General features: G+C 61.1%; 57 protein-coding genes and 7 pseudogenes (2 of these 64 only partly in view). 32 read left to right on the forward strand and 32 right to left on the reverse strand.

The features are described 5' to 3' along the window. Window positions 1-1,077, forward strand: partial view of a lactonase family protein gene (locus BS630_RS18825; RefSeq protein WP_077978597.1) — the 3' portion only. It extends 294 nt beyond the left edge of the window; 1,077 of the gene's 1,371 nt are visible here — the last part of the coding sequence; its start codon lies beyond the left edge, outside the window; its stop codon occupies window positions 1,075-1,077. Window positions 1,078-1,154: 77 nt separating this feature from the next. Here the strand turns inward: BS630_RS18825 and BS630_RS18830 are convergent, their stop codons facing one another. Then, a complete protein-coding gene (locus BS630_RS18830; RefSeq protein WP_077978598.1) occupies window positions 1,155-2,096 on the reverse strand; it encodes an MYG1 family protein in 942 nt (313 codons plus the stop codon). A gap of 226 nt (window positions 2,097-2,322) precedes the next feature. On the opposite strand from BS630_RS18830, the gene BS630_RS18835 reads away from it, so the two are divergent. Then, window positions 2,323-2,814: an HIT family protein gene (locus BS630_RS18835; RefSeq protein WP_077978599.1), complete on the forward strand. Its 492-nt coding sequence runs from the start codon at window positions 2,323-2,325 to the stop codon at window positions 2,812-2,814. Between the two features lies 1 nt (window position 2,815). Here the strand turns inward: BS630_RS18835 and BS630_RS18840 are convergent, their stop codons facing one another. Further along, window positions 2,816-3,001, reverse strand: coding sequence for a hypothetical protein (locus BS630_RS18840; protein WP_077978600.1), 186 nt, complete (start codon window positions 2,999-3,001; stop codon window positions 2,816-2,818). A gap of 3 nt (window positions 3,002-3,004) precedes the next feature. Then, window positions 3,005-3,106: pseudogene (locus tag BS630_RS38030) on the reverse strand (histidinol phosphatase); the annotation flags it as partial. A gap of 198 nt (window positions 3,107-3,304) precedes the next feature. On the opposite strand from BS630_RS38030, the gene BS630_RS18845 reads away from it, so the two are divergent. Further along, window positions 3,305-3,562, forward strand: a complete 258-nt coding sequence (locus BS630_RS18845; protein WP_027668851.1) for a type II toxin-antitoxin system Phd/YefM family antitoxin — start codon at window positions 3,305-3,307, stop codon at window positions 3,560-3,562. Further along, window positions 3,559-3,942, forward strand: a complete 384-nt coding sequence (locus BS630_RS18850; protein WP_020050577.1) for a type II toxin-antitoxin system VapC family toxin — start codon at window positions 3,559-3,561, stop codon at window positions 3,940-3,942. Before BS630_RS18845 ends, BS630_RS18850 begins: the two co-directional genes overlap by 4 nt. Window positions 3,943-3,975: 33 nt before the next feature. On the opposite strand, the gene blh is transcribed toward BS630_RS18850, so the two are convergent. Continuing rightward, complete coding sequence (gene blh, locus BS630_RS18855) at window positions 3,976-5,256, reverse strand: bifunctional sulfur transferase/dioxygenase Blh (protein ID WP_077978601.1); 1,281 nt, start codon at window positions 5,254-5,256, stop codon at window positions 3,976-3,978. 105 nt (window positions 5,257-5,361) lie between these two features. After that, a pseudogene (locus BS630_RS18860) lies at window positions 5,362-5,728 on the reverse strand (DsrE family protein). Between the two features lie 69 nt (window positions 5,729-5,797). Here BS630_RS18860 and BS630_RS18865 point away from each other — a divergent pair. Next, complete coding sequence (locus BS630_RS18865) at window positions 5,798-6,805, forward strand: AraC family transcriptional regulator (RefSeq protein WP_077978602.1); 1,008 nt, start codon at window positions 5,798-5,800, stop codon at window positions 6,803-6,805. A 411-nt stretch (window positions 6,806-7,216) separates the two neighbouring features. Here BS630_RS18865 and BS630_RS18870 read toward each other — a convergent pair whose 3' ends face one another. Next, a complete protein-coding gene (locus BS630_RS18870; RefSeq protein WP_077978603.1) occupies window positions 7,217-8,110 on the reverse strand; it encodes an AraC family transcriptional regulator in 894 nt (297 codons plus the stop codon). Between the two features lie 290 nt (window positions 8,111-8,400). On the opposite strand from BS630_RS18870, the gene BS630_RS18875 reads away from it, so the two are divergent. Beyond that, window positions 8,401-9,156 (forward strand): SDR family NAD(P)-dependent oxidoreductase, encoded by a 756-nt coding sequence (locus BS630_RS18875; RefSeq protein WP_077978604.1) that lies wholly within the window; start codon window positions 8,401-8,403, stop codon window positions 9,154-9,156. A 118-nt stretch (window positions 9,157-9,274) separates the two neighbouring features. Here the strand turns inward: BS630_RS18875 and BS630_RS18880 are convergent, their stop codons facing one another. The 4 genes and pseudogenes from BS630_RS18880 to BS630_RS38550 form a co-directional block, all read right to left on the reverse strand. Beyond that, a complete protein-coding gene (locus BS630_RS18880; RefSeq protein ID WP_245310414.1) occupies window positions 9,275-9,733 on the reverse strand; it encodes a VOC family protein in 459 nt (152 codons plus the stop codon). Between the two features lie 84 nt (window positions 9,734-9,817). Then, a complete protein-coding gene (locus tag BS630_RS18885; RefSeq protein WP_183594414.1) occupies window positions 9,818-10,300 on the reverse strand; it encodes a cupin domain-containing protein in 483 nt (160 codons plus the stop codon). Between the two features lie 43 nt (window positions 10,301-10,343). Further along, window positions 10,344-10,637 (reverse strand): annotated as a pseudogene (locus tag BS630_RS18890) (VOC family protein); the annotation flags it as partial. Between the two features lie 61 nt (window positions 10,638-10,698). Next, on the reverse strand, window positions 10,699-10,983 hold the full coding sequence (locus BS630_RS38550) for a YjiS-like domain-containing protein (RefSeq protein WP_077978608.1): 285 nt from the start codon (window positions 10,981-10,983) through the stop codon (window positions 10,699-10,701). Between the two features lie 176 nt (window positions 10,984-11,159). Between BS630_RS38550 and BS630_RS18900 the strand changes: the two genes are divergently transcribed. The 3 genes and pseudogenes from BS630_RS18900 (at window position 11,160) to BS630_RS18910 (ending at window position 14,960) form a co-directional block, all read left to right on the forward strand. Beyond that, the gene (locus tag BS630_RS18900; RefSeq protein WP_077978609.1) at window positions 11,160-13,172 is read left to right on the forward strand and encodes a BTAD domain-containing putative transcriptional regulator; all 2,013 of its coding nucleotides are present in this window, start codon (window positions 11,160-11,162) and stop codon (window positions 13,170-13,172) included. Between the two features lie 108 nt (window positions 13,173-13,280). Beyond that, a complete protein-coding gene (locus tag BS630_RS18905) occupies window positions 13,281-13,817 on the forward strand; it encodes an ATP-binding protein (protein ID WP_077978610.1) in 537 nt (178 codons plus the stop codon). A 157-nt stretch (window positions 13,818-13,974) separates the two neighbouring features. Next, window positions 13,975-14,960 (forward strand): annotated as a pseudogene (locus tag BS630_RS18910) (aldo/keto reductase). A 363-nt stretch (window positions 14,961-15,323) separates the two neighbouring features. On the opposite strand, the gene BS630_RS18915 reads toward BS630_RS18910, so the two are convergent. Further along, entirely contained in the window at window positions 15,324-15,731 is a 408-nt protein-coding gene (locus BS630_RS18915; protein WP_077978611.1) for a hypothetical protein, read from the reverse strand. A gap of 231 nt (window positions 15,732-15,962) precedes the next feature. Between BS630_RS18915 and BS630_RS18920 the strand changes: the two genes are divergently transcribed. Next, the gene (locus BS630_RS18920) at window positions 15,963-16,808 is read left to right on the forward strand and encodes an NmrA family NAD(P)-binding protein (RefSeq protein ID WP_077978612.1); all 846 of its coding nucleotides are present in this window, start codon (window positions 15,963-15,965) and stop codon (window positions 16,806-16,808) included. A 170-nt stretch (window positions 16,809-16,978) separates the two neighbouring features. Then, complete coding sequence (gene ftsZ, locus BS630_RS18925) at window positions 16,979-17,998, forward strand: cell division protein FtsZ (RefSeq protein ID WP_003540976.1); 1,020 nt, start codon at window positions 16,979-16,981, stop codon at window positions 17,996-17,998. A 124-nt stretch (window positions 17,999-18,122) separates the two neighbouring features. Here the strand turns inward: ftsZ and BS630_RS18930 are convergent, their stop codons facing one another. The 3 genes and pseudogenes from BS630_RS18930 to BS630_RS18940 form a co-directional block, all read right to left on the reverse strand. Beyond that, window positions 18,123-18,335: a hypothetical protein gene (locus BS630_RS18930; RefSeq protein WP_231284820.1), complete on the reverse strand. Its 213-nt coding sequence runs from the start codon at window positions 18,333-18,335 to the stop codon at window positions 18,123-18,125. Window positions 18,336-18,615: 280 nt separating this feature from the next. Beyond that, window positions 18,616-18,996 (reverse strand): annotated as a pseudogene (locus BS630_RS18935) (Ig-like domain-containing protein); the annotation flags it as partial. 18 nt (window positions 18,997-19,014) lie between these two features. Beyond that, on the reverse strand, window positions 19,015-19,845 hold the full coding sequence (locus BS630_RS18940; protein WP_077978614.1) for a helix-turn-helix transcriptional regulator: 831 nt from the start codon (window positions 19,843-19,845) through the stop codon (window positions 19,015-19,017). Between the two features lie 89 nt (window positions 19,846-19,934). On the opposite strand from BS630_RS18940, the gene BS630_RS18945 reads away from it, so the two are divergent. Next, on the forward strand, window positions 19,935-20,819 hold the full coding sequence (locus BS630_RS18945; RefSeq protein ID WP_077978615.1) for an SDR family oxidoreductase: 885 nt from the start codon (window positions 19,935-19,937) through the stop codon (window positions 20,817-20,819). 273 nt (window positions 20,820-21,092) lie between these two features. On the opposite strand, the gene BS630_RS18950 is transcribed toward BS630_RS18945, so the two are convergent. From BS630_RS18950 to BS630_RS18960, 3 genes are all read right to left on the reverse strand, one after another. Next, complete coding sequence (locus tag BS630_RS18950) at window positions 21,093-21,302, reverse strand: hypothetical protein (RefSeq protein ID WP_077978616.1); 210 nt, start codon at window positions 21,300-21,302, stop codon at window positions 21,093-21,095. A gap of 1 nt (window position 21,303) precedes the next feature. Next, the gene (locus BS630_RS18955) at window positions 21,304-21,504 is read right to left on the reverse strand and encodes a hypothetical protein (RefSeq protein WP_017961057.1); all 201 of its coding nucleotides are present in this window, start codon (window positions 21,502-21,504) and stop codon (window positions 21,304-21,306) included. Between the two features lie 82 nt (window positions 21,505-21,586). Then, complete coding sequence (locus tag BS630_RS18960) at window positions 21,587-22,123, reverse strand: hypothetical protein (RefSeq protein ID WP_245310415.1); 537 nt, start codon at window positions 22,121-22,123, stop codon at window positions 21,587-21,589. On the opposite strand from BS630_RS18960, the gene BS630_RS37415 reads away from it, so the two are divergent. Further along, the gene (locus BS630_RS37415; protein ID WP_165503847.1) at window positions 22,116-22,289 is read left to right on the forward strand and encodes a hypothetical protein; all 174 of its coding nucleotides are present in this window, start codon (window positions 22,116-22,118) and stop codon (window positions 22,287-22,289) included. The genes BS630_RS18960 and BS630_RS37415 overlap by 8 nt on opposite strands. Window positions 22,290-22,397: 108 nt before the next feature. Here the strand turns inward: BS630_RS37415 and BS630_RS18965 are convergent, their stop codons facing one another. After that, on the reverse strand, window positions 22,398-22,886 hold the full coding sequence (locus BS630_RS18965; protein WP_077978618.1) for an anthrone oxygenase family protein: 489 nt from the start codon (window positions 22,884-22,886) through the stop codon (window positions 22,398-22,400). An 89-nt stretch (window positions 22,887-22,975) separates the two neighbouring features. Here BS630_RS18965 and BS630_RS18970 point away from each other — a divergent pair, with 89 nt between their 5' ends. Together BS630_RS18970 and BS630_RS18975 are read left to right on the forward strand one after the other, a co-directional pair. Further along, window positions 22,976-23,575 carry a TetR/AcrR family transcriptional regulator gene (locus BS630_RS18970; RefSeq protein ID WP_077978619.1) on the forward strand — a complete coding sequence of 200 codons (600 nt, stop codon included), beginning with the start codon at window positions 22,976-22,978 and terminating at the stop codon, window positions 23,573-23,575. 142 nt (window positions 23,576-23,717) lie between these two features. Then, window positions 23,718-24,644 carry a hypothetical protein gene (locus BS630_RS18975; protein ID WP_077978620.1) on the forward strand — a complete coding sequence of 309 codons (927 nt, stop codon included), beginning with the start codon at window positions 23,718-23,720 and terminating at the stop codon, window positions 24,642-24,644. Between the two features lie 37 nt (window positions 24,645-24,681). Here BS630_RS18975 and BS630_RS18980 read toward each other — a convergent pair whose 3' ends face one another. The 3 genes and pseudogenes from BS630_RS18980 to BS630_RS18985 all read right to left on the reverse strand — a co-directional run bounded on the left by BS630_RS18980 (window position 24,682) and on the right by BS630_RS18985 (window position 25,901). Further along, on the reverse strand, window positions 24,682-25,125 hold the full coding sequence (locus BS630_RS18980; protein ID WP_025395108.1) for an SRPBCC family protein: 444 nt from the start codon (window positions 25,123-25,125) through the stop codon (window positions 24,682-24,684). Between the two features lie 114 nt (window positions 25,126-25,239). Then, window positions 25,240-25,329: pseudogene (locus tag BS630_RS38050) on the reverse strand (GFA family protein); the annotation flags it as partial. Window positions 25,330-25,361: 32 nt separating this feature from the next. Continuing rightward, window positions 25,362-25,901 (reverse strand): GFA family protein, encoded by a 540-nt coding sequence (locus BS630_RS18985; protein ID WP_077978621.1) that lies wholly within the window; start codon window positions 25,899-25,901, stop codon window positions 25,362-25,364. Between the two features lie 123 nt (window positions 25,902-26,024). Between BS630_RS18985 and BS630_RS18990 the strand changes: the two genes are divergently transcribed. Together BS630_RS18990 and BS630_RS18995 are read left to right on the forward strand one after the other, a co-directional pair. Beyond that, the gene (locus BS630_RS18990; RefSeq protein ID WP_077978622.1) at window positions 26,025-26,693 is read left to right on the forward strand and encodes a TetR/AcrR family transcriptional regulator; all 669 of its coding nucleotides are present in this window, start codon (window positions 26,025-26,027) and stop codon (window positions 26,691-26,693) included. Window positions 26,694-26,919: 226 nt separating this feature from the next. Next, window positions 26,920-27,396: a DUF4168 domain-containing protein gene (locus tag BS630_RS18995; protein WP_077978623.1), complete on the forward strand. Its 477-nt coding sequence runs from the start codon at window positions 26,920-26,922 to the stop codon at window positions 27,394-27,396. Between the two features lie 150 nt (window positions 27,397-27,546). Here the strand turns inward: BS630_RS18995 and BS630_RS19000 are convergent, their stop codons facing one another. Beyond that, on the reverse strand, window positions 27,547-27,933 hold the full coding sequence (locus tag BS630_RS19000) for an ectoine synthase (RefSeq protein WP_077978624.1): 387 nt from the start codon (window positions 27,931-27,933) through the stop codon (window positions 27,547-27,549). Window positions 27,934-28,063: 130 nt separating this feature from the next. Here BS630_RS19000 and BS630_RS19005 point away from each other — a divergent pair, with 130 nt between their 5' ends. The 9 genes from BS630_RS19005 to BS630_RS19045 all read left to right on the forward strand — a co-directional run bounded on the left by BS630_RS19005 (window position 28,064) and on the right by BS630_RS19045 (window position 37,448). Beyond that, window positions 28,064-28,939 carry a LysR substrate-binding domain-containing protein gene (locus BS630_RS19005; protein WP_077978625.1) on the forward strand — a complete coding sequence of 292 codons (876 nt, stop codon included), beginning with the start codon at window positions 28,064-28,066 and terminating at the stop codon, window positions 28,937-28,939. A 222-nt stretch (window positions 28,940-29,161) separates the two neighbouring features. Beyond that, on the forward strand, window positions 29,162-30,817 hold the full coding sequence (locus tag BS630_RS19010) for a putative bifunctional diguanylate cyclase/phosphodiesterase (protein ID WP_077978626.1): 1,656 nt from the start codon (window positions 29,162-29,164) through the stop codon (window positions 30,815-30,817). 73 nt (window positions 30,818-30,890) lie between these two features. Beyond that, window positions 30,891-31,400, forward strand: a complete 510-nt coding sequence (locus BS630_RS19015; protein ID WP_077978627.1) for a hypothetical protein — start codon at window positions 30,891-30,893, stop codon at window positions 31,398-31,400. Next, window positions 31,397-32,569 (forward strand): class I SAM-dependent methyltransferase, encoded by a 1,173-nt coding sequence (locus tag BS630_RS19020; RefSeq protein ID WP_077978628.1) that lies wholly within the window; start codon window positions 31,397-31,399, stop codon window positions 32,567-32,569. Before BS630_RS19015 ends, BS630_RS19020 begins: the two co-directional genes overlap by 4 nt. After that, window positions 32,566-34,929, forward strand: coding sequence for a SpoIIE family protein phosphatase (locus BS630_RS19025; protein WP_077978629.1), 2,364 nt, complete (start codon window positions 32,566-32,568; stop codon window positions 34,927-34,929). Before BS630_RS19020 ends, BS630_RS19025 begins: the two co-directional genes overlap by 4 nt. 3 nt (window positions 34,930-34,932) lie before the next feature. Further along, window positions 34,933-35,493, forward strand: a complete 561-nt coding sequence (locus tag BS630_RS19030) for a slr1658 superfamily regulator (protein WP_077978630.1) — start codon at window positions 34,933-34,935, stop codon at window positions 35,491-35,493. Between the two features lie 7 nt (window positions 35,494-35,500). Beyond that, window positions 35,501-35,839, forward strand: a complete 339-nt coding sequence (locus BS630_RS19035) for a slr1659 superfamily regulator (RefSeq protein WP_017961073.1) — start codon at window positions 35,501-35,503, stop codon at window positions 35,837-35,839. A gap of 338 nt (window positions 35,840-36,177) precedes the next feature. Then, window positions 36,178-36,585 (forward strand): lysozyme inhibitor LprI family protein, encoded by a 408-nt coding sequence (locus BS630_RS19040; protein ID WP_077978631.1) that lies wholly within the window; start codon window positions 36,178-36,180, stop codon window positions 36,583-36,585. 224 nt (window positions 36,586-36,809) lie between these two features. Continuing rightward, entirely contained in the window at window positions 36,810-37,448 is a 639-nt protein-coding gene (locus tag BS630_RS19045; protein ID WP_077978632.1) for a hypothetical protein, read from the forward strand. Window positions 37,449-37,834: 386 nt separating this feature from the next. On the opposite strand, the gene BS630_RS19050 is transcribed toward BS630_RS19045, so the two are convergent. Continuing rightward, window positions 37,835-38,821, reverse strand: coding sequence for an MBL fold metallo-hydrolase (locus tag BS630_RS19050; protein ID WP_077978633.1), 987 nt, complete (start codon window positions 38,819-38,821; stop codon window positions 37,835-37,837). Window positions 38,822-38,869: 48 nt separating this feature from the next. Here BS630_RS19050 and BS630_RS19055 point away from each other — a divergent pair, with 48 nt between their 5' ends. Further along, window positions 38,870-39,850 (forward strand): LysR family transcriptional regulator, encoded by a 981-nt coding sequence (locus BS630_RS19055; RefSeq protein ID WP_077978634.1) that lies wholly within the window; start codon window positions 38,870-38,872, stop codon window positions 39,848-39,850. A 234-nt stretch (window positions 39,851-40,084) separates the two neighbouring features. On the opposite strand, the gene BS630_RS19060 is transcribed toward BS630_RS19055, so the two are convergent. The 5 genes from BS630_RS19060 to BS630_RS19080 all read right to left on the reverse strand — a co-directional run bounded on the left by BS630_RS19060 (window position 40,085) and on the right by BS630_RS19080 (window position 46,644). Beyond that, entirely contained in the window at window positions 40,085-42,217 is a 2,133-nt protein-coding gene (locus BS630_RS19060) for a beta-galactosidase (RefSeq protein WP_077978635.1), read from the reverse strand. Between the two features lie 17 nt (window positions 42,218-42,234). After that, a complete protein-coding gene (locus tag BS630_RS19065; protein WP_077978636.1) occupies window positions 42,235-43,380 on the reverse strand; it encodes an ABC transporter ATP-binding protein in 1,146 nt (381 codons plus the stop codon). Between the two features lie 58 nt (window positions 43,381-43,438). Next, entirely contained in the window at window positions 43,439-44,290 is an 852-nt protein-coding gene (locus BS630_RS19070) for a carbohydrate ABC transporter permease (protein ID WP_077978637.1), read from the reverse strand. Beyond that, window positions 44,290-45,174, reverse strand: coding sequence for a carbohydrate ABC transporter permease (locus tag BS630_RS19075; protein ID WP_077978638.1), 885 nt, complete (start codon window positions 45,172-45,174; stop codon window positions 44,290-44,292). The genes BS630_RS19070 and BS630_RS19075 overlap by 1 nt, the downstream gene beginning before the upstream one ends. A 195-nt stretch (window positions 45,175-45,369) precedes the next feature. Further along, entirely contained in the window at window positions 45,370-46,644 is a 1,275-nt protein-coding gene (locus BS630_RS19080; RefSeq protein WP_077978639.1) for an ABC transporter substrate-binding protein, read from the reverse strand. Window positions 46,645-46,841: 197 nt separating this feature from the next. On the opposite strand from BS630_RS19080, the gene BS630_RS19085 reads away from it, so the two are divergent. Next, a complete protein-coding gene (locus BS630_RS19085; protein WP_077978640.1) occupies window positions 46,842-48,059 on the forward strand; it encodes an ROK family protein in 1,218 nt (405 codons plus the stop codon). A 115-nt stretch (window positions 48,060-48,174) separates the two neighbouring features. Next, a complete protein-coding gene (locus BS630_RS19090) occupies window positions 48,175-48,561 on the forward strand; it encodes a cupin domain-containing protein (protein ID WP_077978641.1) in 387 nt (128 codons plus the stop codon). A 162-nt stretch (window positions 48,562-48,723) separates the two neighbouring features. Here the strand turns inward: BS630_RS19090 and BS630_RS19095 are convergent, their stop codons facing one another. After that, window positions 48,724-48,861 carry a hypothetical protein gene (locus tag BS630_RS19095; RefSeq protein ID WP_231284829.1) on the reverse strand — a complete coding sequence of 46 codons (138 nt, stop codon included), beginning with the start codon at window positions 48,859-48,861 and terminating at the stop codon, window positions 48,724-48,726. Window positions 48,862-49,116: 255 nt separating this feature from the next. On the opposite strand from BS630_RS19095, the pseudogene BS630_RS19100 reads away from it, so the two are divergent. Continuing rightward, a pseudogene (locus tag BS630_RS19100) lies at window positions 49,117-49,732 on the forward strand (3'-5' exonuclease). A gap of 27 nt (window positions 49,733-49,759) precedes the next feature. Here BS630_RS19100 and BS630_RS19105 read toward each other — a convergent pair. Continuing rightward, window positions 49,760-50,623 carry a DMT family transporter gene (locus tag BS630_RS19105; protein ID WP_077978642.1) on the reverse strand — a complete coding sequence of 288 codons (864 nt, stop codon included), beginning with the start codon at window positions 50,621-50,623 and terminating at the stop codon, window positions 49,760-49,762. Window positions 50,624-50,713: 90 nt separating this feature from the next. On the opposite strand from BS630_RS19105, the gene BS630_RS19110 reads away from it, so the two are divergent. Continuing rightward, complete coding sequence (locus BS630_RS19110) at window positions 50,714-52,123, forward strand: aminotransferase-like domain-containing protein (RefSeq protein WP_077978643.1); 1,410 nt, start codon at window positions 50,714-50,716, stop codon at window positions 52,121-52,123. 240 nt (window positions 52,124-52,363) lie between these two features. On the opposite strand, the gene BS630_RS19115 is transcribed toward BS630_RS19110, so the two are convergent. Together BS630_RS19115 and BS630_RS19120 are read right to left on the reverse strand one after the other, a co-directional pair. Next, window positions 52,364-52,765 (reverse strand): response regulator, encoded by a 402-nt coding sequence (locus BS630_RS19115; protein ID WP_003560657.1) that lies wholly within the window; start codon window positions 52,763-52,765, stop codon window positions 52,364-52,366. A gap of 10 nt (window positions 52,766-52,775) precedes the next feature. After that, window positions 52,776-54,521 carry a sensor histidine kinase gene (locus BS630_RS19120; RefSeq protein WP_077978644.1) on the reverse strand — a complete coding sequence of 582 codons (1,746 nt, stop codon included), beginning with the start codon at window positions 54,519-54,521 and terminating at the stop codon, window positions 52,776-52,778. Window positions 54,522-54,608: 87 nt separating this feature from the next. Between BS630_RS19120 and BS630_RS19125 the strand changes: the two genes are divergently transcribed. Next, window positions 54,609-55,115, forward strand: the 5' portion of a protein-coding gene (locus BS630_RS19125) for a GNAT family N-acetyltransferase (RefSeq protein WP_077978645.1). It continues 30 nt past the right edge of the window; only the first 507 of its 537 coding nucleotides appear in the window; it begins with the start codon at window positions 54,609-54,611; the stop codon falls past the right edge of the window.

Genomic DNA, 55,115 nt, shown 5'->3' on the forward strand with positions numbered 1-55,115 from the left:
GAAATCCTCGCCCTCAGCGAAGACGGGCAAACCGCCTTCGTCGCAGAAAGGCTGGGCGAACGTCCAAAGGGCGGCAACAGGATCAGCGACCTGCCGCCGGGCCGGCGGCTCTTCGCGGTCGACCTTTCGGACGGCGCGGCACTCCGCCTCTCCGACACGGTGGAGATCGAAGCCTTCCCCGAGGCCTTGTCCCTCAGCCCTGATGGAGAGAGCGTCGCCGTCGTTTCCAACACGCCGGAGGCGAGCTTCGTCCAGATCGTCGCCTATCGCGATGGCCGCTTCAGCCGCCTCGCCCGGTTCGACCTCGCAGAGCTCGGGGTGAGGGGATCGGAGCCGGCCCCGCGCGGCGGCGTGACCGCGACCAACGTCCACTGGCATCCCTCAGGCCGCTTCCTGGCAGTCAACATCAATACGCAAAACCGGGTCGCCTTCTTCGAGGTCACCGGAGCCGACGGCGCGCCCATCCTGCGCCCATGGGGCAATGTCGTGGAGGTTGGCGCCGATCCCTTCGTCGGCCGTTTCACACCCGACGGGCGCCACTATCTCACCGCCAACTGGGGCCGGAACTTCGCCGCCAAGAACCTGGAGGGCCGTATCCCGCAGACACCGTCGACGATCAGCGTCATCAGGCTCGCCGATCCCGCGACACCACGACAATCGGCCCGCCACGATCTCCTCGGCGGTGCCGAGACCGGCCTCTCCTCCGAGGGCATCGCCATCAGCCCGGAAGGCCGGCTCGTCGCCACCGTCAACATGCGCGGCACCGCCTTCCCGCCGGGCTCCGCCCGCTTCGACCGCAACGCCAGCGTCACGCTTCTGAGCTTCGACCCGGCGACCGGCGCCATCTCCAGGCTCGCAGACTATCCCTTCGAAGGGCCACTGCCGGAAGGCGGCGCCTTCGATCGGACAGGAGACCACTTCCTCGCCACCGTGTTTCAGGGCCATGATGGGGCGAGGCCCGAGGCCGGCTCGGGGCTCGAGGTCTTCCGCGTCGCAAAAGGCGACCGGCCGGCGCTTAAGCGGCTCGGCCGCGTGCCGCTGCCGCACGGCGCCCACCATGTCGATCTCGCACCGTAGGGCGCCCGCAGATTCACGCAGACGGCGAAGCTGAGGAAATATCATTCAATGTCGGACTGATGACCTTCAATGCGACCTCAGCGGCCGCCATTTGACTGTGCCCCGATCGAAAGCGCCTCCTTTACCGCCAGTTCGGCCATGGCGAGAGCGGCCTCCCGCGTCCTGGCGGCGGCGATGAAGCGGCCGTTGTGGCAGAAGCTTGCGCCCTCGATGCCGCAAACCGCCTCCAGTGCACCATTGGTGAGCCCGGCCCAGGCCGCCGGAAGGTCGGCCCGGAGCTCGAACCCTTCCTCGGCGCGGCGAATGCCGGTCACGCACCAATCCTTTTCACGCGGGTGAACGACGAACAGCAGGTGATCGGCGCCCGCCTTGACGATGGCGGGACGGAAGGGCATGCCCCTCGGTAATTCCAGAACACGCCCCTGCCCCGCGGCCTCGATTGCCCGATGCACGATCGCCTCGGCCCGCAATTTTGCGGCACTTTGGGCGATCCTGGCCTCGACGAAACTGCGGGCAATGGCAAGGGCTGCGTGGAAGGCACGATCGTCGGCCTCAGGGTCCGCTTCGTCGAAAACCGGTTTCAGGGTTTCCAGCAGCACCGGCAGCGTCAGCCCGGCCAGCGGCCCGGATGGGCTGAGCGCGCCATTATCAGTCAGATCGATCGGCAGCACGAAGCCGTCGTCGAAAGAGCCATGCATCGCCTCGACATGCGCTTCGGGAAGGTCGGAGGCTGCGAGATAGTCACGGCCGTAATGCTTCCAGATCAGCCCGAACGAGCTGTAGGGCTGGCCATCCTCGCGCAGCGGCGCGCCGCGCTGGTGGTGATCGAATATCCCGGCAGCAGGGTTATAGGATCCGCCGACATCGTAGATGATCCGGTCTTCGCCCGGCGTGATCCACTCCGGCGCCCGGCTGCGAACGATACGCGCCTGCGGGAAAAGCCGGGTCAGGATGACGCTCGACAGCAATTCATCGGCATGAAAGCCACCGGAATGGGTGACGAGGAAATCGGGGATCATGGGAGCTATGCACCTTGTCGTTCGCGGAGAGTCCGCTTGCAGGTCGGCACCAAATAACCGTTGCCGGCTGCTATCTCAACCCATACCCTAAATCGGAGAGGATTTAAGAATAAAATGATGCAGCAATCCAATGTGTTACAGCGTCCTTTCGCACCACGCCAAGATACCGGTCTCTAGTTGAATTCATCGAAGCCCCTGAAGGGTGCATCAGGATAAGAGGCAGTCCGTGGAGATCCCTCAGCACTTTCACGTTGTCGAGACGGCCGGATGGCTTGTGAACCACCGCATGAACTCCGCCCTTCCCGGTTACCTCATGATCAGTTCCAAGACTGACACCAACGATCTGTCGGATCTGCCCGAAGACGCTTTGGCCGAATTCGGCCCGTTGCTTGCAAGGGCTCAGAGCACGCTGAAACGGCAATTGAATGCTCAGCGCGTCTATATCGGCCGGTACGGGCACATGCCCAGTTATCCGATCCACTTCCATGTGATCCCGATATATGACTGGGTGGAGGAGTTGTTCTGGAAGGACGCTCGATATCGCCTGCTCGAGAATTTTGCAGAAGGACCGGGGGAAACTGCAACGGATGGCGCAGAACTGACGCTGTTTGTCTGGCGCGAGTTCTGCGAACGCGCAGAGCCGCCGCCGATCAGAGGGCCTTCGGTCTCAGAGGCCATCGAGCTGCTGCGAGAGGCAATGCGGTTTCCGCCGCTTTAGATCATGCATGTCGCCGGAAAATGCCCAGCGGTTTTGGCAGGACGGTATGGATGAAGAGAAAGGGGTCCAAGATAGCGCCGGCCTCGTGACCTCTGGCGATCCTATGGCCGAAAGCGAGGTCGAAGGTCTCCGGCCGTCTCGACCAATAATCGCGGATCTCCTCCATGAGATCGAAATTCCCGACCATCCGTCAATCCATGACGTACTGGATATGATGCCGGCCGTGCACGGCTGATTTCCGGACATGGGCGCGAACGCCGAAGACCCGGCCGATCATATTCTCGGTCAGCGGCATGGGGGATGACGAGGCCGACGAAGCCGATCGAACCCACCATGCTGACGACGCTTGCATGGCTTCATGCCGCCGTTCGCTGCGCGAACTATCCCCGCGCCGTCCGTGACCTGCGAAGATTATCCGTTGATATGGTCCAGCGAATGGTCTAATTTTCCAGAAGAAACTGGTCTGCACTGGTCCTGGAGAGTGCGAACGATGCGAGTGTCTGTGACGGATGCCAAGGGACAATTGACCGAACTGGTCCGGCGCGCCGAAGCCGGGGACGAGGTCATCCTCACCCGGCACGGTCATGCCGCCGTGAAGCTGGTTCCGGTGAGGGCAGCGCCCGATCGGAAATCCCGCCGGACGCTCATGGAAGCGGTGCGGGCCTCCGCCATTGCCAAAGCCGCCGACGGGCCGCCGGCCGCACGCAGCCAGGATTTCCTCTATAGCGATGACGGCCTGCCCGAATGATCGCCGTCGACACCTCCGCCCTGATGGCGATCGTGCTTGGCGAACCACAAGCCGATGCCCTGATTGCCGTCCTCGAAGCCGACGACGATCTCCTGATCTCCGCCGGCACGGTCGCCGAAGCCCTGATCGTCTCGGCCCGTCGCAACGTCGGCGATGAAATGGAACAACTGATCGACGGCCTCGGCTTCGAAATCGTCGCCGTCACCCCTGCCTCCGCCCGCCGCATCGCCGAAGCCTACCGCACCTGGGGCAAAGGCGCCCATCCCGCCAGCCTGAACTTCGGCGACTGCTTCGCCTATGAGGTGGCTCGGGAGCATGCGTGCCGGCTGCTATTTGTCGGCGACGACTTCGTCAGGACCGATGTGGAAAGCGCGCTTTGAACGATGCGGCGGTTGCCACGGCCACGCCTACCCTCACAACGCATCCAGCGGTATCTTCAGATACCGCCGGCCATTCCCCTCCGGCTCGGGCAGCCGCCCGCCGCGGATATTCACCTGCAGCGCGTGCAGCATAAGCTTCGGCTTCGGCAGCGTGCGGTCGCGCGCCTGGCGCAGCGCCACGAAGCCGGCCTCGTCGATGCCTGATATATGCGGGTTGGCGCGCTTCTGCGCCGCCACCGTGCTTTCCCAGCGCGGGTGCCGGCCGCCGGGCTGATAATCGTGGCCAGAAAAGAGGCGGGTCTCCTCGGGCAGCGACAGGATGGCCTGGATCGACTGCCAGAGGGCGCTAGCGCTGCCGCCCGGGAAATCCGTGCGCGCCGTGCCCGAATCCGGCGTGAACACCGTATCGTGCACGAAGGCGGCGTCGCCGATCAGATAGGTAATCGAGGCAAGCGTATGGCCCGGCGAAAACATCACGCGGGCTTTAAGCGCACCGATCTCGAAGGTGTCGCCATCGGCAAAAAGCCGGTCCCATTGCGAGCCGTCGGTTTCAAGCGCCGGCCAGTTATAGATCTCCTTCCAGAGCTTTTGGACGTCGGTGACATGACTGCCGATTGCGGTCGGCGCGCCGGTCCTCTCATGCAGATAATGCGCGGCGGAGAAATGATCGGCATGCGGATGGGTGTCGAGGATCCACTCGACCGTCAGCCCTTCGCTTTCGATGTGAGCAAGGATGGCATCGGCATTGACCGTCCCCGTCGCCCCCGACATCTCGTCGAAATCGAGCACCGGGTCGATGATGGCACAGCGTTTCGTCTCCGGGTCGGAAACGACATATTGCACACTGCAGGTGCGGGGCTCGAAGAAGGCCGTCACATGAGGTGCCTGCCTCGCCCGTTTCTCCAGAAAATGTCGCGCGCCAGCAAGATCGAAGCCGAGGCTTTGACCGAAAGCCTCGACGTCGCCGGGCTGCATCCGCCCGTCGAGTACCTCGCCCAGCGCATAAAGCGTCAGCGCCCGAGTGCCACTCTTGCAATGGGCAACGACCGGCCCCTTCGCTTGCGTCATCGCTGCCTGGAAGGCGCGGATATCGGCCTCGGTGACCTCGGACCCCTTCACCGGCACGAAGCCGTAGGAAAGCCCGGCGGCGGCGGCCGCCGCCTTTTCCGCAGCATTGCCGGGCTGATCCGGCTCCTCGCCATCCGGCCGGGCATTGATGACGCCGGCAAAGCCGCGCGCCGCGAAATCGGCAAAGTCCGCGGCATTGGGCTGTCCCGCCACCGATATCAGCTCATTGACCCTCACGGATGTCATCGAAGCCCCTGCGCGCCCGTATCATGCAGCATCGCATGTATTAGGTTACACTCTCACAAGTATATCTCCGAGCGCAAGAATAGCTTCCGCCCGGCGCGTGCGTGATTAAAACGACAGCGTCGCCGCACCTTCCTTGATCTCAGCATGCATCGCGCTGGCGCCGACGATGACGACGCCGTCGAGCATGTCCTCCTGCGTGTAACCGCGCGAGGTGACACAGGGCGGGCAGGCCCAGATCGTGCCGCCGCGCTGCTGGAAATTCTCGATCAGGCTCGCGAGCGGATCGAGCGGCGGCATGCGTCGTCTGCTGGCCACCCTTGCGCACCAGGTCGATCCCGGTGCTGGTAAGGAAAACCGAGACTTTCAGCCCGGCGGTGATGCCGCCATTGGCGATGGTGAAGGCGACGGAGGACAATTCGGATTCGATGCCCTTGGTGACGAGCACGACCAGTTTGTCGGTTGCCGTTTGCATAGTATTCTCCTTCAGTTGGTTTGAACGCACTGATGATAGGAGGGCGCGCGGCGCGCGTATTTGGCCGGAATGCGTGAAGCCTTGTCCGAAAATCCAGACGCTGCGGGTGTCGCGCGCGACGACGTGCTGTCGGCGCTGCTTTCGACGATCCGCCTTTCGGGATCGCTGCAATTCTGCTTCATGCCGACGGGCGACTGGCAGACCGATGCCGCGCCGTCGCTTGCAAATCTTTCGGCAAAGGCATCGGGCACGATGCCGTTTCACATCGTTGTGGCCGGCCGCTGCTGGCTGAAAGTGGAAGACGAAGAGACCGATCTCGAGGCCGGCGACGTGCTGGTCTTTCCCTTCGGCACCGGACATCAGCTCGGCGCGGGAAGAGACGGCAAGCTGGTGCTCCCGACCCGCGACCTGCCACAGAAGCCATGGCGTGAGATTCCCGTGCTGCGCTACGGCGACGAGACACAAGGCGTGCGGCTGCTCTGCGGCTATCTGCAGTGGGATGGGCTGAGCTTTGCGCCGCTTCGGCGGGCCCTGCCCAGACTGATCCATGTCAGAACGCGGGCCGCCAATGACGGCGACTGGCTGCGCACCATCATCCGCCAGATGGTCGAGGAGGTCGACCGGCCGCGTGCCGGTGGCGTCTCGATGCTGCCGCGGCTGACGGAAATCATCTTCATCGAGATCCTGCGCCACCAGATCATGATGGCCGAGCCCAGCTCGGTCGGCTGGCTGGCAGCGCTTGGCGACCCAGCGCTGTCGCGCTGCCTCTCCCTCATTCACGACGATCCCAAACGTGACTGGTCGCTGGAGCAATTGGCTGCGGCATCGGGAATGTCGCGAAGCGCCCTCGCTGATCGCTTTCAGACGATGCTCTCGACATCGCCGATCCGCTATATCCGCGACTGGCGGCTCTATCTCGCAAGCGTCGCGCTCGCCACATCGGGTCAGCCGATCGCGGCGATCGCCTATGACGCCGGCTATGCCACCGAAGCCGCCTTCAACCGCGCCTTCTCCCGCGCCTTCGCCACCCCACCGGCGGCCTGGCGGGCGACGGCGTCCAAGAGAGGCTCATCCTGAGGTGCCCCGAAGGGATCGTGTCGCTGCACGTCTGAATATACCGAAATCTCGCGATATCGGATCGACCGGAGAAAATAATGAGGCCGGTCGGAATCAGGATTGCGGCGGTAATGTTCTCGGTTGCCGTTTGGGCTACAGCCGCAATGCACATTCCGATGATTGAGACGCACACATTGATACTGGCGCTCGCCAGATAGCCTGGCATGTCATCGCCAATACGCCACGAGTGCAATCGAATATCCGACGGCGCGGGATTGAGGGTGTACCGGACCGATGAGCGGCAGCGCCTCGAAGGACGAGGCGGGTGCGCCGGCGCCAGATGGATGCAGGGAGCAGCGTTGCGGCGTGCCCTTCGAGGCTCCGCCCTACGGGCTACACGCCTCAGGATGAGGGCTGTTGGTGGATGCCGCTCTAAGCCGCCACCGGCCCCCGGTCGCGCGCCGCCTTCATGTCCCTGACCGGCGACAGGCCGAACATGCGGCCGTATTCCCGGGTGAACTGCGGCACGCTCTCATAGCCGACGGCAAAGGCGGCGTGGCTGGCCGGGACACCTTCGGCAAGCATCAGCCGCCGCGCCTCGATCAGCCGCAGCTGCTTCTGGAATTGCAAGGGTGAGAGCGAAGTGACGGCGCGAAAATGCTGGTGGAAAGAGGATGGGCTCATGCCTGCCACCGCAGCCAGCCTCTCCACCGGCACGGTCTCGGCGAACTCGGCGCGCAGCACTGCCACCGCCCGCGCCACGCGCCGCACATGGCCATCCGGCCAACCGAGCCGGCGGATCGCCGTGCCGTGCCGGCCGGCAAGCAGCCAGTAATGCATCTCCCGCACCAGCTGCGCCTGCAGCACCGGCACCGAGGCCGGGCGGTCGAGCAGGCGCATCAGCCGCAGCGCCGCATCCGCCACTTCCGTATCGGTCGGCTCGACGCGCACCGTCGCGCCATCCGCCACCCGGGCGAGCTTCATCTCGACGCTGAGCTCGGCGATCAGCGCCGGGTCGAGGTCTAGCACCAGCGAGTAATAGGGCCGGCCGACGCTTGCCGCGGTGATCTCGCTCACCGTCGGCACATCGGCCGTGATCAGCAGCGAGTCCCCGGCGCTGAAATCGAACACGTCATCGCCCATCGTCACGCGCTTGGCACCCTGCACGACAAGCGCCACCAGCGGCTTGGAGATCGCATATTGCATGTCGCTCGGCATCGTCGCGCGGATGGTGGCAAGGCCTGGAATCGGCGTGCGCGCCAGGCCGGAGAGATCGGCATGGGTCTCCGTATAACGGCGAACGGCTTCCAATAGCGTCTCTGTCATCCCTGGCCTCTCCTGCAGTCGAGCCACCCTAAGCCGAAATTGGAGGTTTAGGCAATATCCCTAGCGATTCCGGCAACACCACCCGTCTTCCCTCTGAGATAGTCACACCGTCAGAGAGACGAGACGCCTGATCGCAGCGGATCGCCGAACGCAAGGAGGTCTTCGATGACTGAAATCTCCCATGCCGGTACAGGATTCGGCGAAATAGGCAAAATGTCAGGCGCTTCGGGCAACGGGCCTCGCCCGTCTTTTCCGATCGTCGCACCAACACACCACGAAGGAGTTTCGAAATGAGCAAGATTGCAATCGTCACCGGCGCCAGCCGCGGCCTCGGCCGCAACACGGCTGTCAGCATCGCCCGCCATGGCGGCGATGTCATCCTGACCTACCGCAGCGGCAAGGCCGAGGCCGAAGCCGTGGTCGGCGAAATCGAAGCCATGGGCCGCAAGGCTGTCGCCCTGCCGCTCGATGTCGGCAATGTCGCAACCTTCCCCGCCTTCGCCGATCAGGTCCGTAAGGCGCTGCACGACAAGTTCCGGCGCGATAGCTTCGACCACCTCGTCAACAATGCCGGCCACGGCGAAATGGCAATGTTTGCCGAGACCACCGAGGCGCAGTTCGACGCGCTGTTCGACGTCCATGTCAAGGGCGTGTTCTTCCTCACCCAGGCGCTGCTGCCGCTGCTTGCCGATGGCGGCCGCATCGTCAACTTTTCCTCCGGCCTCACCCGCGTCTCCTATCCCGGCTTCTCCGCCTATTCGGCCGCCAAAGGCGCAATCGAGATCCTCACCGTCTACCTCGCCAGGGAACTCGGCAGCCGCGGCATTACGGTCAACACCGTCGCGCCCGGCGCCATCGAAACCGATTTCCTCGGCGGCGCCGTCCGCGACATGCCCGACCTCAACAGCCAGTTCGCCGGCATGATCGCGCTTGGCCGCGTCGGCGTGCCCGACGATATCGGCCCGATGATCGCAAGCCTGATCGGCGACGACAACCGCTGGATCACCGCCCAGCGCATCGAAGTCTCCGGCGGCCAGGTCATCTGAACTCGCCTGCCGCCAGACAGCAAAAAGCCCCGCCAATCATTGACGGGGCTGTTCTTCCTGAAAATCGCTTCGGCATTACGCCCTACAGCGCCGCGCGCCTTTTCCCGCACCTTCGGGATCAAGCGGATGGATTGGCGACGCCGGTTTGTTCCATCTCCTTCTGAACGACGCAGAACCTGTTTCCATCAGGATCAGCCAGAACGATATAGTCCGCGCCTTCGGGATAGCGCCAACCCACACGCTGCGCTCCAAGAGACAACAGCCGCTCGACCTCGGCTTGCTGATCGGATGCATAGAGATCGAGATGATGGCGCTGGTGGGTGGTGGGGTCGGATGAAACGATCGTGATCGCCATCTGCTGTCCTTCGCCCGTGACCGGGACAAGAATGGCCCAATCTTCCGACGGCTCTCGCAAAGGTTTATAATTCAAGGCCGCGCGCCAGAATTCGATGGCGCGCGCAACATCCCTCACACCCCAGACAATCGACCCAATCGTAAGCATCAAATGTGCCTCCTCAAGACCAATGCGCGCGTCGGTGACATGGACGCAGCGGTTAGGACATACGGATATTTCCAAGCGACAGGACTCTTGAGAGAGTGCCATGCCGCGAAAGCGATCACGCCGACAATAGACAGACCCGATCGACTCCCTGACGACCAATCAGCGCGGTTGCGGTGCCGTCAATCCGAGGGCCAACGTGATGTCGTTGATGATCCCCAGTCGCGCTTCGATTACCGCGATTTTCTCGGGCGTATCGGCACCAAAGGCCTCGATATCGATGAACAATTGCTCGCAGCCGCCCGGCGTGACCGTGCCGAACATCTGGCCGGGTTCGTCGCCTATGTTTCGCCAGCTGTGCAGTACATGTGGCGGCAGAACGACGACGGTTCCCACAGGCGCGTCGAACGCCTCGTCGCCGCACTGGAATCGATAGAGACCGCGAACGACCCGAAAGACTTCCGTCTCCCGGGTGTGCGTGTGCGGGGCCGGACCATGACCCGGCGGCGTGAAGGTTTCCCACATCCCGAACGCGCCGCCGGTCTCGGCGGCCGTGGCATGGATGACGATCCTCGCGCCGAAGGGCGTGCTCGCCACGCGCTCCTTGCCGGGCAAAGAGACAACGGCATTCCTGAAACTCGACATATCCACCTCCCCTCGATTGCATTCTTTGGGCAGAGCCCTGCGCTCACCCTTGTGGCGCCGGCTCGTTGAGCATCGCTTCGATATTGTATCCGTCGGGATCGAGAACGAAGCAGGCATAATAGTTCTCTTCATATTCCGGCCGCAGGCCGGGCGCGCCGTTGTCCCGGGCGCCGGCTTCGAGCGCGGCCCGATAAAACGCCTCGACCTCCGCCCTGCTCCGAACCCGGAAGGCAACGTGCAAACGCGTCAGAGGCGGCTTGTCGTCGGTGTGCTGGATCTCGAACAGGCTGCCGCCGACATCGAAGGCCCAGAACACGCCCTCCTTCCCAAAAGAGAGGCCCGTGGATCCTCGCCTTGTGGACCGGCAGCCGACGCGTCCGCGCAGTCGAACATTCGGACTAACGCATTGACATCAACTTCGTCATCAGCCCTGCTTTGATTTCGAGCACGGGTCGATTGATTTGGGGATGACCGATGTCACCCCGGGGATGACCGATGTCACCCCGGGGATGGCCGATGTCCCTCAGCTGGTCGGGGGTCAGATCTGCCAATGCCTTCCGTCTTGCGACGCTCCGCTGCCACTTCCTCAGGGCAGCGACGATGATTGCTACGCTGTTTGGTCTGAACCGGAACACCTGTCTTTCCGGCGCGCTGATGCCGGCGTGAGTTTCCGTGTGAGCCATTTTCAGTCTCCCATTTGTGAGATTTGCAAGTGGGAGCCTGACACGCGGGCGTATTCCGGCTGTTCGGTTCAGCGTGAACGGCCAGGAAAACCTCGACAAGCCGCCGCTAAATCGGTGTTAAATCTATCTGCCGAAATGCTATTCTGCGGTGGCGGTCGAAATCTGGGAGACGATCTTTGTGCATCAGGTTGCTGGGTGGCCTTGAAGTGATGTCCCGGGAGCACCGGCAAATCCGCTTCACCACGCGCAAGACGTCACTTCTTTTTGCTGCCCTGGTGATTGCAGGCCGCCGCGGCCATCGCAGGGAACTGCCTTCCGAAGCATTCTGGCCAGGACGAAGCAATGAGCAGGCCCGCAACAGCCTGCGCCAGGCGCTGGTCGATATCAGACGATCGTTTCCGGCTGGCGGGGATGCCACCGTCTACATCGATGCGGATCAGGAGACCGTCGCGCTGATAACAGGTCCTGATGAAACCGACATTTCGATCTTCGACCGTAAACTGGAGGCCGGCCGGACGGCCGATCTCGCCCTTGCCGCCGATCTCTACCGTGGCGAAGTGCTGGCAGGCGAGACCATTCCGGACGAATTGGACGAGTGGTTCGGCCCGTATCGGAGCACATATCAACGCAAGGCGCTGCAACTGGTGGAGCGGTTGAGCCTCGCGCTCTCCGAGCCGGGCACCGCGGAAGAATCGGCCTGCGAAGGGCTGGCTGAGAGGCTGCTCGCTGCGGACCCGACCGTGGAGGCCGCCCATCGGGCGCTGATGCAGATCCACGCTCTGAGGGGCCACGAAAACGCGGCTCTGCGCCAATACGAAGCCTGCCGGGCGCTCTTGAAGAAGCATCTTCAGGCTGAACCAGAAGCACAGACGTCCTCCCTGGCAGCTTCGTTGCAATCGCGGCAGGGACCCGGACATCCGCGGAGCGCACCGGCCGCCGACATCGGAGCGCAGCCGCAGCTCTTCCCCGCCCCGACGAAGCATCACGACCGGCCATCGGTTGCGGTCCTGCCATTTCAGAATTTGAGCGGCGACGCGGAGCAGGAATATTTTGCCGACGGCATCGTCGAGGACATTACCATCGCGCTTGCTCAATTCCGCCACCTCTACGTCATCGCCCGGAATTCGAGCTTCACCTACAAAGGTCAGGCGGTCGATATAAAGCAGGTCGGGCGTGAGCTGGACGTCCGCTATGTGGTCGAAGGAAGTGTGCGCCGCACCGGTGACCTTCTGCGCATTGCCGGCCAGCTCATCGACACGTCGACCGGTACACATCTTTGGGCCGATCGTTTTGACGGAACCCTGGCGAATGTCTTCGATCTTCAGGATCAGGTCGCCTCGAGCATCGTCGGCGCCATAACGCCGAAAGTGGAGGAGGCTGAGATCGAGCGTGCCAAACGCAAGCCGACCGAGAGCCTCGACGCTTACGACTACTATCTCCGCGGCCTGGCGGCCTTCGACCGGACGGTTACCAACCGATCGGTCATCGACGAGGCCCTGCGGCTGTTCATGGAGGCGATCGAGCGTGACCCGGAATTCGCCGTAGCGCATGCCCGGGCGGCACGCTGCTATGCTACGCGAAAGAGCAACGGCTGGATGCTCCATACCGCAGACGAGACGGCCGAAGCGACGCGGCTGGCCCGCAGAGCGGTCGAACTCGGCTGGGACGATGCGGTTGCGCTCACCTACGGCGGATATGTCATCGGTTATGTCGGCGGCGACCTCGACGACAGTGCAGCCTGCATCGATCGCGCACTCTTCCTCAACCCGAACCTGGCGGCTGCGCTCGGCGTCAGCAGCTGGGTGAAGGCTTGCCTCGGCGAGCCCGATAAGTCGGTCGAACACGCAGCCCTTGCAATGCGCCTCAGCCCTTTGGATCCACGCCTCTTTGCCTGGCAGCTTAACACCGGGCTCGCGCATTTTTGCGCCGGCCATTACGACGACGCTGCCGCCTGGGCAGGAAAATCGCTACACCACCAGCCGAACTACCCGAGCGCCATGCGCGTGATGGCGGCGAGCCAGGCCATGGCGGGGCGGCTTGTGCAAGCCCGCGAAACGATCGCCCGCCTGTGCCTGATGGACCCCGCCCTCCGGCTTTCAAATCTCGCCGACGTACTTCCACCATTCCGAAGACCGGACGATCGCAGCCGATATATCGAGGCTCTCAGGATGGCGGGACTGCCGGAGTAGCTGCCGTTTCAGCGGCCTCTTCAGAACGAAAGGGACCATGGTCGGGCTATTGCCGCCCCCTATCGGCTAATTGCGAAACGATGCTGCTTCGTGCGAAAATGCCGCGCGATGGATCACACGGGCGAAGTTCTCATTCTCACCGGGCCGCCGGGCTCCGGGAAAACCACGACGGCCGAGGCGCTCGCCAGCGAGCCCGGCTCGCCGAAGGTCCATCTTCATTCCGACGACTTCTGGCATTTCATCAAGAACGGCGTGATCCCGCCCTATCTGCCGGAAGCGCATGAGCAGAATGTCGTTGTCGTCGACGTGTTGACGAAGGCGGCGTCAGGCTATGCCGGCGGCGGCTACTTCGTCGTCGTGGACGGCATCGTCGGGCCGTGGTTCCTGGAACCGTTCCGGAAAATCGCGGCACCCCTCCACTACGTGGTCCTGCGTCCGCCGCTCGATGGCGCCATCCGGCGCTGCCGGGAGCGCGGCGGCGACACGCTGACCGATCCCGGCCCTATTGCCGCGCTCCATCAGCAATTCTCGTCACTGGGTCCGTTCGAGCAACATGTGGTCTCGACGGAGGGGCACGAGAGGGAAGACACGTTGCGCGCGGTGATCGAGGCTATGCGCAGCGGCGCGTTTCGCCTGGCGTCATAACGCAAGCCCCTCAGCTTTTTACCCGATCCCGGTTCGTCCTCTCCGAGCGATCCGGGAAATTCATGAGCGGACCTCATAAGTTCATGCCGATATCTCCGGCTAATCGCCGCCGGGCTTTGCCCTATCTTGGGATCAAATCTGGGAAGGAGGACTTGAAATGATCAAGCGCAAGCTCGGCCAAAGAGGCCCTGACGTCTCGGCGATCGGCTTCGGCTGCATGGGGCTGAACTACCATCGCGGGCCGGCGATGGAGCCTGGTGATGCCGTCGCGCTCCTGCGGGCAGCGCATGAGCGGGGTGTCACATTCTTCGACACTGCCGAAGCCTACGGGCCGTTCACCAACGAGGAACTCGTCGGCGAGGCGCTGGCGCCGATCCGCGATCAGGTAGTGATCGCGACGAAATTCGGCTTCAGGGATGGCCGGCCGGAAGTCGGCCTGGATAGCCGGCCGGAAGCATCCGTGTGGTCATCGAAGAAGCCCTCAAGCGGCTTCGCACCGATCGCATCGATATCTTCTACCAGCATCGGGTCGACCCTGCGGTACCGATCGAAGAGGTGGCAGGCACGGTCAAGGATCTGATCGGCGCCGGCAAAGTGCTGCATTTCGGCCTCTCCGAAGCAGGAAGCGAAGCCATCCGCCGCGCCCATGCCGTCCAGCCCGTCACCGTCCTGCAAAGCGAATATTCGCTGTGGTGGCGCAATCCGGAGCGGGAAATCCTGCCCATCGTCGAAGAACTTGGCATCGGCTTCGTGCCCTACAGCCCGCTCGGCCGCGGCTTCCTCGCCGGCAAGATGGACGAGAACACCAGTTTCGAAGGCGGCAACGACCACCGCCACACCAATCCGCGCCTCTCGGCCGAAAACCGCAAGGCGAACCAGCCGGTGGTCGATGCGATCGAGGCCATCGCCGCCCGAAAAAACGCCACCGCGGCCCAGATCGCCATCGCCTGGCTGATGGCGCTCAAGCCCTGGATCATCCCCATTCCCGGCACCACCAAGCTGCACCGGCTGGAAGAGAATATCGCTGCCGCCGACATCACCTTCACATCGGAGGAACTGGCCGGGATCGATGCGGTCTTCTCAGGCATCGAGATCCACGGCGACCGCTACTCCGCAACCTCGGCAGCCCGCGTCACGCAGTGAACCGACGACATCGATCGGTCGATGCAACAGCACGAACGTTCTTGTCTCTCGGTGCGCCGGCATCGGATGGATGCAAGGAGCAGCGTTGCGGCGTGTCCTTCGAGGCTCCGGCCTTTGGCCTCCGCACCTCAGGATGAGGGATGTTGGAGGATGCCGCACACCCAACAACAGGCGTGAGAGGACGCGGCAACCCCTTCCGTCATGCTCGGGCTTGTCCCGAGCATCTGCAACCGGTGCCGCAGAGCCTCGGCACAAGGCTGACATGACCGGAGAGCGAGGCGGCGTTCGCGTCACACTGAAACCGCCCGCGAGAAGACGCGGGCGGTTGCATCATCGTGTGGCACCCGCCTCAAGCGCGGATGATCAGTCCTGCCCCTGCAGGCGGTCTATAACCTGGAGCAGGAGATCGGCGCAGGCCTTCATCGGTTCGTCCTCGGCGCATTTGAGATCGATCCGGGTGTTCCCATCCTCGATCCGGAAATGCGCTGCCTTGGACGGCGGTGGCGGGCGATGCCCACGGAAACCACGGAAACCCATGTCGCCTCTCCGACCATGCCAGCGGTAATCGGGGCGATCTCCCGGCCGCGCATCCGGCCGGTCCGTCATCTGCTCATCGTCATCAGGAGCGGACGGAGACGGCGGAGGAGGAGGCGAGCCGGGTTCGGCCGCTGCGGGCGGAGTCCCGGCGGATGGCGGAGCCGACGGCTGCTGGGCGAAGGTTGTGCCGGCCAGTGCTGCAAGGGCAAGGCCCGATAGCAGAAATCTTTGCATTGGAAGCGTTCCTTTCGGAGTTATGAGGCGTGTCTGTAAACACCGCGCTGAGGCTTTGGTTCACCCCCGTTACCGCTTGTGATCGAAATCGGCGCGCCAGGGGGCCATGTGCTCGGTCGGCTTCCACCATAAATGTGTCGGCAGGCGGCTGACGACAGCTTTACGCCACGTGACAGGAACCATCGGCACCGAGACTTCGTTTTGCAGCGAAACAACTGCCGGGTGGAAATCATGTACATCGTTCTGGGTGCAGGGGGAAATGTCGGGTCCCGTGTCATCGAAACGCTGAGGCCCGCGGGCGAGAAGATATTCGCGCTCGTCCATAGTGAGCAGAAGGCGAGCGCGGTCGACGGTGGCAATGTCGAGGCCGTGGCGCTTGATGTCTTGGATAGCGCGGCACTGAGGGCTGTCTTCCAGAGAGGCAGGCGCGCCTTTCTCCTCAATCCGCCGGCAGACCCCACCACCGATACGAACGCCGAAGAGCTGAAGACTGCGCGAAGCATTGCCGCGGCACTGAAGGATTCGGACCTTGAAAAACTCGTGGTGCAATCGACCTATGGCGCCAGGCAAGGCGATGGCATCGGTGACCTCTCGGTGCTGTATGAGTTCGAGCGCCTGGCTGAGGCAAGCGGCATTCCGACGGCGATCAACCGGGCGGCTTACTATTATACCAATTTCGATATGCTGCTGGAGCCAGCGCGCACGGGTCTGATCACCACCGCCTTCCCCGACAACTTCGTCTTGCCGATGGTTTCTCCCGCCGATCTCGGCAAGGCGGCGGCCGCGCGTCTGTCGGGCCCAGTCAGCAATGTCGGCATCGAGTATGTGGAGGGACCCCAGCGATACAGCTTCGCCGATGTTGCCGCAGCCTTCTCTGCCGTCGTAGGAAGATCCGTGAGCCTGGCTACGACGCCGCGCGACCGGCTGGAAGAAAGCTTTCGCAAGCTCGGCTTCTCGCCTGCCGCCGCCCGCTCCTACACGCGCATGACCGAGGCGACGCTCGACGGCCCCGAATTGCCGCGCGAGCCCAATCGCGGAGAGATCACCCTCGAAGACCACATCGCCGCACTTCGGTGAGCGGCGATCGCGGACGCATTCCTGTCGAGAACGATAGTCACATGTGAAAAGGTTCGCTGCCCCCGAGACGTCTTTCGCCTCGCCTCTGCCTTGTTGCTCGCGTATCCTGACGCCCGATTCGCCGTCCGCATATGAGGGTGGGCATGAACGAAGCATCAAAGGAGAGCGCGATGACGGACGCCAAGGGCGGCATTTCTGGACTACGGCCGCATATTACAGTCATCGGCGTCGGCGGCGGTGGTGGCAATGCGATCAACAATATGATCGCGGAAAAGCTGGCGGGCGTCGAATTCGTAGCCGCAAACACGGATGCTCAGGTACTGGCCACCTCCAAGGCGACGCGCCGCATCCAGCTTGGTGCGAATGTGACGGAGGGTCTCGGCGCCGGTTCGCTGCCTGAGGTCGGCCATGCGGCCGCCGAAGAGTCGCTCGATGAGATCATGGACCACTTGGCCGGCTCGCACATGTGCTTCGTCACCGCCGGCATGGGCGGCGGAACGGGCACGGGTGCTGCACCTGTCATCGCGCGTGCCGCGCGTGCCGCCGGCATCCTGACGGTCGGCGTCGTCACCAAACCCTTTACCTTCGAAGGCAACCGCCGCATGCGGATGGCGGAAATCGGCATCGAGGCGCTTCGCCAGGCAGCCGATACGGTCATCGTCATTCCCAATCAGAACCTCTTCCGCATCGCCGATGCAAAAACGACGTTCGCCGATGCCTTCATGACGGCCGACCGCGTGCTCTATGCGGGCGTCGGCTGCATTACCGACCTGATCGTCAAGGAAGGCCTGATCAACCTCGATTTTGCCGACGTGAAGTCGGTCATGTCAGGCATGGGCCGCGCCATGATGGGCACTGGCGAAGCCTCCGGTGAGAGCCGCGCGATGAAGGCGGCGGAAGCGGCGATTGCCAACCCGCTTCTCGACGATATCTCGATGCGGGGCGCCAGGGGCGTGCTGATCTCGATTTCCGGCGGTTCGGATATGACGCTGTTCGAAGTGGACGAGGCGGCAAGCCGCATTCGTGACGAAGTGCAGGAAGACGCCGATATCGTCGTCGGCGCGATCTTCGACCGCAGCCTCGACGGCAAGTTCCGTGTCTCGGTGGTGGCGACCGGTCTGGAAGGCAGCCCGCTGCCCGCATCTGCGCCTCACGCCGCCGAGCAGATCCAGACGCGCACGCTGCAGTAAGCGCAGCGGCGCGACATATCCGAGCACGACAGCCTGCCGCGTCTTTTCAGACGCGCGGCGCTGTTGCGCTTCAATGTCATGCGCTCCGGGGAAATCGCCGCGATCACCGGTCGTTGATTCGCGATCACCTGTCGTTGATCGTGGGAAGGTGCGTTTCGACCTCTACGCGGCGCTTGTCATCCAGCGGCTCAATGTGCTTCTGCCAGAAGGCCTCGGCCTCCGGCGTGTCATCCTCCCAGTGGCGGATTTTAACGATATTGTCATCGATCTTCGCCAGCCGTTTGCCGCCAAGCCGCAGGTATTCCTCCGCCAGTTCCTTCGATCGGGTCGTTTGCATGTCGTGTTCCTCCATAGGCGAACCGAAAGGCCGATCGTGATTACCGGGTTGGCCGGCAATCGGCATCCCCGTTATCGGCGCTTCCGCGCCTTCCAGTTAAACAGTACGGCGGGATCATGGTTCCAGATCATCGGCCGAAACCGGTCCACGCGGCCGGCTGAAGGCGTCAGCCGCCATCCATGTTCCGCACGGCCCGCCGCTCTTGCTGCCGGACGTCCAGAGACGCCTCGTCCTCGCATCGTGCTTTCCGAAAACCGCTCACACTTTTCGGCATCATGCTCTAGACGAACAGGACGTCCGAGACGTTGTGCACCACGGAGATTTCGTCGATCCCGGTGTTGGTGAGGTAGAGATTATCCGCCGCTGAGTCATAGACCACGTTGGTGATCAAGTCGTCTCCCGGTATGGCGATGTTGACGTCAACCGTTGTCTTGACCCCGGTCGCAAAATCGAATGCCGTGCCGATATGCTCGCTGCCGGAGGAATCGCCGAAGAAGAACGTGCCGTCGACGGCAAAGCCGTAGCCGAGCCCGCCAGCGGCGAAGGTTTTGGACTCGATCGGGTTCAGCGTGTCCGGATCGAGCTTGGAGACCTGCCAGGTGGAATCATCGATGCGGCCGACGACGTAAATGCCGGTCGAATCCTGCATCGTATTGACGGCCGCCCTTCACACACCCGCTCAGCTCACGCCCGCCAGCTCCCTGATCTTTGCCGCATCCTCCGGCGTCGCCGGGTTGTAGACCACCATGCTGAGATCCGGCCGCCCATCCACCTGGAAGGCGGAATATTCGAAAGCGAGTGGGCCGAGAATGGGGTGGCGGATGTGCTTGGCGCCTTCGCCGTGTGTGCGCACGTCGTTATCCCTCCACATCGCCAGGAATTCGGGGCTTTTGCGGCAGAGTTCGTCGACGAGAGGCTCGACCTCGGCTGCAGCCCCGGCGCGGGCCGCGTCCACGCGGAAGGCGGCGACGACGAAGCGGGCGACACTTTCCCAGTCGTATTGGGCGGCGCGCACGCGCGGATCGAGGAAGATGAAGCGCAGCGCATTGCGCTCCTCAGGCGGCAGCGCACCGTAATCGGTCAGAAGCACGGTTGCCGCCCGGTTCCAACCGACGACGTCCCAGATCGCGGTGCGGATCAGCGCCGGGCTCGGGTCCAGCGCATCGAGCACGCCCTGCAACCTCGGCGTCACGCCCTCTTGCTTGTGGTAGCGCACCTCGGGCGGCCGGCCGAGGCCGATGAGGAAGAGATGCTCGCGCTCGACATCAGTCAGCATCAGCGCGCGAGAGATCCTTTCGAGCACATCGGCAGACGGCGCGCCGCCACGGCCCTGCTCCAGCCAAGTGTACCACGTGGGGCTGATATTAGCGCGGCCCGCCACCTCCTCGCGCCGCAGGCCAGGCGTTCGCCGCCTCTCTCCCGCAAAGCCGAAGGCGGCGGGATCGAGCCTGACGCGGCGGTCCTTCAGATAGGCACCGAGCCGGTTGTCCGAGGTAACGAATTCACCCATCCTGTTAGCCTTTATACCATGATAATGTCACTACTTTACCATGATACAGGCAGAGCCGATATGTGTCTCCAGCAAAACGGAGATAACACATGCGCGTATTCGTTACTGGAGCCACCGGCTGGGTCGGCTCGGCCGTCGTCAATGAACTGATCGCAGCCGGGCACAAGGTGTTGGGCCTTACCCGCTCGGACAAGGGAGCGGATCAACTGGCGGCTGCCGGCGCCGAAGCCCATCACGGCACGCTCGACGATCTGGAAAGCCTGAAGAGCGGTGCGGCTGAGGCAGACGCCGTGATCCATACGGCTTTCAACCACGATTTCTCGAAATTCGCCGAGAACTGCGCCGGCGACCGACGCGCCATCGAGGCGCTCGGCGAAGCCCTCCAAGGCTCCGATCGTCCGCTGCTGGTCACAGCCGGCCTCGGCTTTGCCCCCGGCCGTGTCGGCACCGAGAAGGATCCGCCCATGCCTTCGACCGAAACCTATCCCCGTGCCTCCGAAATCACCGCAGTATCGCTTGTCGCCCGCGGCGTGCGCGCCTCCACCGTCCGGCTCCCGCCCTCGGTGCACGGTCACGGCGACCACGGCTTCGTGCCGATCCTGATCGATTTGGCCCGGCGCAAGGGCGTCTCCGCCTATATCGGCGACGGGGCCAATCGCTGGCCGGCCGTGCACAGGCTCGATGCCGCCCGCGTCTATCGCCTGGCGCTGGAGCGCGGCGCCGTCGGCGGCCCGTTCCTGGCAGTCGCAGAAGAGGGAGTTCCCTTCAGGCAGATCGCCGAGGTCATCGGCCGGCGGCTCGATGTGCCCGCCGTCTCGCTCTCACGGGAAGAAGCGGCCGAGCATTTCGGCTGGTTCGCCATGTTCGCCGGCTTCGACGTGCCCACGTCGAGCAAGCACACTCGCGCCCTGCTCGGCTGGCAGCCGCAGGAACCCGGCCTGCTCGCCGATATCGACCACCCGGCCTATTTTTGAGAGAGCCTCATCCTTGCTGAGGAGACCTGCAGGCCTTGAAGGACGAGCCGGGTTCGCCGACACTCGACGGAATGCAAGAAGCAGCGTTGGAGCGCGTCCTTCGAGGCTCCGCCCTGCGGGCTGCGCGCCTCAGGATGAGGGCCGTAGCGAATGCCGTTCTCAATATCGGGCGTTAGAGGATACTGGCCGCCAGAGAGGACCTCATCCTTGCCCCGCAGGGGCCTCGAAGGACGAGGTGGGCTCGCCCATCTGGAATCAGGGGCGCGCAGCTCACTACCGCATTCGGCCCTCGTTCATATCCGCCGGGTCATAGTTGATGTCCCAGTCCTTCTCGGGCTTCTTCTTGCCAGGCGGGTTCTTGTTAACCGTCGCATCCTCGGAGCCGGAGATCACGGTCGGCTTGGCGCTGGCGACGCCGCTGCTCTTCCGGTCGGCCCGCGACTTGGCGAACTGGCCGGCCGCGTCTTTCTCGGGATTGGGCATGTCAATCGCCCTTCTGCTTCAGCGCATCGCCGAGATCTCTGGTCTCCGGGTCGCGATTGTTTTCGCCATGCGCGTCGCGGTCGCGATCCGGATCGTCCTTGGCCTTCATGTAGCCACGAGGCTTATTTCCCTTCGGGCCTTCCCAGCGGGGCGACTGGTCGGTCGTGCCGGGGGCGCCGTCTTTCGGTGTCGTCATGCCCATCGTTGTTCCTCCTTGGTTGGAAACAAGGAAAACCGAAAAGATCATCAACTGTTCCCGCGGCGACACTTTCGCGTAAAGCGGCTTACCGTAGCGAGGCGAGCGTTGCGCAGCAGAAGGCAAGCAAGGTGACTGCGGCATTGACCGCGTGCGAATATTCCCATTGGGCGCGAAGGCTTTCCCAATTTTCTGGCTGCACGGTCCAGTTCTCCGTCGCCGCGTTTGCCGGCTGGGTGAAGACCATGAAGATGACGAGGTTGAGCGCGATCAGCGCCGCTGCCGCGACCGACAGCATCATGGCGGTTCCATCAGCCCTGAGTGCCACGGCATTACCGATATTCGCCAGAAGCGCCAGCGGTAAGAGGAGACCGACGACCCACCATCCGGTGTAAGCCTGTTGCGCAATGAAATAGTCCGCCTTCGCCATCCCGATCTTGTTTAAGAGCGCGAAGGCGTGCGCCGCAGGTGCTGCGAACGCCAGGCCCGTTATGATGACGGCAAGGAATCTCATGGCGGATAAACTGGCCGCGAGGCGATGGGTTTCTGCAGAAAATATGGAACAGTGTCGTCCGCCATCGGTTGACCATTGGTCCACTTCAAACATGGAGCCGAAAATGAGCAAGACCAACGTTCGTCAACTTCAGAAACGCGCCGAACAGCAGGTCAAGAACACCAGCGCCGGCGGCCATCTCGGCGGCACCTATTTCGGGCAGCAACCGGACGGAAAAACCGTCTCGTCAACCACCAACGACAGCGCCAAAGCGCGGCCGAATGACGGAAGCAACTGAGTTGTTTCCGCCGCCACGCGAAAGAATCCTTTTGCGGATTACTTCATTCACGGCGCAGACGCGCCGTGGCTGGATGCCTGTGACATCCCTCGGGTCAACCCCGAAGCGTCATAGCCTTGACACTCCCAAAGCTGCAAGTGCCAGGGCTATTCCGGAAGCCAGCGCCCTCACCTGGTTCCAGACCTGCCATCGCTGCGAATAGTCCCGCCAGATATCCCGCGCCGCCGCGATGTCGCCAGGAACGGCAGTCGCGGCCAGTGCCTCGTTCATCGGCACGTTGACCATCAATGTGAGCATCAGCCCGAAAGCCAGATAGATGGCCGCCGCCGCGCAGAACCAGAAAGCCGCCGCTCCGCGGCCGCTGAAATGCGCAGCTGCGGCAGTCAGCCCGAGAACGGCGGGCGTCAGGAAGAAGGCCGGGAAAAACACCGCGTTGCGGACCGACGCATTCATCGCCTGCATCGCTGCGATCGCCACCCGCGGGTCGGCCCGATCGAGCCCCCACATCGTCGAACAGACCCAGGCGTAGAAGAAGCCGAAGATCGCGCCTGAGAAGACGACCGATGTTACCGACAGTCCCAGAACAGTGCTGCGCATCGCTTTTCTCCGTACCGTATTATTTTGTACGCATTTACACAGGCGTATAACATTGTACGATTATCGTCAAGACGATGCGAGTGGCCGGAATGCGGGAAGACACGAAAACCAGGCGTCAAGCCGAGATCGAGACAGCGGCCTACGAGCTTCTGAAGGAAAGAGGCTACCGCAGCACGTCGATGCTCGACATCGCCAAGGCGGCGAAAGCCTCCAATGAAACGCTCTATCGCTGGTACGGCGACAAGAATGGCCTCTTCAAGACGATGGTCGAAAGCAATGCGAGGGCGACGAAAGCGGAGCTCAATACGGCGATAGCAGACGATGTGGATCCCCTGGAAACCCTCGGGCACGTCGCGCCGATCCTGCTTTCGATGCTGCTCGGCGACAAGGCGATCTCCCTGAACCGGGCCGCCGCCGCCGACGAAAGCGGCGAACTGGGAGCGACGATCGCCGCCGCCGGCCGCGATAGCATCTTTCCGCTGATCGAGAAGCTGGTCGGCCGCGGCCTTGAAACGGCAGCGCTCGCGGCGCCATCCGCAAGTGTGGCAGCCGAATGGTTTCTGAGCCTGCTGATCGGCGATCTGCAGATCAGGCGAGTGAACCGCACGCTGCCCGAACCGCCGGACGAGGATATCCGCGCGCGCGCCACCGCCGCCATGAGAGCATTCAGAAGGCTCTGCGGCGCGTAGAGCAATTCCCGTAAAGTCCGGCACCCACCCTGCCCGCGCCGATCGATCCAGCCGCTATTGATCGGCGACGCCTCCGCGCTAGCTTCTGCTCGCGGCCGAGCGGCCGCGGGATACGATCTTTGGGCGAAGGCGGAGGGGCGACGTGACATCCTATTCGATTGACGATGCGATCCGGGAACTTGCCCCGGCTCTCGGAAAGGCGCCGGCAGGCGCGGTCAGTGGCGATTGGACCGCCACCACGATGCAGGCAGGGCACTCCTCCCGGACAGGCGGCTACCTCGATGCCGAGGGAAAGCATGTCCCGGAGGATTCCAGACATCCGCTCGACATCATCGCGAATGTCGTCGAAAAGCTCGAAGCCTCAGAGGTGCCGCGTTTCAACAAGGTGGTGATCCGCTGGAAGAAGCCGAAATTTCCCTTCATGCAGGCGAAGATCACGCTCGAAACCAGTTATGACCAGACGATCGTGCCGCGCGGCCCCGACGACCCGATCTACGAGACCGCTGCCGCCGCGCGGCGCGCCTTCTGGCAGAGCCGCGGCACGCTGCAGGAGGACTTCGCCGTCGAGCGCGGAACGGCCAATATTCACGCCCAGACAAAATGGTTCGGCCCGCATCGCCGCATCCTCGCCATCCATGCGCCGGGAAGGCTGACACTTGCCACCGACGGGCTGTCGACCCCCTGGGCCGGCATATCCGAACCGGAAAACGGCGTCGAATGCGAACTTTTCATGGAATTCGACGCCGCGACACTGGATGCGGCCGGGATCGAAAACTGGGCGAACCTGTTGATCAACATCGGCGACCTCGTGGCAGACGGTTATCGTGTCGCCCGCGATGTCGAGAAGCACGGCGCCATCCTGTTCTGCCGGCTGACCGAGGATTACCGCCCCATGACCCGCATCATGCTGAGTCGCGACGCAGGCCGGATCGACGGCCTGCCTTTCGGCGCCGTACCGCTGATCCGGGCGACCCCGATCGCCGAAGCCGAAATCGAAGGGCAGGACCTTTCCGACGACTGGGGCGCTGCGGCCGCCCGCAACGCCCTGGCCAAACGCGGCATCAGATGATCTCAGCCGGATCGTCGCAATCCGGCGCGATCTTTTGCTATTCCTGGATGTCGGGTTCGACGACTCTCGCGAGGTTTCGCAGCGACTCCTGCCAGCCGAGATAACAAGCTTCGGGCGGAATGACGTCAGGCACGCCTGCCTGCACGATATCCACCTCGGTGCCGACCGAAACCTTCTTCAGCGTCACGGTGACTTCCATTTCGCCGGGCAGGTTGGGGTCCTCGAATTTGTCGGTGTAGCGCAGACGTTCGCCGGGGACGAGCTCGAGATATTCGCCGCCGAAGGCGTGGCTATTGCCCGTCGTGAAGTTGCGGAAGGACATTCTGAACGTGCCGCCGACAACCGGCTCCGAATGATGCACGGTGCAGAGGAAGCCGTTCGGCGGAAGCCACTTGGCAAGCGCGTCCGCCTCCAGGAATGCGCGATAGACTTTCTCCGGGCTGGTCGCCAGAACACGGTGCAGGCGTATGGTACTCGGCATGGTCGTGATCCTTTTGAATGGACGGAATGGACGAACCTAGGACGGGTGAGGCTTGGCCGATCCGACACCGGATCGAACTTTTCTTCAAGAAAAAATTTCTTGGAGTGTCGTGGTTCAACCCGGCATCCCGAACTGCGGAAGATCGAGCCTTGCCCAGGTCAGCCGGCGCCGGGTGAACATCTGGACCCCCGGCTCGATCTCCTCGCGTTATGCTTTCGATGAGGATTTTTTCGTCGTCAGGCATCGATAGCTCCTTTGACAGCGATGTCGGGGACTTTGAAACCCATCGCAATCCACGCCGTGAGAAGTCTGCCATAGAAGCCGGCCGTCGCCAGTGCGCCGGAAGGCACGTCATCGGGCACGCGCGCGCGATCGAGCGCATTCTGGGTCATCGTGCGCAATTGGAGGGGTGGAAGCTCGTCCTGCTTCCAGAGATTGCCGTAGAGGCTAAGCCAGTGACCACCCTTGAACTCCAGAAAAATGGGCGTGTTGCAGCAGGATGCCAGGACACGTCGCGTTGAAGCGTTGGGGCCGAGGCGGAACTCTCTCAGGTTTTCGGTTCCGGCCAAAAGGCTGATCCGATCCTTGCGATAAAGCACGTAGCGCGTACCGCCATGGATCGTCCGGATCGCCTCCGGCAAGGGAAGCGACTCCAGCCTTCCGGCTGCGTCGCTGCAGCTCTTGCAGTGGCATTCCACGCTGATGATCGGGGCGCCGCGCACGTCGAGGTGAAAGGTTCCGCAGGCACACGTTAGATGGGTTATCTTGTCGTTCATGACATCGCTCGCTGTTGAGGATCGCTGGATAGCCGCAAAACCAAACTAGACCGTATAGTTCCGTTGTAAGAACTAGACGGTTCAGTTTGATCGTGTCAAGTAGAGTTGGAGCGGAGATCGAGAATGTTGATACCGGGTATGAAAGCCGACCTGGCCCAGGGGCGGGCCGGCACTCGTTCGGAGCGCAAACAGGCGGCGATCGTCGGTGCCGCGGCCGAAGTCTTTCTGAACACCGGTTATGCCGGAGCCAGCATGGACGAGATCGCCAGCCGGTCCGGCGTGTCCAAGCAAACGGTCTACAAGCACTTCTCCAGCAAGGAGGCGCTGTTCGTCGCGGTACTCACCCAGATGATGGGAGAAGCAGATATCGCCGTTCACACCGGCCTCCCCCAGGTGGAGAACCGCGCTCAGCTGGAAGCCTATCTCCTTGACTACGCCATCCGCCAGCTCACCATCGTCCTGACGCCCGGGCTGATGCAATTGCGCCGGCTCGTGATTGCGGAGGCGCAACGCTTCCCGGAACTCGCCAAGCTGCTTTACGCGCGCGGCCCTGCACGGGCGCTCGAGGTCATGGGCAGCGCTTTCGAACAATTGGCCAGCAAGAAGCTGCTGCAGTTCTCCGATGCAATGGTGGCCGCATCACAGTTCAACTGGCTGGTGATGGCCGACCCCGTCAACCGGGTCATGATGCTGGGCGATGCGGCCATTCCGACCAAGCAGCAGATCTACCGACACGCCGAGGCGGCCGTCGCCACGTTCCTGGCGGCATTTCTGCATCCAGATAGGCGATGAACGCCGTCGAAAGTCGGGTATCACAGCGGCAATGACTTGAATTTTCCGCACGTGCCAATAGGCCGGCGATCACAAAGCCGCCGCTCAATCGTCAGAAAATCGCCCCGTTACCGCCGCACCGTGCCCTCTTAAAGGTTCCATCGTCGTGACCTCGCCCGGCCTTCGAGCGGCTGAGCGATCGACCGAGGCGGTCTTGCTGCCGATCAAATCATGCACTTGAAGAGGAATGAATATGATCACTCGCTACACATCTGTCGCAACATTGAGCGCGGCAGTCTTCAGTCTGCTTGCTTTCAGCCCGGCATCCGCTGTCGACATGGCCCAGGCGCAACAGCAGCCTGCACAGCCGCCGATGCAGGAACAGCCCGGCGGCAACGGTGCGAGCGCGCCCGTCAGCGACCAGAAAATCGAGGCCTTCGCCGTTGCCTATCTCCAGGTCGACAAGGTGAGACAGGAATATTCGGCCAAGATCGGCGCGACGAAAGACGAGGCTGCCAAGCAGCAGTTGCAGGAAGAAGCCAAGAAGCAGATGGTCGATACCGTCCAAGCCTCTCCCGACATCTCCGTCGAAGAATATTCGTCGATCCTGACGGCCGCGCAGAGCGACCCGGCTCTGGCCAAGAAGGTACTGGAAAAGATCGGTACGCCGCCGCCGGGCCAGCAACAGCAGCCGCAGCAGGGCCAGCAGCAGCCGCAGCAATAGGCTGCGCGGGCCGTACTAAGTCGCTACGAATAGGCAGCAGTGCCCGCCATTTGCCGGGCCCTGCTGTCCATCTCGGCAGTCGACGAAGAGATCGGCTGGAACAGGATGTCGTCCGAAAATCGCTCACACTTTTCGGCATGGTGCTCTGGTTCAGTGTTGCGACCCGCTCTTGTTGTTCAGGTCGTGCCGTTCGGTGCCTGTCAGTGGCGGGTTGAAGATGCTGACGAGAATGAGATCCTGATCCTTGCCGCCGCGCAGATAATGCCGGTCGTGTTTGTCGAGCACATAGATATCGCCGGCGCGGATCGGAAAGACGTTGCCGTCCATATCCTCCACTTCGCCCTCGCCCTTGATGCAGTAACAGGCTTCCAGGTGATTGCGGTATTGAAGCAGGGTCTCGCTATTGGCGCGAACGACGGTATGGCACACCGTAAAACCCATGCCGTCGTCTTTGGTCAGCAGGCGGTGGCTCGTGCCGTTGCCCCAGTCGACGAAACGCTCGGTGAGTTCCACGTCCTTTAGATTCCTCACGAACATCGCTGATTCTCCTGATAAATTATTGATGATGTCGCGATGATTCATTTTCATCGCCCGCAACAATTAGCTATTGAAATGGTTGTAATTTTCAAATGATGTTTCCTGCGTCATCTGTGAGGAAATTTTACAAATGCAGCTGCCGCCGCTAAATGCCTTGCGCGCTTTCGATGCCACGGCCCGCCTGATGAGCCTTTCGAAAGCGGGCGACGAGCTGCACGTCACCCATGCGGCGATCAGTCACCAGATCAAGCATTTGGAGACCTGGCTCGGCCGCAAGCTGTTGCAGAAGTCAGGCCGCGGCATTGCGCTGACCGCAGCCGGCAGCGAATATTACCGGGCCGTCTCCGGATCGCTGGCCGCCATTGCGCATGCGACCGGCAATATGCGGCGCGATCACGACATGCGGGCCATCACCGTCGGCTGCATTCCTTCGATCGCATCGCGCTGGCTCGTCCCGGCCCTGCCCTCCTTCCAGGATAGCGCCCCCGATCTCGACGTCAGGATCGTCTATGCCCGCGCTGAAGAACGCTTCGACGACGAGAGCCTCGACGTGCTGATCACCATGGGCGAGGACCTGAGCGGCAGGGAAAGCCGCCTGCTCTTCTCCCGCCGCAACCAGCCTGTCGCCAGCCGCCATTATCTTGCCAAACGCAACTGGACGATCGGCGATGTCTCGCTCGCCGGCGCCGATCTGCTGCACGACGAATCCGTCGATGGCTGGAAGGAATGGTTCCGCAAGGCCGGCCAGAAAGCGCCGGAGCCGCTTCGAGGCCCGATATTCCAGGATTTCAACATGCTGGCGACGGCCGTAATCGCCGGCCACGGTGTGGCGCTCTGCCCCGTCGAGGTGTTTCGCCGCGAGATCGAACGCGGCGATCTGCTGGTGCTTTCCGGCGTCGCGACGGCAGAAAACCACGGCTATTACGTCATATCGAACAGCTGGGCGAAAAAGCCGGTGCGCCGCTTCATCGACTGGTTCATGACGGAGTGCGGATCGGGCGCTTAGATCCCCGTCCGCAGCTCATCGAAGGGGTCGCCGCCGAGACGATGGATGCAAATGCGTCGCGGTAATAAAGGCGTGGCATAAGCCCATCTGTGCGCTAGTTGGGCAGAAGTTGGGGATTGTTAATCAGAAATGCCTAATGTAAATCTTGGCGTGCACAAGTTGTGTTGGAACTAATTTGCTACGATATCTGGTTATGACATGCGACTAGGGAGAGCCTCGGACATGCGGAAAATTCGTGCGGCCCCCTCGGCGCTCGGACAAACAGAGGCAAAAGCTTCGAACTTAATCGACCGGCTTTTGTTCTTTGACCGCGATTTCAATCCCGTCGAGAATTTGCTCGGCAATGAGCTGCCGGCTGCTGTCAAACCAGCAGCGTCGTTTTGGGAGCATTTTCCTGAATTGGACAAATCGGCGATTACACTCGCCCTCCGTTCATTGGGTGACAGTGCCCAACCCTTGCAAATATCGGGGGATCTTGGCACGCCCGCGTCGCACGGACTGACGATCTATCGGATCGGAGATCTGTTTGCCGTGGTTCGGTCCGAGGAGACTATCGACGATGAGCGCGCGACCCTTTTGCATCTGGCGACCCACGATCCGCTCACTGGACTGCCGAACCGACGCCAGTTCAGCGAGGACCTCGCTGTGTTGTTACGGGAGACAGCGGGCTCGGACGAGACTCTGTCCCTGATGCAACTCGATCTTGACGATTTCAAACCTGTTAACGACACGCTTGGGCATCCGGCTGGCGACAAGCTTCTTCAGCTCGCTGCAAGCCGCATTCAAGAGTGCCTTACCAGGGACGACAGAGCCTATCGACTGGCGGGTGACGAATTCACCGTCATATCACGGGGCCTGGGACATCCCGCCAAAGGACACCAGTTAGCAGAAGCTTTGGTTGATGCATTCAAAAAGCCCTTCACGATCGATGGCATCGCGCTATTTGTCGGTGCTAGTATCGGCATATCTGCTGCTCCACCGGACGGTACAACTCCGGAGCAGCTGATGAAGGCGTCCGACGTCGCACTCTACGCCGCGAAGAAGGACGGGCGCGGTCGGGCAAGACCGTTTGATCCCTCAATGCTTGAGTTGCTGGAACAACGCGAACTGCTGCGCCGCAGCCTTCGCATGGCCCTGGTCCAGCAACAATTCTTTATTGAGTACCAACCCATCGCCGAGGGCGGCAGCATTGTCGGCTTCGAAGCGTTGCTCAGATGGCACCACCCTCTCCTTGGAAAAATCCCACCAACGGCATTTATTCCGATGGCCGAGGCCGATGGAATAATGCCGGAAATAGGTGCATGGGTTTTGGAGCAGGCATGTCGCGAGGCAATGAAGTGGCCGCAGAACTACATCGTCGCGGTCAATTTGTCCGCGGCTGAATTCTTGACAAGCGGCCTCACTGATCGGGTATCCCAGACGCTGGATCTGATCGGGTTGCCGCCAGACCGTCTGGAGCTTGAGATAACCGAAAGCGTGCTCCTTGAGCGGACCGTCAACAATATCGACACACTGAATACGCTCAACGTGTTAGGAATACGAATCTCGCTTGATGATTTCGGCACCGAATATTCTTCGCTCAGCTATCTGAAGACATTCCCTTTCGACACGATCAAAATCGACAAATACTTTATCACCGACCTCGAAAGCGATCTGAAAAGCCAGGCAATCGTCCGCTGCATCGTTAACCTCGCACATGACCTCGACATGCAGGTGACAGCCGAAGGGGTTGAAACGCTAGGTCAGGCGGAATGGTTGCGCAGTGTGGGCTGCGACAGACTTCAAGGTTATTTGATTAGCAGACCGCTTCCGGTCCAGGCGATTGGCGAATTCATCACCCGGGCGGAAACATCCGTAAGCCCCGCGCTACCACAGTGAACAACCGATTTTCGCCGTGCCTTTAGCTATCGCATGATCAACCTGACGCCCAGGCAAAAGAAGGGAGGGTGTATTGGAACAGGAAGCAGCTAGCTTCGATGACCATGCATTTGCGCCGATGGTATCGCTGGAACTGAACGTTGCGATGTTCAAATCCCGATGGCAGTTTTGCGACAAGATTACCGAATATCTCTCAGACATCCTCGGCCAAGGTCACAGCGATCCCGCTCGATATTCCAATTTTCTTTCCGTCGCGACGAACGAGCTCATCGAACTTGCTTTCCGTTCGACGAGCGAGCTGGGAAGGATCAGTTTCAGTCTCTACCGGAATGCGACATTCAATCGGCTGAGAATTACGTTTCCGTGCGAGGAAGTATCTAGCCGAGAGCACACGAATGCGAGAGCAAGCGAACACCAGCCTGTCCCCGGCGCCGGCTCTGGATACGTGGTGATGAAATCCGACGAGACGGTTTTGCTTAGTGATTTGGCAGCAATATTCCGCGCCACGATCCGAATTGAGAAAGACGGCGGACAAGGGATTCAAATCATTGCGGATTTCCCCTCGACCGAGGACTTCCAATGAGCCTGCTTCCCCTACCCTTCACTGCTCATTTTGATCCGACAAATCAGGAGCTGTTGCTGTCGGGCAAGATGCGGCCTGAAAGTGCCGCTGAAATTGCCGATGCCCTCAAGCTGGTGCAGCAAAGTTTGGAAAAATATAGCGGGGTCATCTACGTCAATGTCAAACGCCTGACGCACATCAACATGACTGCCTTCTCCATCCTGGCCGATGTCCTCACGGCAAGCTGCCGGACCAGGCCGGAACGGAAGATCGTCATCATCACGTCGAGCGTGGTGGCATGGTCGACCTCTTTGTTCGAGACGCTGGCGGCATCACAACCAAACTTGTCGGTTGAAGTTTACGATTCGGCATTTTATCCGGGCCAGAGCTTTGTCGAGGATGAGACTTTCATCCCCATTCTGCGCACCCAGACGAAAATGACATGGAGGCACGAACGCGAACTGTTGCCTCGCCACGGCCTGCGCAGCGGTCTTGTCATCGCGGATATCTGTTGCGGAATTGGTGATTTCGCGGCTTTGGTTCAGAGGGAATTTAAACCGGCACGCCTTGTCGCGCTGGATCATTCCTCGCGCAGCCTCGAATATGCTCGCAGGGTCGCGGCCGACTTCGATCTGCAGGGGATAGAGTATACCTATGGCGACGCTTCCCAAATGCTGCTGCGAGACAATCAGTTTGACTTTGTGACCTGCCGACATTCGCTGCAGATTTTCGACCGTCCCGAGATGCTGCTCAGGGAGCTTTACCGCATCTGCAAGCCTGGCGGCCGTGTCTACATCACCAACGAAAAAAACTCGCATTGTCTGGGCGAGCCACATGCTGAAACAATAAGATGGACTTACGAAGAAGTCGCCAAACTGTTCAGGTACTTCGACATGGATGTCGAGATGGGGCCGAAAAGCCGCCATCTCCTCGCCGACGCCGGTTTCGATAACATCAAGGTCGATTGCTTTATGGTCACGAATCTTGACGGGGATCCACAAGACTTTGCAGACATGATCGAAGCTTGGGAAAATGTCTATGCGGGCGAGATGGCCGTCAGACGGGGCGACTCATCAGATTTCATTCGCAGGTTCCGGCAGGGATTCAAGGATCATGTCTTTGCTGCTCTTCATCCCAAGGGTTATGCAGGCTGGCCGATCTGGGCAGCTTCCGGCCGAAAGCCGCTGTGATGGACGAGAGATCATCGAAGAGGCCGGCAAGATTAGGCTCATTTCGGGCAAAGTTCATTTTGGTCGTCGGCGGCGCTGTCCTCTTTGATCTGCTGGTCAGCGGTGGACTGGCACTTTGGAATGTTCAGAGGCTGTCGCGCGACGCCACCCTCGAAGTCGGACAGGGTCTGGAAGCAGCAAGCCAGGAATACATCCGCACATATGCCGATTCCACCGCAGCCCAGGTGAGTTTGCTCCTGCGGCAGGTTCATAGCGACGTCGGCACCCTGGCAGGTGTGCTCCAGGCGCAAATCGACGATCCCGAGCGTAATTCCGATGTCGGCGCGGCGATCGCGCGCACATCGCCTGGCAGCGTCAGCCTTGTTTACGACGAGAAGGGAAAATGGTCTCAGAACCTGCCCGGCTCCGCTTCGGTTGTGAGCGTCTGGGGTTACTTGCTCGGACCTGACCATCGGCCGAAACCCGACATCCAGCGCGATCTAGAGACGAGCGCGGTTCTCGACATCGTTGCGCCGAGCCTGCTGCAGCACGGCGCTTCTAAGCTGCAGATGTACTACATCGGACCGAAAGAACGGCCAATCTTCAGGACGGCCCCCTACACCGACCAGGCTCAGACCTTCGATCGCCTTTATTCGGGGCACAACGAAGCCGATTTCTGGGACTTCTTTTTCCCCGGGCTTTACGAGTCCTGGCAGAACTGGGCCAAGGACACGAAAACGCGGCCGGTCGCCGACGATATCACGCAGACCGCTCCATATACCGATGCCATTACCGGAAAGCTGATCGTCAGTTTCTTTCATCCATTGTGGACAGCCGACCGGCAGGATGTCGCCGGGACGGCTGGCGCGGACATCACACTCGACCAGCTCGCGCAGATTGTTGAGAATGTGAAAGTGGCCCAGTCCGGCTTTGGATTTCTCGCAATGTCCGACGGAAACGTTGTGGCGATCAACAGCACAGGAGAAAAAACCCTCGGTCTGCGTTCTGCAAGCGATGCGAGCGGAGCCGGCGCCTTGACCGGCCTGGAGCGCTCCCTGAAGGGAAGCTCCCAGCCTGCCATCGCCAAACTGGCTCTTGACCGAGAACAGGGCATTCAGCACCTGCTGTTGCAGCAGGACGGCAACGAGGTCCCCTATATCGCTATCGTCAAGAAACTGCCGGCGACCAATCTCTGGGTCAGTGGCCCGGTTCGGCAAGAGGCGATGTTGCTGGGGGTGGTTGTGCCTGAACGAGAAATCCAGGCCTCCCTCTATGCGGCCCAAGCCAAAATTTCGGAAGCTACCAACCGGATCGTGCTCTACCAAATACTGGCGATCCTAATGTCACTGCTTGTTGTGGCTATAGCAGTAATTGCGGCTTCGAAACGAATAACGAGCGGAATCAGTGCACTTGCAGATGCCGCCAGACGGATTCAGGCGAAGGATTATTCGGTCAGGGTGGCCATAACAAGCAGAGATGAGGTCGGCGAGGCTGGTGAAGCATTCAACCGGATGGCCGAACAGATCAGCTATCACACGGAAAATCTCGAGCAGCTTGTCGAAGAGCGAACAGCTCAAATCGAAGATGCAAAGGAAGAGATTTCGACGCTGAACGCACAGCTCCAGCGAGAAAATCGACGTCTCGGAACGGAACTCGCCGTCGCCGAGAGGATCCAGCTCATGGTTCTTCCGCTGCACCAGGAACTTGAGGAGTTTCAGGCCCTTGAGATCGCAGCCTATATGAGACCTGCAGAAGAAGTCGGCGGCGATTATTACGACGTATTGAAGAACGGAAGCCGGTTGAAGATTGGCATCGGCGACGTCACCGGACACGGGCTCGAAAGCGGCGTGTTGATGCTGATGGTTCAGTCCGTCGCCCGCGCCCTGCAGGAAGCCGGAAACACCGACGCCGTCAAATTTCTCACAGACCTGAACAGCGCCCTGTTCAAAAATATCGTGAGAACTAAAATCGACAAACATCTCACTCTGGCGTTTCTTGACTACGACGGCAAAGAGATGATCCTGTCGGGACAACACGAGGAAGTTGTCGTCGTGCGGGCGAACGGCGAGGTCGAGCGCATAGACACCATGGATTTGGGTATACCGATCGGGCTGGAAGCCGATATTTCTGCCTTCATTAAAACCCGCGAAATAAGCTTCGAGACAGGCGACCTCATACTGCTGCATACCGACGGCGTAACAGAAGCCGAAAACGACGCTGGAGAACTGTTTGGCATCGAACGTCTGTGCCGCGAAGCACTGCGCTTGAAGGACCAGAGCGCTGAGAAAGTCGTTGCCGGAATTATAGCGACATTAATGCTCTTCATCGGATCGCAGAAGATTTACGACGACATCACGCTTCTCGCAGTGCGACATAGGTGAGACATGACGCCAACGGTATATGGTATGGAATCTCTGGCGGGCATAAGCTTGGATTCAAGCACGCGTCTCACGTTAAGCGACGGACCGCTTCAGCTTGGATGGAAGCACTCAGGAATGACGTCCGACTTTATAGCGGAGGTCATGGCTCTGCCCTATTCACGTTCAAGAAAAGACTATGTGCAGGCGCATCATGACATCGGATATCTCACCAATGAGTTGATCGAAAATGCCGTTAAGTTTCGACAGCCTGGGGAGATCCTCATTGAAGCCGGCATATTCGACGGTACTTTTTTAATAAGGGTGAAGAACACGATCGATGGCGTGACATCTTCTCGCTTTCAGCAACTGCTGCATCGCCTTCAATCGAGGGACCCTGGCGAACTTCTTCTTGAGCAAATCGAAACCAATGCCATATCGGCAGAAAGCGGTTCGGGCTTGGGGTTGCTGACCCTTCTGAGCGATTACGATGCAAAAATGGCATGGGCATTCGAAGGGAATAATGACCAGCGTGTCATACTGACGACGACTGCTGCAGTGGCGATGCCGCCCTCCTCCAATCTGTGAGCGAAGAATGGAAATCAGCGACGAAAATTTCCGCGTATGGGCTGAGAAAAACGAGGTCTATTTCGATGGCGTATTCCGGCTGGCGGGACCGGACGCCTATGCGCCCATTTACTCATTGATATCAGGCCTGCTCCATGAGGGGCACAAACAGGTGACGTTCAACCTGACGGGTCTCGAGTTCCTCAATTCCTCTGGCATAAATCTCCTGGCCAAGCTGACGATTGAAGCCAGAAAGATGGGCGACCTCCTGCTCGTCGTCAAAGGCACCAGCCAATATCCTTGGCAAGCGAAATCGCTGCCGAATCTCAAGAAGTTACACCCGCTTGTCGATTTGCGCCTGGCGTGACTCTCTATTGAATGCCATTTAACGCTCTCGCAAAACCCAGCGAGGCGTCCTGCATCAAGTCGACATGTTTTCGATAACAGGCCCGCGGCTCCCGGATCGGCGAGCTGTTTCCAGTTATGCCAAGGTATGGCCGAGATAGCTTACCGAAAATGGACTGCAAGCCTGGAATGTATCGTGCTCGCTCAGCAAGGCGTACCCAAGGTAATGACACCGTCACCGACCCATGCAAATGAATGGTGAGATGACGTCGACTTGATGGCAGGGAGCAGAAATGGGGTTAATACCAGCAACGGGGCATGCGGTGTTTGGATATCCATTCAATCGGAAAGAGGTCCATTATGAGAGCTTTGTTGCTGTCCGCCACTTTGGTCCTGACGACGTCAACGTTCGCATTTGCAGATGATAACTGCGGCGATAAGACAAATCAGTCAGACATGAACATCTGCGCTGCTGAATCCCTGAAGAAGTCGGATGCGGAGATGAACAGGGTCTACAAGGAGATCGAAGGTCGGCTGAAGGATGATGCCGACACCACCAAGCTTCTCGTAGCGACCCAGAAGGCATGGATTGCATTCCGTGATGCCGAGTGCAATTTCCAAAGCTCGACCGTCCAGGGTGGCACCGCCTATCCGTTCGTCAACAGTTCGTGCCACGACCGCCTGACTCAAAGCCGCACGGAAGCGCTCAAGGTTTACCTGAAGTGCAATGACGGGGACCTGGACTGCCCGGTCCCGGGAGCAAATTAAACATCTGAAATCTCGAAGTTACGCCTCGGCTCCTCGGTCTCCCGGCTTCCCGTCCCGTCGGCCGTTCCGACCAGGAATCGTTAAGTATACGAAGCCGTCTAAGACCATTGCCGGTGCCGACATCGGACCTCGGTCCGATGTGCAACGCGCGATCACCGTCTAACCTCTCGTATCTGTTCAAGCCGTGCATCTGCACCGCGCTTGACCCGACTTGGAGGAAAACAATGCGGATAGCAACCCTAGCGTCCTTGGCCGCGCTTTCGCTGGCTCTTGCAGCAAGCCCGGCAACGATTGCCGGAATCGACATGACCGCACAAGCAAAGAGCGGTGGAAACGGTGGCGGCAACGGTGGGGGCAATGGCGGCGGTCACGGCGGCAGTGGAAACAGCGGCAACCATGGCAGCAGCAGCCAAGGTAGCGGTTCAACCCATGGCAAATCGCAAGGCGCGAAAGGCAAGTCCACTGAGGCGGCAAGCAAGTCCAAGTCCGACAAGGCGGACGAGAAAAAAGTCAGCACCAAAGAAAAGAACCTGTCGGCGCAACTTGCGGGCCTGAACTCCTTGAAGCGAAACTACAAGGCGTTGATGCATACGTCGGACCCGCGCATGACCGCCATCGCCGCCTATGCCATGGCTTATGCCCAGTATGAGCTCGACAACGGAATCGAGCCTGCGGCCGATGACCCTCTGTTGGGGGATGAGGCGCTGGAGGACGCATTGGCTTCCGCAACGAAAACCGGTGAAGTCAGTCCCGCGGTTCTGAGCCAGGCCAAAACCATTCTCGGGGTTGGCGACGCAAACGGGAAGATCGATCAAATTCGCACCTCGCTGGAGAACGCCGCGCCGGCGACATCAGACGAATAACCGCGAATTCAGGTGCGAGCAGTGTGGAGCTGACAAGTATAGCTCCGCACTAAATTAAGAGAGCATTTCCGTTTTGTTTGAGTACGGAAATGCTTTTTTTTGCATATTTTCCAACGCAAACCGCTGCGCAGCGAGCAAGGCCCGATTAGGGGGCCCCGGCCAAGTCGCTGTTCTTGGAACCATCGGCACGCTTGTCGTCTGGGCGCGGTCCTCGTTGAACTTGTAAGCAGTATGCCACTTGCACCTGGACAAAGAATCCTGAATTCGGTGTGGAGGACCAGCAGCCTTGCTAGGCATGGCAACTAGGCGCCATTTGCTGACATTGACGCGCCGCCGCCGACCGATTGTCGTTCGGGTCATGAGAAAACCTCCAGGTCGATATCTGATTAGAACTGCCAGCCCGCCGGGACCCAGGCGTAACCCATGTCGGTCTTGAGCATTCGTCCGAGCCCCGGGAACGGGTAATGAAACCCGAGAACAAGGAGCTTATCGGTCGCGGCCATATCGAATATGCGGCGGCGCGATGCGAGCGCGGTATCCTTGTCTCGGTCAGGTCCGGGTCGCCATGGATGGTCGATGTTGACGACCGGGTGGTAGGCAAGGTCCGCAGTGAGGAGCAGTTGGTCGTTTCCTGAATGGACCAGGAATGTTGCCATGCCAGGCGTATGTCCCGGCGCAGCGATCGTGGTGAGGCCCGGCACGATTTCCGCACCTGCCTCGTAGAGCTCGATGTCCTTTGCGATCGGCTCGACACTCCGTTTGATCGCTGCTGCAAACCGATCACGAAAGTCCCTTGGTACCGGCATATAGGAGAGATCGGGATCGTTGCGCACAAAAAAATCCCAGTCTGCGCGGGGTGCGTAGACGGTGGCTTTGGGAAACGCTTTTTTGCCTTCGGAAGTGCTGAGATTGCCGACGTGATCAGGATGCGTGTGGGACACCACGATCGTGTCGATATCGCCTGCATCGAGACCGATGGCGGCGAGATTGTCGAACACACGCCCCGCATTCGGTCCCATCGTGGCCCCGGCTCCCGCGTCAAGCAATATCCGCCTGTCGCCGACCTCGAGCAGCAGCGTGTTGAGTTGCAGGGTCATGTGATCGGTAGGAAGGAAAGCGCGGCGAAGGACCTCCTGCAGCTCGGCCTCCGGAGCATCGTTGGCATAGACCGTCGGTGGGCCGCCGATCACGCCATCGCTCAAAACTGTCGCTTTGATCTGCCCGACCCGAAATCGATAATATCCAACATTGATGGCGTCCGGGCTCTGCACCTGCGCCTTGCCTGATCCGGTTGAACCTCCGAGCAGCAGAGCGGCCGTTCCAGCAACCGCTGAAACCATGACTGTTCGCCGGTTTAATGTGAGTCGATCCATTGCTTTTCCTTTCAGTCGACAATCCGCATGTGCGGTTGAGGTATTTAGATGACCTCAAATCACTGCGCTGATAAGACGAGCAAATCTACGCAGCTTGATAAGGTAAGCTTCGCAATGGATCAGCTTCGCTTGGATAGCCTGGATGTTTTTGCGGCGATCGTCAGGTGCGGCGGATTCAGGGCCGCCGCCCTGGAGCGAGGCGTTTCATCATCGGCACTCAGCCAGACAATCAACGCTTTGGAAGAGGCGCTCGGCATCCGCCTGCTCAACAGGACAACAAGAAGCGTTGCGCCAACGGAGGCGGGACAGCGTCTCCTGCAGCGCCTCGGTCCAGCTTTGACGGACATCCGCCTCGCAGTCGATGACCTTAACCAGTTAAAGGAAAACCCGTCCGGCACCCTTCGTATCAATGCGCCAGGCCCCGCAATCGATCACCTGCTCTGTCCGGCAATGTTCACCTTTATGGACACATATCCGGACATCAAGGTCGAGCTCATCAGCGAAGCAGCGGTCATCGATATCGTCGAGCAAGGCTTTGACGCGGGCGTTCGGTTCGGAAAACAGCTGGCACAAGATATGATCGCAGTACCGCTGGGACCATCGCTTCGATACGCGATCGTGGCGTCGCCGGACTATATTGCAAAGCATGGCCTGCCTCTGACCCCCAATGATCTCGCCGGCCACAACTGCATTCGAAGACGATTTCCCGGTGGCACGCTGGTATCCTGGAAATTTGAAAAGGGCGGAGACGCCCTCGAAGTCTTGCCGGAGGGGCGATTGACGGTGAGTTCGGCACACAACGAATTGCAGGCCGCTGTCGCCGGATGCGGATTGGCCCATGTCTTCGAGGACTACGCCACACCCGACCTGACGAACGGCCGGTTGATGGAGGTTCTGAAGGACTGGAGCCCCCTTTTGCCAAGCTGGTATCTCTATTATCCGAGCAAAAGACACTCCAGTGCCGCCATGCGAGAGCTGGTGAGCTTCTTGCGGTCCTACGATTGGAAGCTGTCCCGGATGTCGGCTTAATTGAACGGTCATGACCTACGCCTGACTCGCTTCTCGACCTGAAAGGACGTGATCGGCGCCTCTGCGCTATGAATGAGTCCCTCCGCTGGTAGTCCTCTCCATCATGCTGGGGACCGACCGGAGCATCGACAATGGCACCCGTCGGCGCCCGCGATATGGATCCTCGGCGCAAGGCCGAGGACAACGGAGAATGCAGCAGCAGCCCTCGCCACGCTTTCGCCTGGCGAGCGCAACTCACCCCGCGAGCTCGATGATCGCGCAGCCGTAGCCTTCGAGATCGAGCCTGCCGGCAACGGGCTTTTCGTCATCGAGGAGATCGCGGCCAGCGGGAACGCCGCCGATGGCGGCCGGCTGGTCGGTGTAGTTCTGGATGAACAGCAGCCGGCGGTCGTCATTCATCCGCATGGTCACCTCGACGCCCTCGGGAAGGTCGCCGATCAGCGGCTCGATGCCGACGGGTGCAAATAGCCGCTCGGCAAGCGCTGCCGTCAGATCCGGGGTGAGATAGGTGCCGACATAGACCACCTGTCCCTTGCCGAGTTTGCGCGATGTCGCCATCGGCTGGCCCTCGGCATAGCGGTTGGACCAGGCCGCAACCACCTCGACATCGCTTGCGATCGCCAGGTTTTCATAGAAATAGCCGCCGACCAGTTCGCGGTTGCCGATCTTGAAGCGGCGTTCGCGGCGGCGTGATTCCGCCGGCTTGTTCGGCGGAATGACAAGCCCGCCCGAACGTTCCATCACATCGAAAAGCCCGTTGGCGCCGGGGGCGGCAAGGCGGCCGAAATCCTCGACACGTATGCCTGTAAGCTGCGACAGCGAGGTGCCGGGCGCGGTCTCGCGGATGACGTGGTTATCCTCATTGCGCGTGCCGGTGCGCGCGCCGATGACGACGGTGCCGCCCTGCTCGGCGAAGGATTTCAGTCTTTCGGTCCATTCGTCCTTCCACATCACCCAGTGGGGGACATAGAGCAGCTTCAGCTTGGAAAGATCGTCTTCGGGATGAATGAAGCCGCAGGCGATGCCGCGGTCGTAGCAATATTGATGCAGCAGGATCGCATCGTCCTGCGGGCTCGGCAGGCCGATCGGATAGGTCTTGTGGGCTTCCTGATTATCGAAATCGGAGCCGGCAATGCCGACATCCATGCGCACATAGGTGCCGAGGATCTTGGGCGCCAGCGCGGTCATCTCGGTCGCGAAGCGTTTCGCCTCGTCATAGCGATGACGGGCGACGTCGTCATGGTCGATGATGCCCATCCAATAGATCTCCGCGCCAAAATGCGCGGGGCGCCAGCGGAAGAACATCAAGCCGTCAGCGCCGTGGGCGACCGAGGAGAGCGCCATACGGCGCAGCTCGCCCGGCTCCGGCGTCAGCGTGCAGAAACCCGGCTGGCTGCCCAAGCCCGATTGCTGCTCGGGAACGATATAGTTGCCGGAAAAACCGCGGCAGATATCGAGATGCAGCGCCTGGACCTTGGCGTGGTTTCCGAGCCGCTGGAACTCGTCGTAGAGCATCGGATAGATATCGTAGCCGACGAAATCGAGATCCTTGCTGAACTGGCCGCGAAAGTCGATATCCCTGAGCCCCCCGAGATTGTGGAAGACGAACCAGGAGGGTTTGACGGCGCGCAGGATCTCGACCTGGTCGTGCTGGAAGCGCGCCGTCGAAAAGGCAAGGAAACGGTGATAATCCTGCAGATGACCGGGGCTCGGGAAGGTCGGGCCGAACTCGATCGGCAGCACCACCTGGTCGAAGCTGTCATAGGCCGTCGCCCAGAAATCGCCGCCCCATGCCGTGTTGAGCTTGCCGATCTCGCCATATCTTCCGGCAAGAAAGGCCTGGAATTCGGTGAGCGTTGCCGTCGAAAAGCTCTCCGGCATGCTGGTGTTCAGCTCGTTGTCGGTCTGCCAGCCGACGACAAAAGGATTGTCGCGATAATGCTCGGCCATCGCTTTGGTGATGCGCCGGCTATGTTCGCGAAAGACCGGGCTTGCCGTGTCGCAATGCTGGCGCGAGCCATGGCTCATCGGCCGGCCCTTGCCGTCGACCCTTAAGATCTCCGGATGCGCCACGGTCAGCCAGCGCGGCGGCGTTGCCGTCGGCGTGCACATGATCGTGTCGATGCCGTAGCGCCCGAGCATGGCGATGGCACGGTCGAACAGGTCGAAATCGAAGGTGCCGAGCTTCGGCTCGAGAATATGCCAGGCGAATTCGGCCATTCTGACCACGTTGAAGCCGGCCTTCGCCATGCGCTCGGCGTCGCGCTCCCAGTAGCTTTCATCGACGTGCTCGGGATAGTGCGGGGCGCCGACGAGGAAGCGGTCGGTGTTGACGGGGTTCCATACGGAGAGGGTCTTGTCGGACACGGTGATGTTTCCTGTGATTATCTGTCGAGGGTCGTCTTGCGGGCGCTGATCGTGCGTCCGCCATCCGGTGAGAAGAGATAGAGTTCGTTGGCGTCGAGCTTAAGCGCCACGTTCTGGTCGGCGGCAAAAGGCGCGACGTAGCTCAGCTGCACCGTGATGTTGCCGGTGCCGCTTTCCGAGGCAATGGTGCTGAGCTTGCCGGCGTCGACATAGAGAATGGTTTCGCGCCCGAGATGCTCGACCAGTCGGACCTGACCGTTGATCGCCCCGCCCTGCGCCCCGTCGGCGACCATCGATATGTTTTCCGGCCTTACACCGAGCGTCAGGCTGGCGCCCTTCGCCAGCACCGTCGCCTCCGCCAGTTCCACCGTCACCGGCACGAGGCCCGGTGCGGAGACCGTGACATTGCGGCCGGACACCTCGTCGACGGTAACGCCGAGGAAGTTCATCCGCGGGGCGCCGAGAAAGCCTGCGACGAAAAGATTGTCTGGGTTGCGGTAGAGTTCGAGCGGCGAGCCGACCTGCTCGATCACCCCCTGGTTCAAGACGACGATCCGGCTTGCCATGGTCATGGCCTCTACCTGGTCGTGGGTGACATAGACCATGGTGGCGCCGAGCTCGGCGTGCAGGCTGCTGAGCTCGACACGCATCTGGGTTCGAAGTGCCGCATCGAGGTTCGACAGCGGCTCGTCGAAAAGGAAGACGTCGGGCGAACGGGTGATCGCCCGGCCGATCGCCACGCGCTGTCGCTGCCCGCCGGAGAGCTGCTTCGGCCGCTTCTCCAACTGGTCGGTGATCCTCAGAATCTTGGCTGCGTGCACCACCGCCGCCTCGATCTCGGCCTTCGGGCGCTTGGCCATGCGCAGGCCGAAGCCCATATTCTCCGCCACCGTCATATGCGGATAGAGCGCATAGGACTGGAAGACCATGGCGATGCCGCGATCCCCCGGCTCCTGTTTGCTGACGTCGCGGCCGTTGATCAGGATCTGGCCGGAGGAGATCTCCTCCAGGCCGGCGATCGTCTTCAAAAGCGTGGACTTGCCGCAGCCGGAGGGGCCGACCATGACGATGAACTCGCCTTGCGCTACGGAAAGATCGATGCCGCGCAGCGCATGATAGGCGCCGTAATTCTTGTTGATCTGTCGGAGTTCGAGACTGGTCATGCGTCCTGGCTCTCTGCTGTTGAAATCGGAACTTCCAAGGGCCTGTTGTCGAGATCGCTCATCCCTTCACCGCGCCCATCGTCAGACCGGCGATGAAGTGCCGCTGCATCAGGAAGAACATGACGACGGGCGGCACGGCGACGACGATGGTGCCGGCGGAAATCAAGTTCCAGGCCGAGACCCACTCGCCGCGAAGATTGGCAAGGCCGGCAGTCACAGGCTTGACGGAGTCGCTGACGGTCAGCACCACGGCCCAGAAGTAATCGTTCCAGATGAAGGTGAAGATCAGGATGGCGAGTGCGGCAAGCGCCGGCCGCACCAGCGGGATCGCCACATGCCATAGCGTCTGGAAGGGAGACGCCCCCTCGGCCCGCGCCGCCTGGAACAGCTCGTCTGGCAGTGCGGCGATGAAATTGCGCACGAACAGCGTCGCAAAGCCGGTCTGGAAAGCCACATGGAAGATGATCAGCGCCGCCGTCGTATCGATCAGGTCGAGCCGGACCATCAGGTCGCGCACCGGGATCATCATGATCTGGTGCGGCAGGAAATTGCCGCCGACGAACAGCGCGAAGATCAACATGTTGCCGGGAAAGCGGTAGCGCGACAGCACATAGCCGGCGAGCGTGGAGAGCACCAGCACGCCGATCACCGAGGGAATGGTGATCGTCAGGCTGTTGAGGAAGTAGCGGGCCATCGGTGTCTGCGTGAAGACATCAGTATAATTATCGATGACGCCGATGCCGGTCGGCCATCCCCACAGATTGCCGCCCATGACATCCTCGGTCGAGCGGAACGAGGTGAGGATGATCGCAAACAGCGGGCAGAGCCAGAGCAGGAGGACGATGACGACGGCGAGCACATAGAGACGGCGCTGCCAGACGGCGGCATCGGGAATGGGACGAGGATACATCAGCCTCCCCTTTCTTCGGTATGGATGATGCGGCTGAGATACCAGACGATGAAGACGGCCATGATCACGAACAGCACCGAAGCGATCGCCGCGCCGTAACCGAAGCGGTAGGAGAAGATCGACTGCTCGAACATCTGGTAGGCGAGAACCGAGGACGAACCGAATGGGCCGCCGTTCGTCATCACCGACACCATGTCGAAGGACCTGAGCGCCCCGACGACGGTGACCGCAATGGCGATGAAGGTGACCTGGGTCAGCTGCGGCAGCACGATGTGCCACAGCATGTTCCAGCCCCTCGCCCCGTCGACGCGCCCCGCCCCGATCAGCTCTTCGCTCAAATTGTTGAGGCCGGCGAGATAAAGCACCATGCAGAAGGTGATCTGCGGCCAGAGTGCTGCAATCACGATGGCGAAAGTGACGAAATGCTCGTCGGAGAGAACCGCCGGCGCCGTCGCTCCGAATGCCCTGAAGATCAGCGCCAGCAACCCGAACTCCGGCGTATAGACCCATGTGAAGACGACGCCGACCGTCACTGAGGCAAGCACCAGCGGAATGAAGAACAGCGACTTCAGGAAGCGCATGCCACGGATTTTCTGGTTGACCAGCAGCGCGATGGCGAGCCCGAGAGGCGGTGCTGCCATGAACATCACCAGCCAGATCAGGTTGTTCTTCAGCGATACGTAGAATTGCGGATCGTTGTAAAGCTCGACGTAATTACCGAAGCCTATCCACGCCATCGGGCCGAAGCCATCCCAGTCGTGCAGGCTGATCCAGAGACTTCTGACCGCCGACAGCAGGATGACCGTGAAGAACAGCACGATCGCGGGCGCGATGAGCAACGTCGGGGTAAGCCACCAACGCTGGCGGCGCCATAATGTCTGCATTTCTGGAGCCTCATGTTAGAGGTGCGGAGCCTTCAAGCTCAACTGCTGACAAAGCCGCCAACCTCTCTTTCGTCATGCTCGGGCTTGCCCCGAGCATCTGCCCACGTCGATGCGCAGCAGATCCTCGGCACAAGGCCGAGGATGACGTCGAGTGAGGGGCGCAGCTCGGCAACAAGCTGGGCTGCGACGCCCGAGTTAGATCTTGTATATTCGCTTACGCGTGCCCTCGAGGCGCGTCAGGATGGCCTTGCGCCGGTCGGGCTTGGCCATGAACTCCTGGAAGCCGACGAGACCGGCCTGCGCCATGTCAGGGTCGCTGTCGCGGTCGTAATATTGCGACGTGCCCTGCACCGTCTTCATCGTCTCGACCGCTACATTCACCAGCGGATCCTTGCTCGGCGGCAGATCGCTGCGCGGCGGCACGTTGCCGGCCGGCTCCAGATAGGCCGCCAGGTTCTCGGGCTTGTAGAAGTAGGCGAGGAATTCGCGCGCGCCCTGCTTGTTCTTGGCCTTGGCGGGAATGTGGATCGAGTTGACCGAGAACTCCTCGTAGTGGCCGACCTTGGCGTCGAGCACCGGGAAGGTTGCATAGGAGAGCTGCGGCAAATCTTCGGCGGTGAAAGCCGAGCGCAGGAAAGCGCCGAGGTTCATCATGCCGGCCTTCTTCTGCGCCAGGAGCGCCGCCGCTTCCTGCCAGCCGAAGGAGGTGTGGTTCTCGGTGAAAAACCCCTTCGAAATCATCGCCTCCCACTGGTCGAAAACCGCCGTCAACGCGGGATCGAGATAGCTCATCTCGCCGTTCATCAGCGCCATATGCTTGTCGAGGCCGTTGATGCGCAGGTTCATCTGGTCGAACCAGCCGGCCGCCGGCCACAATTCCTTGGTGCCGATCGCGACTGGCGTGATGCCCGCGGCCTTGCACTTGTCGCCATAGGCCATGAACTCGTCGGCCGTCTTCGGCACGGTCAGACCATGCTGCTCGAACACATCCTTGCGGTAGAACATGCCCCAGAGCGTGCCGCCGGTGGGAAGGCCATATTGCTTGCCCCCGTCGGTGACGGCGCCGGCCGTGGCACCCAGCACGTCCTTGTACTTCTCCTTCTCGAAAAGGTCGGAGATGTCGTCAAACAGGCCCCGCTTGACGAAGGCGCGCATGCGGTTACCCGAAAACCAGGAGCAAATGTCAGGCGCGCCGGCGACGAGATAGTTGCGGATGGCCGTCTTGTGGGCCTCGTGGTCCATATTGTTGATGACGACGTTGACGCCGGCTTCCTTGCTGAAGCTCGCGGCGATCGCCTTCAGCGCGTCGAGCGCTGCGCCATTGTTTTCGGCCGAGATCATCGTGACCTCTTGGGCCTGCGCGATCGCAGGGATGGGAAAGCTGCCGCTGACCGCTGCGGCGGAAACCATGCCCGCGCCTTTCAGGAAGCTTCTGCGGGTCGTCGACGGAAATTGCTTCGAAAATGCCATTGAATTCCTCCCAGTTGATCGATCAAACACCACCGTCCCGGCACCTCCTCCACGAAGCGCTCGATCAGGTATTCAACGCTGCGATCCACCCGCGATCCCGGCATATAATCCGCCTAGCTCAGTTGATCGGCGGCCAAACTTATGCATAGATCGAACCAGCCTGCAATAATTAATTTACAAAATTAAGGAACTCAATCGTGAAGCTGAAAGGCGACCAGACCACGGCGAGAGCCATGAACCGACGCCTCATCCTCAATCTCCTCCGGCGCGAGGGGCCGAGGAGCCGCGCCGATATCGCCACCGTCATCGGCTTGAGCCCGGCCGCCGTCACCTTCGTCGTCGCAGACCTTTTGGAAGAAGGCATCGTCATCGAAGGGAAGACCGTGCCCGGCCTCACCGGCCGCCGCCCGATCCCGGTGGATATCAACTACGAACACGCGCTCGCCGTCGGCTTCAAACTGATGGTCGATTCGGTGGAGTGCGTCGCAACCGACCTTGCCACCAACCCCGTCGCCGCCATGCGGGTAGGTCTCGACGGCCACGACCCGCATAAGGTCGCCGACCTGCTGGCGAGCACGGTTCCCGAACTGGTGAAGCTCGCCGGCCGGCCCGACGCCAAGCTCGCCGGCATCGGCATCTCCATGCCTGGCGTCATCAATCACGAACAGACGGCCTGCGTGCGCAGCTACCGATTCAAATGGGACAATGTCCCCCTCGCCTCGCTGGTCGCTGCCCGCGTCCATGTCCCGGTCTGGCTGGAAGACGACACCAATGCCTATGCCATTGCCCAGCAGCTCTTCGGGCTCGGCCGCCAGCATCGCAACATGGCGGTTCTCGCTGTCGGCGTCGGCATCAGCTGCGCGCTTGTCATCGACGGCAAGCTCTATCGCGGCGCCAATGGTGCTGCCGGCAAATTCGGCCACACTCTCTATGAGGAGAATGGCCGGCTCTGCGAATGCGGCAAGCGCGGCTGTCTGATGGCCTATCACTCCCAAATCTCGATGCTCCAGCGCTGGCGGGAGGCGACCGGCCGCGAGGAACTCGGTCTGCCGGAATTGTCGGGGGCGCTCGCATCAGGCGATGCCATCGCCCTCGCCCTCGTTGCCGATTCCGGCCGCGCCCTCGGCACCGCCCTTGCTAATCTCGTCAACATTACCGATCCCGAAGTCATCGTCGCCGGCGGCGAAGCCGTCTCCCTCGGCGACCCTTTCCTGACGCCGCTGCGCGAAGCGCTTTCCGCCCGGACCTTCCGAACCGCCCCGTCCCTCCTGCCTGACTGGGAGGACAATTCCTGGGCCCGGGGTGCCGCCGCCCTGGTCACCCAGAAAATATTCGACTTCGAATCCTCCGGCGGCATCACCGACATTGCCACTCTTACCGGCGTCAGACCCGTGGACTCATCGTCGGCGGCGTAGTGATACATTGGCTTACAAAAATGCGGGTTTGCCGACACATCCCTGGTTCAATCATCGACTTAAATCCCGATACGGCCAACCGGTCGGAAATGGTCAATTCAGGAAGGATGTCGACATGAAAATGATCCAGGCTATCGCGCTCGCCCTTGTTCTCGGCGGCGCAGCTGCTGCACACGCAGAACAGCCGCTACAGCGCACCGATCTCCTCAAGAGCGATATCGATGTACCCGGCCACGAGGTCGTTCAGGTGCGCGTCGATTTTGCGCCCGGCGTTCTCGCCCCCAGTCACTCGCATCCCGGCGAGGAGATCGCCTTCGTCATCGAAGGAACGCTGGAATACCAGCTCGAGGGCAGGCAGCCGGTTACCCTCAAAGCCGGCCAATCCTTGTTCATTCCCACCGGCGTCGCTCACTCGGCGAAGAACGTCGGCAGCGGCAAGGCGTCGGAACTGGCAACCTACATCGTACGCAAAGGGGAACCGCTCGTCGTGCCCTCCAAGTGAGCCGTTCGTATAACCAGTGATCAGGCTGCGCACCGCTTTTCTTGCCATTCCTGTGCTCTCGCAGGAATGGAGGAAACGTGGAAACAGCGAAATAGATCAGCGCCCCAGCGCCCATCGAATTCGCCGACCGCGTGGACCTTTGGCGTCGGCAGCGCGAGCTTCTCAAGGATCGACAGGTTCTCGGCTTCCCTGAATGACGACACCTTGGAGGCGGCGCCTGTACAGCTTCAGCGCCAACGCACCATATTCGAAGACCTCGGCTTCTTTGCCCGAACCAAGGAGCCGACCGATTTCGGTCATTGCGGTGCCTCAATTTCTGATTTCAGCAAGACTGCATGGTGATCTCGCGAGAAATGCCGCGATCACCGCCATCGCAGTTTGCCACGGTCGACCACAACAGACGAGCGAAATTGTCGAGGCAGCACCTGCAGGTGGCACGCTTGGCCGGCGGCCATAGGCCTCCAAAGAGACGCCGGGCGCTTGCATCTGGATGCGCTCCATGCGTTGGATTCGTCCTTAAACTAATCCGGATAATTTGTCAGAGGAGCGTCGACGATGAAGACCGCGATCATATTCGACTGTGAATTTCTTTGCCTGGAAGGCTCGCAACGCAGATTTTGGTGCGCGGCCCACGATCCCGATCCTGTCATCGCGCAGATCGGAGCCGTCAAGCTTGGTCTCGAAGGCGAGTTTCAGATCCTCGATACCTACAAGTCCTATGTTCGGCCCATCGATCGCTTCGGCGAGAGGTATCCGCTCGATCCCTATTTCACCAATCTGACCGGCATCACCGAGGAGGATATCGACACCCATGGTGTGGCGTTTAGAGGATGCCCTTTCCGGCGTCGACAGCTTCTCGGGCGGCGCCCGGTTTTGGTCCTGGGGCAAGGACGAGCTGAACATGTTGGCTATCAGCTGCTATGTCGCAGGCATTCAGCCTTCCATCCCGGCCCGCCGGTTCGACAACGCCGTCAAGCTTCTCGTCGCTGCGGGCATGCCGATCGAGGATTTGGCAAAGACACCCAGCAACAAACTGGCCGACTACTACGGCGTCGACCATCCTCCATTGCGTGGGCATGACGGGCTCGACGACGCTCTGTCGATATCATACACGCTGCAACATCTGATGAGGATCGGAAAATTGCAGCCCGAGGTCTTCGATCGAACCTGAGGACAGAGAGAGCGTCACGATCCTCCCCTACCGCGCAAACCTGCGGGCGCCGGCGACGCAGAGGATGACGGCAACGGTCACGGCGAGCATGGCTGAGGTCACGGGCTCGTGCAGCAGGGTTGCCGCGAGCGCTAGGCCGAAGAACGGCTGAAGCAGCTGCAATTGGCCGACCGCGGCGATGCCGCCCTGCGAGAGGCCGCGATACCAGAAGATGAAGCCGATCAGCATGGAAAACAGCGAGACATAGGCAAGGCCGAGCAGCGCCGGCGTTTCGATGCCGGTGAAGGTCTCCGGCCGATGGAAAAGTGCCACCGCGACCGTCACCGGCAGCGACAGCACGAGCGCCCAGGAAATCACCTGCCACCCGCCGAGCGTGCGCGAAAGCCTGCCGCCTTCGGCATAGCCGAGCCCGCAGACGATGACCGCCGCCAGCATCAGCAGATCGCCGACCGGCGAGGCCGTCAGGCCTTGCGTCAATGCGAATCCCGCCACCAGCGCGCTGCCGAGGACGGAGAACAGCCAGAATGCCGGCTTTGGCCGCTCTCCACCGCGGATCACGCCGAAGATCGCCGTTGCGAGCGGCAGCAGGCCGATGAAGACGATCGAATGGGCTGACGTGACATGCTGCAGCGCCAACGCCGTCAGCAGGGGAAAGCCGACCACGACACCGAGCGCCACAACTGCCAGGGAGAGAATGTCACCCCGGCTAGGCCGCCTCTCTCTGAAAGCAATCAGCAGGCCAAGCGCGAGAAAGCCGGCGATCGCCGCGCGCGCCACGGTGAGGAAAACCGGATCGAACTGCATCACCGCCACGCGGGTGGCCGGCAGCGATCCGCTGAAGATCACCACCCCGATAAAACCATTGATCCATCCCGATGCTATGCGGTCCATGATGCGCTGCACTCCTTCATGCTCTCACTCTTATCGGCCAACACGGATGGTCATGACAGTGACAATCTGATACGATTTTGCGAAACTGTAGTGATGCAGAAAGCAATACAGATGAACGAGGGACGCACACGCGTGGAGATGGTCGTCGCGACGATCAGGCAGCGCATCGCCGGGCGCAGCCTGACGCCGGGGGCAAGACTGCCTTCCGTCCGGGGATTGGCCGCGACGTTGAAGCTGTCGACTTCGACCGTCGTCGACGCTTATGAGCGGTTGGTCGCCGAAGGCGCGATCCTGGCAAGGCCAGGCTCGGGATTCTACGTCGCCAACCAGGCAGCGCCCTTTGCGCTTGCCGAGGCTGGGCCGAAGCTCGACCGCGCGGTCGATCCGTTCTGGATATCGCGGCAATCGCTGGAGGCCGGCGAAGCCGACCTGAAGCCCGGCTGCGGCTGGCTGCCGCCCTCCTGGCTGCCGGGGGACGGCATGCGCCGCGGGCTCAGAACACTTGCCCGCGCCGACGGGCCGGCGCTCGCCGACTACGGCTCGCCGCTCGGCTTGCCGCAACTGCGCCAGCTGGTTTCCCGCCGCATGGGCGAACGGGGGATCGAGGCCTCCCCGGATCAAATCATGCTGGCGGATTCCGGCACGCAGGCAATCGATCTGCTGTGCCGTTTCCTGCTCGAACCCGGCGACACCGTGCTGGTCGACGATCCCTGCTATTTCAATTTCCATGCGCTGCTGCGCGCCCATCGGGCCAAGATCGTCGGTGTGCCCTACACGCCGTCCGGTCCCGATATCGATGTATTTGCGCAAGTCGTCGCCGATGAACGTCCGCGGCTCTACATCACCAACTCCGCCATCCACAATCCGACCGGCGCAACCTTGTCTCCCGTTACGGCTCACCGGGTTCTAAAACTCGCCGACCAGTTCGACTTGACCATCATCGAGGACGATATCTTCGCCGATTTCGAACACACGCCGGCACCCCGCCTTGCCGCCTTCGACGGGCTCGAACGGGTCATCCACATCGGCAGTTTCTCGAAGACCCTGTCGGCCTCGGCGCGCTGCGGTTTCGTCGTGGCGAAGCCGGAATGGATCGACGGCCTGACAGACCTCAAGATCGCCACCTCATTCGGCGGCGGCCGGTTGACGGCGGAACTGGTGCTGAACGTCTTGAGCGACGGCAGCTATCGCAAACACATGGAAACGCTGAGACACCGCCTCTCCCGGGCGATGAGCGAGGTCTCGGCCAGACTGAAGAATCTCGGCATAACGCCTTGGCTGGAGCCCCAGGCTGGAATGTTCCTCTGGTGCCGGCTCCCCAACGGCATCGATGCGGCTGATGTGGCGCGGGCCGCACTCGAAAAGAGGATCGTTCTGGCTCCCGGAAACGCATTCAGCCTGTCGCAATCGGCAACGAATTTAATGCGCTTCAACGTGTCTCAGATGCTCGATCCGCGATTGTTCGAGGTGTTGGGCAATGCGCTGGCAAGAAGAGGATAATGGAAGGTGGGCGGTAACGGATCAAGCGCCCTCTTCTCGCGGCGTCCACCAACGGTGATTGTTTAGGAGCGGTATTCACCAACGTCCCTCATCCTGAGGCGCGTAGCCCGGAGGGCGAAGCCTCGAAGGACACGCCGCAACGCAGCTCCTTGCATGCATCCACGCCGGCGCGCCCGCCTCGCCCTTCGAGGCCCCTGCGGGGCACCTCAGGATGAGGCTCTCTTGGGTGCCGCCCAACCATCAAAACGACCGGTGAACCGCCTTGTCGTTGGCAAGGCGCGTCACGCAGCCTTCGAGCTTGGCGAGCAGCAGATCGAAGTCGAGCGGCTTCGTCAGATAGTCCGCCGCTCCGCCGCGAAGGCCGGCAAGCGTGTTTTCCCTGTCGGTCAGCGCCGTCAGCAGGATGAAGGGAATATTGGAGAGCTCCGGGTGATTGATCTGAATTTCGGCCAGAAGCTGGTGCCCGTCCATCACAGGCATCGAAATGTCGCTGATGACGATATCGGGCCATTTCGACAGAATCATTTCCAGCCCTTCGGCGCCGTTCGAGGCCTCGAGCGTCTTGTAGCCGGCTTCGCTCAATTCTTCGACGAGGAGGTTCCGGATCTCGACTTCGTCTTCTATGCACAGGACTGTAACCATGAACTCTTCCTTAAGCTGCGACTTGTTGATCCGACAATAGAAACTCTATTGGCAGAAGAATGGTGAATGTTGTGCCTTTGCCGAGCTCGCTCGTCACTTCGACGGTGCCGCCATGCAGCTCGACGACCTGCTTGACCACGTTGAGGCCGATGCCGGTTCCGGCAATACCCGTCGCGCTGCGGGCGCGATAATAGGGTTGGAACAGCTTCGGCAGATCCTCCGCATCCATGCCGATGCCACTGTCGGAGATGGCGACCTCCACCGTCTTTTCGTCGGCCCGGGCGCGAACATGAATGTCGGGCGCGTTGGGGGAATATTTGACGGCGTTCGAAATCAGGTTGGTGAAGACCTGTTCCATCGCGCTGCGGTCGAACGTCAATATGTCAGGTATGGGCTCAAGATCGAGATGGAACACATGCGTGCGGCTGAGATGGCGCTGCCTGTCGCAGCAGGTGACGAACAAGGCTTTCAGATCACCTTGGCTGCGCTTCAGTGTGATCTGTCCGGTTTCGAGCCGGCCGCTGGCGAGGATGCTCTCCATCAGGTCGACCATGCGTACGACAGCGCTTCGGATCACGCCGGCTTTTTCGTGAACGTAATTGCCGCTGACGTTGGTCGTCGAGCGGCAGAGCCGCTGGGCAGCGGCGTCGATGATGGCGAGCGGCGTGCGAAACTCGTGCGAAGCCATGGCGACGAACTGGCGCTGGAGCGCATTCACCTGGCGTTCGTGCACCAGCAGGCGATCCAGTTCCTCTCTCTGCCTTTCGATTTCGGCCGTTCTGTCGGCCACCATCTCTTCCAGATGGTTGCGGTGATGGGTGAGCTGCGCCTGGCTGTCCAGCAGGGTCAGCGAGGTGCGATGCAGACCTCGTCCGAGCCAGAACACGACGGCGATCAGCAGCGCCAAACAGCCGAGCCCCGCCGGCGCGATCTGCCGAAGCAGCATGAATCCGGGCAGGATAGGCGGCCACACGAGGTAGCCGATCGTGCTGCCGTCATGGGACGACACAGGCACCTGCGCCCGCTCGCCCTCCCCTTTCGAAGGCGCGAAATGCAATCCTTCGAGCCGCGCATAATGGGCGATGCTTTCGGCAGCCTTTCCATCGAGGAACTTGACCGAGACGGCGATGAACTCCCGGCCCGCCTCGATCTGCATCCTCGCCGAACTCGGCAGAATGGGACGGGCGCTTATTATCGCCGGCCTGTTGCCGACTGTGATCGTCCGAACCTTGGCCAGTTGGCCCAGCACTTCGGACCCGGACTTTGCAACCTTGTCGACAAGAGTGGTGCGGATCGCACCGGCGAGAGCGGTCACTTCTCGACCGTCGTCGTCACCGAGCCGCGGCGGCACCGCATCCGCGCCGTCGCGAAACGCAAACATCAGGCGATTGGTATCGTCGAAGATATAGGTCCTGTCGTGCCCAAAATACCGGCTCGTCCACTGGCCGACATTATCAAGCAGCCATTCATGGTTCCGCTGCTTGGCATAAAGGAAGGCATCGTCCCATTTGGTGACGCTTTCCTGCTCCCGGGGAAGTGCCGCGATCTGCTCTTCCAGTCCTTGGCCGACGAAGTCGGCCTGCCGGCGCAACGAGAGATCATCGACCTTCACCGCGGCGAGCCACGCAAATCCGCACAGCAATGCTGCCGCCGCGCAGGTGAGCGTCACCAAGACGAATGTAATGTGGGATGTGAGCCCGACCTTCAATACCTGCAACCTTTTGATGGCGCCCGCTGCCGAGAAACTGACACGCAAAGGTTGACGGACCGTGAATTATGCGCTCCCGTGTGGCTCTGCGGCAGGTGCCCCATAGCCATTCCGCAATCGTTGAAGGAGAAGCACATGGATGCAGCAGCAGCATCGGATACGTTGGGCATCAGGATCGAACCGATCGCTGCCGTCCATATCGACAGCTTTCATCGTACGCTTGACGTGGTCGCGCGGGAGAAAAAATACCTGTCCATGCTGGAAGCAACGCCGCTGCCGCAGACGCGTGAGTTCGTGATGGGCATGATTGCAAAAGGCAATCCGCAATTCGTTGCCACCGCTGAAGGCGAGGTCGTCGGTTGGTGCGACATCAGCCGGCATTTCTTCCCGTCGCGCGCCCATCGCGGAAGGCTAGGAATGGGAATTCTTCCCACCTATCGGGGCAAGGGTCTCGGACGACGGCTCATCGAGACGACATTGAGAGCCGCACAGAAAAGCGGTTTTGCCCGGATCGAACTCGATGTTTATGAAGACAACGCCCGTGCTATCGCTCTCTACGAAAAGACGGGATTTGCCCGCGAAGGCATCGTCCGGCGTGCGGCGTGCATCGATGGCCGGTTCATCGATGCGATCAGCATGGCG

This window comes from Rhizobium laguerreae (assembly GCF_002008165.1).
GTDB classification, from domain to species: Bacteria; Pseudomonadota; Alphaproteobacteria; order Rhizobiales; family Rhizobiaceae; genus Rhizobium; species Rhizobium laguerreae.

Bases quoted from the DNA above. Each gene is read 5' to 3' on its own strand.
- BS630_RS18830 (WP_077978598.1), bottom strand. From the start codon at position 2,096: ATGATCCCCGATTTCCTCGTCACCCATTCCGGTGGCTTTCATGCCGAT.
- BS630_RS18840 (WP_077978600.1), bottom strand. From the start codon at position 3,001: ATGGTCGGGAATTTCGATCTCATGGAGGAGATCCGCGATTATTGGTCG.
- BS630_RS18845 (WP_027668851.1), top strand. From the start codon at position 3,305: ATGCGAGTGTCTGTGACGGATGCCAAGGGACAATTGACCGAACTGGTC.
- BS630_RS18850 (WP_020050577.1), top strand. From the start codon at position 3,559: ATGATCGCCGTCGACACCTCCGCCCTGATGGCGATCGTGCTTGGCGAA.
- blh (WP_077978601.1), bottom strand. From the start codon at position 5,256: ATGACATCCGTGAGGGTCAATGAGCTGATATCGGTGGCGGGACAGCCC.
- BS630_RS18865 (WP_077978602.1), top strand. From the start codon at position 5,798: ATGCGTGAAGCCTTGTCCGAAAATCCAGACGCTGCGGGTGTCGCGCGC.
- BS630_RS18870 (WP_077978603.1), bottom strand. From the start codon at position 8,110: ATGACAGAGACGCTATTGGAAGCCGTTCGCCGTTATACGGAGACCCAT.
- BS630_RS18875 (WP_077978604.1), top strand. From the start codon at position 8,401: ATGAGCAAGATTGCAATCGTCACCGGCGCCAGCCGCGGCCTCGGCCGC.
- BS630_RS18885 (WP_183594414.1), bottom strand. From the start codon at position 10,300: ATGTCGAGTTTCAGGAATGCCGTTGTCTCTTTGCCCGGCAAGGAGCGC.
- BS630_RS38550 (WP_077978608.1), bottom strand. From the start codon at position 10,983: ATGGCTCACACGGAAACTCACGCCGGCATCAGCGCGCCGGAAAGACAG.
- BS630_RS18905 (WP_077978610.1), top strand. From the start codon at position 13,281: ATGGATCACACGGGCGAAGTTCTCATTCTCACCGGGCCGCCGGGCTCC.
- BS630_RS18915 (WP_077978611.1), bottom strand. From the start codon at position 15,731: ATGCAAAGATTTCTGCTATCGGGCCTTGCCCTTGCAGCACTGGCCGGC.
- BS630_RS18920 (WP_077978612.1), top strand. From the start codon at position 15,963: ATGTACATCGTTCTGGGTGCAGGGGGAAATGTCGGGTCCCGTGTCATC.
- ftsZ (WP_003540976.1), top strand. From the start codon at position 16,979: ATGACGGACGCCAAGGGCGGCATTTCTGGACTACGGCCGCATATTACA.
- BS630_RS18930 (WP_231284820.1), bottom strand. From the start codon at position 18,335: ATGCAAACGACCCGATCGAAGGAACTGGCGGAGGAATACCTGCGGCTT.
- BS630_RS18940 (WP_077978614.1), bottom strand. From the start codon at position 19,845: ATGGGTGAATTCGTTACCTCGGACAACCGGCTCGGTGCCTATCTGAAG.
- BS630_RS18945 (WP_077978615.1), top strand. From the start codon at position 19,935: ATGCGCGTATTCGTTACTGGAGCCACCGGCTGGGTCGGCTCGGCCGTC.
- BS630_RS18950 (WP_077978616.1), bottom strand. From the start codon at position 21,302: ATGCCCAATCCCGAGAAAGACGCGGCCGGCCAGTTCGCCAAGTCGCGG.
- BS630_RS18955 (WP_017961057.1), bottom strand. From the start codon at position 21,504: ATGGGCATGACGACACCGAAAGACGGCGCCCCCGGCACGACCGACCAG.
- BS630_RS37415 (WP_165503847.1), top strand. From the start codon at position 22,116: ATGAGCAAGACCAACGTTCGTCAACTTCAGAAACGCGCCGAACAGCAG.
- BS630_RS18965 (WP_077978618.1), bottom strand. From the start codon at position 22,886: ATGCGCAGCACTGTTCTGGGACTGTCGGTAACATCGGTCGTCTTCTCA.
- BS630_RS18970 (WP_077978619.1), top strand. From the start codon at position 22,976: ATGCGGGAAGACACGAAAACCAGGCGTCAAGCCGAGATCGAGACAGCG.
- BS630_RS18980 (WP_025395108.1), bottom strand. From the start codon at position 25,125: ATGCCGAGTACCATACGCCTGCACCGTGTTCTGGCGACCAGCCCGGAG.
- BS630_RS18985 (WP_077978621.1), bottom strand. From the start codon at position 25,901: ATGAACGACAAGATAACCCATCTAACGTGTGCCTGCGGAACCTTTCAC.
- BS630_RS18990 (WP_077978622.1), top strand. From the start codon at position 26,025: ATGTTGATACCGGGTATGAAAGCCGACCTGGCCCAGGGGCGGGCCGGC.
- BS630_RS18995 (WP_077978623.1), top strand. From the start codon at position 26,920: ATGAATATGATCACTCGCTACACATCTGTCGCAACATTGAGCGCGGCA.
- BS630_RS19000 (WP_077978624.1), bottom strand. From the start codon at position 27,933: ATGTTCGTGAGGAATCTAAAGGACGTGGAACTCACCGAGCGTTTCGTC.
- BS630_RS19005 (WP_077978625.1), top strand. From the start codon at position 28,064: ATGCAGCTGCCGCCGCTAAATGCCTTGCGCGCTTTCGATGCCACGGCC.
- BS630_RS19010 (WP_077978626.1), top strand. From the start codon at position 29,162: ATGCGGAAAATTCGTGCGGCCCCCTCGGCGCTCGGACAAACAGAGGCA.
- BS630_RS19020 (WP_077978628.1), top strand. From the start codon at position 31,397: ATGAGCCTGCTTCCCCTACCCTTCACTGCTCATTTTGATCCGACAAAT.
- BS630_RS19030 (WP_077978630.1), top strand. From the start codon at position 34,933: ATGACGCCAACGGTATATGGTATGGAATCTCTGGCGGGCATAAGCTTG.
- BS630_RS19035 (WP_017961073.1), top strand. From the start codon at position 35,501: ATGGAAATCAGCGACGAAAATTTCCGCGTATGGGCTGAGAAAAACGAG.
- BS630_RS19040 (WP_077978631.1), top strand. From the start codon at position 36,178: ATGAGAGCTTTGTTGCTGTCCGCCACTTTGGTCCTGACGACGTCAACG.
- BS630_RS19045 (WP_077978632.1), top strand. From the start codon at position 36,810: ATGCGGATAGCAACCCTAGCGTCCTTGGCCGCGCTTTCGCTGGCTCTT.
- BS630_RS19050 (WP_077978633.1), bottom strand. From the start codon at position 38,821: ATGGATCGACTCACATTAAACCGGCGAACAGTCATGGTTTCAGCGGTT.
- BS630_RS19055 (WP_077978634.1), top strand. From the start codon at position 38,870: ATGACCTCAAATCACTGCGCTGATAAGACGAGCAAATCTACGCAGCTT.
- BS630_RS19065 (WP_077978636.1), bottom strand. From the start codon at position 43,380: ATGACCAGTCTCGAACTCCGACAGATCAACAAGAATTACGGCGCCTAT.
- BS630_RS19070 (WP_077978637.1), bottom strand. From the start codon at position 44,290: ATGTATCCTCGTCCCATTCCCGATGCCGCCGTCTGGCAGCGCCGTCTC.
- BS630_RS19075 (WP_077978638.1), bottom strand. From the start codon at position 45,174: ATGCAGACATTATGGCGCCGCCAGCGTTGGTGGCTTACCCCGACGTTG.
- BS630_RS19080 (WP_077978639.1), bottom strand. From the start codon at position 46,644: ATGGCATTTTCGAAGCAATTTCCGTCGACGACCCGCAGAAGCTTCCTG.
- BS630_RS19090 (WP_077978641.1), top strand. From the start codon at position 48,175: ATGAAAATGATCCAGGCTATCGCGCTCGCCCTTGTTCTCGGCGGCGCA.
- BS630_RS19095 (WP_231284829.1), bottom strand. From the start codon at position 48,861: ATGACCGAAATCGGTCGGCTCCTTGGTTCGGGCAAAGAAGCCGAGGTC.
- BS630_RS19105 (WP_077978642.1), bottom strand. From the start codon at position 50,623: ATGGACCGCATAGCATCGGGATGGATCAATGGTTTTATCGGGGTGGTG.
- BS630_RS19115 (WP_003560657.1), bottom strand. From the start codon at position 52,765: ATGGTTACAGTCCTGTGCATAGAAGACGAAGTCGAGATCCGGAACCTC.